The following is a 57,671-nucleotide window of genomic DNA, read 5'->3' on the forward strand; positions in this document are numbered from 1 at the left end:
GCCGAGCTCCTCGTCGACGAACTAGAATCCAGCTAACCAACCAGTGTTGCGACGACCGCTGGAATTCGCCCTAGAACTCGCCTGGCAGAAGTGGCCCTGTTTTCAGTCGGCGTTAACACAGCCAGGCCGCTGTTACTGCTGGTGGCTTGGCGCTGTATTTCTGCTGCGCGGCAGAAGCCGACGCTGAGCTGAGCGCTGCGGCGATGGCCGGCCAGGAGTGCGCACTTTCGGGCTTACGTAGGCAGTCACGTCAACGAGTCACGTCCGTCTCTGCCCCCAGACTCCAGCGGGATCAAGGCAGCCAGCCTCATTCACCTTGACGCTTTGCGACGACGCCGGACTCGCTCGACGAGGGGCCGCTCGCGCGGACGAGGACTAGACGCCCGAGTCTGCACCGCGCGACGAGGGCTGAACCTCGCTCGCTTGAGCGCCAACGGCCGTCGGGGAAGGCAAACCGGGTGACGTTCCCGAAGCGTTTGGCCTCCTCGCTGGGCAGTCGAAGCAGTAAAGTCGGACCTTCTCGGTACAGCTGCCGAGGCTAATGATGCCAAGGAAAAATCGTCGTGCAGCTGCTAAGACTGTGAGGCGGCGCTATCGATCAATCTGACGAACGCCCTATCGTCAAAGGACAAATTCCCGGGCATGACTCCCTTTGTCGTGCGGTGTCTTCCAATTCGGAGCGGATCTTCCAAGAGGTCTTGTCTGAGGCAATCCTCGGATTCCCGCAGGGTCATGAGAAGGTCGGGGTAGCCGTCTGAAGCGACTGCCAACTCGTGCTCATCGTCCTCGAGTTGCCACTCTTCGATGAAGCTGTCGGGAACTTTTCGGCCGTCGATAGCTCCATGACACAGACTTCCCGGTTCCGGGTTATTACGCCAGAATGCTTGGGCGCGAATGAGAGGTAAAACCATCTGCCTGCCGGGATCGTCTGCACGTAGCACTTCTTCTCGGACACCGGATCGAAGCAAAGATGAGAGAAGAGCTGCCCGCGCGTCCCCGCTTATTTCATCAACCCTTTTCCCACCCATTTCGACACGCTCAACCGATCGCCAGGAGCAATCGCCCACTCGAATCACTCGCCTATCGATTTTGTCGACAGCGCAGAACGACGCTGCTGGCAGGTCGCCGACCTCACGACCTCGCGTCTTCGAACCCAGCCGTTCCTCATAACTCAAGTTGATACGTCGGACCAGCTCAACGCCCGGAGTTCCGGCGGCCGCCGCTGCGATGACTTTGCACACAATTTCTGCTACGACGCGACCACCTGATAGTCCGTTGAATGTGAGTCCGGACTTGTCCGTTGCTCCATCGCAAACTACGAGAAAAGCGGGCCCATCCGCGACGATGTCTTCACTCTCACCGGGCCATCCTGTCTTTGAGACGACGAGCGATTCGCTCACACGCAATTGACGGCTCATTGCCTTGCCTCCTCGATGGATGGTGCCAGTACGTCGTCGGTGATCCAGGCAGTTTGATGAGGTCCCCGCCAAGCTCTAGCCACTATCCGTGAACGAAGTGGGAACCCGTCTCGAACTTGGCACTCGACTAGAGCCGCGACGTCTCCGGAACGGCGAAACCAGCGATCCGACGTGAACACCTTGGACGCGGCATGGCTGCCTTGAGTTGACGCACCGGCTAGGACCAGGACGATGGGGCCCCGGGTCATGGACATCGGGTTACGTGAACGAACGATGATCCCGTAGTCGAGGCTTAGCGTGTCGCCATCGCCCTGACTTGCATATTCGTGGTCGTTCCACAGGATTTTCGATTCAGCGATCGGGGAAATTGGGAAACCAGGTTCTTGCCGAAGTTCCCTGAGTAATTCAAGCGTGACGGCATTTGTCTTTTCCCCACCCAAACAGACCAAGTCGCCCTCAATCCGTTCATAGATTGCTGCATCAGCTACGAAGACTTGGTCTAGACGACAGCGCCAATAGGCCAGAGAAAATTTCGGCGCCAAGTCCGCCACGGCGCGGACTTGGCCGATGCCCGTGGAAGAACGGCGGTACGTTCCAGTCGACGTTTGCGCAGAGGTTGACACAATAACGGTGACTCTTTTTGGCTGGCGCATTCGAAACAATCGACGAGAATTCGACTTCAGGTAAAGCAGGCCTAGCGCGAACGCAAGAAGAGTTGAGAGTCCGTTTGTGAACAATGTGTTCAGCAACTCGACGGTCCATTGGGTGGCTTCGCTCGTCATCTTGATCGCCACGCGCTCCAATTCCGTCCGAGTTCAACGTCCACCTTGGAGTGTTCCTTGACTACATTTCAGACTAGGTAGTTAACGGGCTTGGGTGACGGAACCTTGTTACCCCCTTACGGGCTGAAGGATTCTCTGTTGCGATCGCAGAACACCCACCAACAAGCACAACCTTTCAGCAGCTCGCATGACCCTCATGACAGCTCTGGACAGGTGCTCTTTCGCGGGAGGTAATCGCGAGTTTCTTACTAAGCGTCCGATTGCTGCTCGGCGGCCTCGTCGTCCGCTTTCCAGATGCCGATTCCGGCGCTCGTCATTGCCGCGGGGAGCCTGTTAAAGATGTCGCCCATCGCCGACGAGAGTGCATCGTGACCGGCCCGAGACTCGGCCACGAGGCTCTCAATCGTTGGCGGAACGTGACCGGAGGAGAGTCCCACGCTCAGCGATAACGAATTAGTGCCTTCATCAACCCAAGGATTCGTAGTCAGCGCGCCACCGTCGATGCTCTGGGGTCTCCAACGGTGATAACCGACATCTCGACGTGAAGTGAGTGCCACCCAGGCCGGACTCCTGATGAGCTCGACCAGCGGATGGACGAGCGCATTCAGAGGCAACTCCTCGGTCGCTGCCGCCGCTTTCACTAAAGCCTTCACCGTTGAGGCGTTCAGAGAGAGGTTGGATTGCCTTGTCTCGGCGAATGGCTCGGGCGGCCAGACCCACTTGAATGCTTCGTCCAGGTGAGTCGACAACTTGTGCGCCCAAACCACGCGTGCCACGACGTTGGTAACCGCATGGCCGGTACTGACCGACCAGAGCCCGGAAGATTCAGCCAGGGCGCGGCCGGCGATGACCCTCATGTTTTCCTTGCCTTGCTCAGGCTCGATGTCGTGCCACACTTCCGCATCCCTGACCGCGGTGAGCGCTAGCCCAAGTTGTTCCCCGGCCGCGGCAGCGCGGCCGAGCAACTCCGCCATATACCCATGCGGCATCCCGGCCAGAGAGCCGTGTACCTCGGCAAACTGCGCCAGGGTGGCCAACTTCTGCCATTGCGTGGGCACTTTGAAGTGAATTTTTTCAGCCTCGCTGACAGGCTTCCCTCCCTCCGGGAAGAAGGAATAAAGCACAGCGCTGACCGTCAACTCGCGTGAAGTGTCTTCCATAAGCGGCCTTCGAGTTCTGTGACGCGGCTGCAGTAGTGAGCATCCTGCGTGAATTTTCTTGAGTGGTGAGTAGTCAAACGACGGAGACGACTTCGGAAGCGACCTCGAGCTCATCCAATATCCGTAGCGAAGGAAGTGAATTCACGATCGCCACTGTTTGGACACTCACTGTGACGATGCGTTTGAACAGATTCAAGACGTACTCGGGATCATTGTGCTCGGTGGCCCAATCATTCGGGTCGTTGACGATCCCGCTGTCCTTGTCCTGCTTCACGCGATAGCGCTCGATGATCCATTCAACTGCGGATCGAGAGCCGAGCATATATTCGTGCGCTTCATCCGGAATACCTGTGAGAGTGATCTCATCGTTGTAGCGGATCGTCGTCTTATCCCAGGCGCCGGCCTTGCCACCAAAGCGCATCTTGGTGACGCGTAGATCAGGGAGAGCATTCTGCCCAGTCGTTGAAGTCACCATCTCAAGTGGATATGGAACCACTGACTCGTAGCCGAGATGAAGAGCCGAAAGCCGTCGTCCCGACTCAGCGAAAGCCACAAAGTCGGTTGCGTCCGCCAGTTTCGGAATGCGCGGCAACATCTTCTTGAGGTCCCCCGCGTAGGTCGTGCGGTAATCGGGTGAGTGCAGCAGCCCATAGACGAAGAAGAACACATCGTCTTTCGTCACGTCCGCTCCGTACAGCCCTCGATACTCGGCGATGATCTCATCGGTCACGTTGTCGACGCTAGTGTAGGGATCGCTTTCGCCAAAGATATCGAGTTCCGTATCGCCGCCGCGCAGCTCGTAGGTGTAGCGGGGAAAGAACTGGCCGCCACTCCCCGCACCAGTGACATGAAGGTCGGGGAGGCTATCAAGCATGAGTACTGAGAAGGGGACTGCCGACCCCATACCGACATAGTAAAAACCGAGATTGTCCGGCTCCGCCGTTGGGAACATCTTTGGAAGCTGATACCGACGTTCATTTAGTCGGGCATCAAAATAAACGTGCTGCTTGTTGAAAGGGCGGTAGGTCGAGTTGACGAAATTGTCCTGTGACAAGTGAAGGGAAGTGCCGCGCTCCGCTTGCTTGCGCAATTCTCCGCCCCATGCGATCACTTTTGAGTCTTTTGAAAGTTCAGTAATTGCGCCTGAAGCCAGGGCATCGACTTGTTCCTTGTACGAATCCAGCATTCGACGAACGTTGCGCTTTACCTCAAAGCGTGAGGAGTTATAGACCCATGCATCACGTGCTGTCGCAAGCCCACGGGAATAGGACGTGAATACGGCGGAATGCGAAGCAGAGCGGGTCCCGATCGGGGTGAATTCACCAAAGGTGTCATCGCGTTGGTTGAGCCAGTCACCCGCATCGTTCGGGGTGATCGGCTCCCAAGGCACGCCATCGATGCTGCCGTATTCGCCGACAAGGGACAGCTTCTGCTCGCGGGTGAGATAGTCGCCAATGTCGCGATAGTGCAGGAGCCCGTGCTCAGTGGCGTTCGGGTTCCTCACTAGTACCGATATCGCGATGGTCGCGCGGCTACCTGATCCGAAAGTCTGTCCGCCCTCCTTGCGCGCCTGCTCGCCCGACGTGCGAGTATTCCCACGCAGGTTGAAGATGTAGAGAGAGCTGAACTCCTCAGCAAGGCTCTTCCGAAGGCCGTCTGCAGTGTTCCCGTCGAGGAAGCCTCCGTTAGAGACGAACGCGACCACTCCGCGGTCTTTGATTCGGTCACTGGCCCATCGGATGGCTCGGATGTAGGAGTCGTAGAGGCTGTTCTTGTTCTGAGCGGTGGACTTGGCCGCGTAGGTGGAGGCGATGCGTGCGTCCAGGAACGGGTACTTAAGGTTCTGGTTGTTATCGTTCGCGCTGTCCTGCCCGGACGAGTAAGGAGGGTTTCCTACGATCACCCGAATGTCGAGGGCGTTTTGCGCTTTTGCCCGTTCGTTGTTGTCGCCGAAGATCCCGCCGTCGTCGTAGCGGTCGTCATCTTCCGCGGACTGGAAAGTGTCGGTGAGCACAATACCTGGGAAGGGTTCGTAACCGACCACGCCGTAACTCTCGGCGTGCGCCCCGCCGGTGTCTTTGACCAGACCGTGGAAGGTCTCCTCGATGTTCACCGCTGCAACGTAATAGGCCAGCAGCACGATCTCGCTGGCATGCAATTCATGTCGGTATTTCCGCACCAGGTCAGCCGGTTTGATCAGACCGGACTGCAGGAGTCGAACAATGAACGTGCCTGTGCCGGTGAAAGGGTCAAGGATGTGCACGCCCTCGTCCGACAGGGTCGCGCCGAACTCTTTTCGCAGCACTTCGTCGGCGCTTTTGAGGATGAAGTCGACGATCTCATTCGGGGTGTAGACAATGCCGAGGCGTTCGTGGGTGTCCTTGAACGCTCCGGAGAAGAACTTTTCGTAGAGGCGTTTGATGGTCGTCTGCTTGCCGGCAGCATCGGTGATGCCGTTCACGCTGCGGCGCACGCTCGCGTAGAAGGACTCGAGCTCCTCGGTTTCGGTTTGGAGGTTGCTGCCCTGAAGTGCGTCGACCATGCGCTGCATGACCTGGGAGACCGGGTTGTTGGCGCTGAACGAGTAGTCCTTGAACAGGGCGTCGAAGACTGGTTCGGTGATCAGGTGCTGGGACAGCATCTCGATCGCGTCTGCTCCAGTGATCGACGGGTTCAAGTTGTCTTGGAGCCCGCCCACGAATGCCGCGAACTCCGTGCGTATGTGTTCGTTGGATCCTTGGACGAGGCTGGCGATGCGGATCCGTTGGCGTTTGGCGATCTCGGCGACGTCGCGGGCCCAGTTCTCCCAGTAGTCGCGTTCGCCGACTTTGTCGACGATCTTTGCGTAGATCGCGGTGCGCCAATCGGCCCCGATCGTTGACCAGTCCATGGCGACCGAGACATTGTCTGGGACGTTATCGCCGGGTTGCTGTTCGTTGTCGCTGTTCCATGGGTCGCGCACGTCGATGACTTGGAGCTGGTCGTCGCTGCGTCCGTTGAGGTCGAGCTGTTCGATCTTGGCTTCGAATCGCTCATCGTGGGCGCGGAGCGCCCGGAGAACATCCCAGACGACCTTGTATTTGGTGTTGTCGTTGAGTGCCTGCTCGGGCGTCATATCCGCGGAGACGGCGATGGGCAGGATAATGTAGCCGTAGTCCTTGCCCTCGACCTTGCGCATGACCCGGCCCACGCTCTGCACGACGTCGACTTGGCTGTCACGGGAGTTGAGGAAGATGACCGCATCGAGCGCCGGCACGTCCACACCTTCACTGAGGCAGCGCGCGTTGGTAAGGATGCGGCACACGTTGTCGTCGGGGTTGGTTTCCGCTTTCAACCAGTCGAGCATCTGGTTGCGGATCATCACGTTCATCGTGCCGTCGACGTGCTTGGCTTCCAGACGCAGGGGGGACTCCGCCGCCGCATCCTGGCCCGCGGCGTCCTCGCTGTTTTGTTCCGCTTCGCTGGGGAAGGAGACGCCGGCTGGCCTGGTATAGCTGCCGTCGTAGCCGTTGAGCATGGACTGGACCTTTTGGCTGTCCTTGATCGAGCGGGAGAATGCCACGGCCCGGCGCAGTGGTGCCCGGTCGGCGGCGTGGGATCCGAGGCCTTGGACACCGCGTTTGGCGAGCCCGTTGTAGATGCCAACGATGCGGGCCGCGTCCGGGATATTCAGATCCCCGTCGACGGCGAAGCTTTCCTGGAAGCCGGCACCAATCGTGCCCTCGTCGACGGTGAGTACCAGGACCCGATAGTCAGTGAGGAGATCGCGTTCCACGGCATCGCCGAAGCCCAGACGGTGGAATGTTGGACCGAATGTTGCTTCGTCATCCATGCTCACGAGGACGGCATTCTTCTCGGATGCTTTCGTGCGGACTGCTTCGCCGTAGATCTTCGGCGTCGCGGTCATGTAGAGGCGCTTCTTCGCTTTGATCGCACTCTCGTCGTGGACGCGGAGGAACGAGGACTCGACGCCCTTCTCCAGCGTGAAGCCAGCTGTCCTGTGCGCTTCATCACAGATGACCAGGTCGAACTCGGGCAGACCGGCAGCCTGCGCCTTGGCCACCACATCGACAGACTGGTAGGTCGAGAAATACACGGTCATTCCGTCGACAGTCTCCGCTTTGGCGACCTCGGTGAGGAGCTGCGCGGTGCTGGTCGTCGCGGGATATGCGAGGTCGGAGACGGAGTAGTCCTCCGCGTACTTGCCGACCTTGTTATCGGAACAGATCGCGAACGCACGTAGCGGCAGGGTGCGCTCGGCCGCCCACTCCTTGAGCGTCTGTGACAACAAAGCAATAGACGGCACCAGGAACAAGACTGACCCGCCAGCACCGGCAATGGACTCCGCAATGCGAAGGCTCGTGAATGTCTTACCGGTCCCACAGGCCATGACGAGCTTGCCGCGGGGAGCTGCCTTGAAGCCCTTGGCCACGTCGGCGACGGCTTCCTCCTGGTGTGGGCGCAGCTGCTTGAGAGTCGGCGCCACCAGCTCGTCCGGCTTCGCGAGCGAATACTGGGACCAGTCAATCTCAGACTGTGCGAGGTCGTCGACGCCCACACGCCAGGTCTTCACGTGCTGATCGATCAGGGCATCAGCAGCGTGCTTGGACCACTTTTCCGTGGTCGAGATCACCATTCGGCTAGTGAACGGGTGCTTGCCTGAGGCGGTAAAGAACGAGTCGATATCGCCCTTGTCGATGGAGTGGGTGGGCGCATAAAACTTGCACTGGATGGCGCAGAAACCGTCGCCGTAGCGCTCCTTGGCAACCAGGTCGACGCCGGTGTCGACCTTGCCTTTGCGCCCTGGCCAGTCCTGCCAGAGCCACACGTCTTCGAAGCGTGCTGTCCACACGGGATCCGTCGTCAGATATGCGCGGGCTAGCCGCTCAAGGAGAAGGCCCTTTTCCCGGGTGTCGCGCGCCATCTGGGCGTACTCAGCAAGAAGGTCATGAATCGTCGTCATTGCAACTCCAGATCGCGTTCGCGTAAGCGAACCCCCCATGGCCGCACTGCGGCCTAGAATCAGCCTATTGCAGCGTCCCGGCGTGGTGGGACAGGTCCAGACAGGAGAAAATCTTCCGTGGGCGCAGCCATTGGTCCCACACGTCCGGGGTTAAGAACACGGGCATCCGGTCGTGGATCTCTCCGGACGCGTCCCGCGCTGCGGGCATGTGCCTTTAGCTCTGCTGGGACTCCTCTGCTCGCCCATCAGAGGCTGCTGCCGAGTCAGCAGCCTCGTTCACGAATCCAGTGGACCGACGGCTTGCTCGACGTTTTGGTTCTGCCAACCTCCATAGCTGACCGCGGTCCCTTGTACCTTCCACTCGACGCGACCGTTGGCATTGCGTCCGGCAACCACCGCCGCTGCAGCGCTGGGGCTCGCAAAAACCTGGTCCCGGGCGAAGAACATCGCTTTGCCGTCCCGTGACGGAAGAAGCGTGCCGTCCTTTTCGAGTTTCTCCCGCAACCGCAGGTATCCGTCATCCGCGCCAGTCCAGACCAACCGCGCCCCTGAACCCTTGAGGACGGTGAACTCCCCGTCGGCCTCAACGGATGTAGCGGTAAGGCCGTCTCTCTTGATGCGTAACTCGAACAGAGGAGAACGCTGGAAGGCGCTGGCGGAGACTTGGGTGGAGGTTGTCTCGGTCACGGTCGCCGCAGATCGAAAGATATTGACGCCGAGCACCGGGAGAACGATCTTGGCCTGGGCAATGAAATACTCCATGTCAGAGACATCTGCTTCAGGGAGGGTAAGGGGTATCGGCGCTGTGGCGTTTATCAATTTTGCCCGGTTGGCTTGATTTGCGAGCGTGATGAAGCGGCTTTCAAGGTATCGCGCGTGAGCCTTAGTGAGATTGCTGTCCTTACTCGTGAGGACGATGGCGCGGTCCCAGAAGTCCTTGCCACCCAAGACCTCAGGGCGACCATGCTGGTAAAGCCGCTTGCTAATGTCGTCGCCCTCCCCGATGTATGCAAGCGAACCTCCCAAGCTGTCAGGGTCATCGCCAATCAGAATGTAGACGCCCGTACGACTTGTTTCAGGACGCTGGAGCAGGCCAGCCAATTCGGAGCGTGGCGCCGCCAAGACGTGCCCCGTCCAATTCATGATTTCGGCTGTCAACAAACCGCCGGGTGTTCCTTCCGCGAGGAAGAGTCGAACGGATTTGCCAACGCTCATTGCTTGATCTCCTTGGTCCTTGGTCCCCCCTGAGTGGACCTCGTTGAGGCCAGCCTAGCTAGATCCCAGCCGCCACTTTCAGCTCGCGTCCACGTTTTGACTTCACGTTCGCGGGCAGCAGCTAACCGCCGCCCAAGAGCACATCGCTGCCGACGGCGAGGGTGCCCGCGACATTGCTCGTCCTGCAGCCATTCCGAATGTCGTGGACCCGCGGACCCGGGCGACAGCGCGTCGACCGGCGGAGATACCGGATGCCCCCGATTGGGGGCGACCGGCGTCACGATCACTCAAGTGCATGCAAGTTACGCTCGGTCACGGGTGCGATACTGCTCGTGCTTTCCATCCCTCATCGGCTGGCCTGATGACCCTGAACATCGCCGAAGATTCAGACAAGGATCAATGCCTGCTTTGCGGCGACCTGAGCGAACGGAAGTAGTCATGGAATCCCAGGGGGGAGGGAACCAGGCAGCAGATCAGACGGCTGCAGACCAGACACCGGCGCGCCCGCATACGACCGCAGCCGGGCGTAGAGCGGCGCCCCGGGTCATCCGGGACCTCCGGGGCAACGTCCCCGGGCAGGGCCTCATGATCGAGGTGCTCCGCCGCCAGGCGGAATCCGGAGAGATCGTCCCCGAGACCGGCGCCGTGCTCCTGACAGACGCCGCTGTGCCGTGGCGGATCGGCGCGCTCGGCGAGATCCAGGTCGGCGCGCACCTCGCGCAGCTCGGCCCGGAATGGACCGTTCTGCACTCCGTTCCCGTCGGGAAGGGCGAGAGCGACATCGACCACGTCGTCATCAGCCAAGCCGGGGTGTTCACCATCAACACGAAACGGCACGCTGGCCAGAAAATCTGGGTCGCCGGGCGCGGGTTCATGGTCGGCAATCACAAGCAGCCGTACATTCGGAACGCCAGCCACGAAGCGAAACGCGCCGAGAAGATGCTCTCCCTGGCGACCGGGATGACGGTCCCCGTCTGCGGTGTCATCGCCCTCATCGACCCGGCCAGCATCACCCGGAAGGCCCCGCCCGAAGGCGACGGTGTCGAACTGCGCATCATCGACTCCCGTGACCTCTGCGTCACCGTCAGCGGCCGCCCCATCTTCAGCGTCGAACAGGTCGTCGCCATCGTCGCCGCGGCAGCGCAACCCGGGACCTGGCACGCGGGCCCACACTCCATCGAGGAACCCGCCGAGATCGCTGCCGCCTTCCACGCGCTCAGCGACCGCGTCGTGGACGAGGCGACGCCGCCCGTCATTCCGCGGCTGCGCACCACGGCCTCCCCTGCAATCACGCGCACCCGTCAGCCAACGGCGGTGAAGCCCCGCGCCGCCCGGCCCAGCAAGAGAGCCCAGAAGGCGAAGGAGAAGCGCCAGGCCGAGATCATCAAGCTCGTCGCAGTCTGCGTCGGGCTGACCATTTGGTATGTCAGCACCCGCTAGGTGTAACTCCCAGAGGCCTTGTGAACGCGGTTGATGGGTGGAGTGTTTCCGATGCCGCTGTGGTGTTCTTCCAGGACGCGAAGGCGCAGGTCGGGGCACCTGCTGCTGCAGCACGGACTGTTATGCCGAGTAGGTGAAATTCTCGATCTTATCGCCCAGCAGCGCGGAGTCGCAGCCGAAGCGGATGTCGCGGATCTCCTTCGTCGCTGAAGCTTCGGTGGGCGCGCTACTGTCGCGTCATGGAGCAATTAGCCCGAATCCCTGACGAGGTTCTTCATTCGAAGTGGCGAGAGATAGCCCCGCTCATCGATGTTCTGGCCACCCGGATTGGAGAATCGGAGCCTTTCCCGGTTGTCACGGGCAGTGCCTTCACAGGTGACGATCGAGGAGCAGCTCCATATTCGGTGACGTACGTCGCCAACGCGTGCCTTTTCTCCGCGATTGACCACCTTCATGCTTTGAAGGCGCTTGTGTGGGACGCCCGGCTGCTGCACACGTCAGCGCCGGCCACACTTGCGCGCAGCGCAATTGAGAACGCGGTAACGGGGTTGTGGGTGATCTCGCCCGCTAGTCGTAATGAGCGGATCAGTCGGAGTTTGCGCTGGTATGCACAGGATGCCCGCGATCAACACCGGGCTACAGCAAATTTTAGCGCCGTAGACCTCGCCGGGAAACTTGAACGTCTGGGCGCCATCGCTGAAGTCAGGGGTATCTCGGCAAGCTCGGCGATCAGCAACTTCACGATCACGTCCGTCTTCAAAGAGCTGAAGGCGGCTGGCCGCGAGGCGGCTGAGTTTGAGTGGCGTCTTGCGTCTGGCTTCGCTCACGGCCGGTCGTGGGCGAGCATGGGAGTTCTGGAGCGCGAAGAGCTCCCGTTGGGCGACGACGACAACGTCGTCTTGCGACTGACGAATTCCGACCAGATGGCGTTGTATTTCGTTCTCAAGGCACTGCACTCGATTGAACAACTGCTCCAGCGACGCGAATTCCTTGCCGGCCTTCGGACCCAGGACGCCTCCGTCGGCTGAAGGCCAATCGAGTCACGGAACGCTCCGACCTCCCCGAGCGAATCGAAGAAATGCTCACACGCGCCCTCAAAACGCTCGGCGTAACGCATCCCAACAGGTTTCTCGGACCGCTTCAGATGCTGAGCAATTCCCCACGAAAGGCCATAATCACGTTAACGTGCCACCTGAGGGCCTCCGTGACTGGTAAAGACGTTAGATACCTGCACTCAATCCGGGGGCCCTCACTCCCCGCGGGCCAGTGACCACTCGTCGCGAAGCGCCCCCAGCGCCCCGGCCCACGCGTGAACGACTAGTCGTTCCGAGTCAACGTTCAGGTTTAGCGAGGCAACGCGTAGACAGGCATCAAAGCTCCAAAAAAGGCTTGGTTACCCCAACCGCATCAAACACGTACGGAACCGAAAGCAGCAACAGCATGACGGCAAGGCCGGTGATGTTCAGCCATGTCCACCTCAGGGTGATCGAGGCGATCATAGGTATGACCATGAACGGACCGATGATGATCGGGGTCATAAAGAATCCGAGCGACGCCCAACCCGGGTCCGCCGGGTTCGACTTCAACAGCTGAGGGACAAGGACCGAATAGTGGTAGATGAGGTAGGCGGTTGCAGCTACCGCGACGCCTAGACAGATGTAGCTCCCAACGAAGCGCCACCGGGACACTGGCCGCTTGACACTGGAAGCTGTGATCATGAGGAACGTTCTCTTGAGGCGCGGGGCCACAGGGAGATCGCGTTTCAGATGCTCGGTCCAGTCGGTTCCATTCCACCAGCGCAGTTGGTTGGACGTCTCGGACTTCGGATCGGGGTACCACCCGGATGGTTGTGGTGTGGTCGTATGATCTGCCACAGTGTGTCCTTCCCCGCCACCACAGGTGCGCGTAGCTGACCACAGGATAAGGGTGGCCGGGCATCTGCCTCCAGCCCCCTTTTAGAGCTGTAGACCAGCCCGGGTAGAGAGAAAGAAACCTGCCTCGGTCCCCGAACATCGCGCTACTTGACGAATAGACAAGCTTCCTCGCTGCCAGCAGCAAGTTGCGGCATGACCATGTCGTCATGCAGACCGGCAACATCGAAGGGGTCGAGCAAAACTGCTGACATCGACAGCACGGTTGCGCTCTGGCCAGGTAGGGCGTCACCGTGTCGTCGAGTTCAGAGGAACTAAACCCGCGACGCAGCAGGCAGACCTTGCCAGTGTCAGGGCCCCGACCTACACTCCCCATATCGAATAAACGTTCGATAACGGGGGTTGGAGGTACGCATTGGGACAGAGCTTCCCGCACCTCCACGTCGCCTCCGCGTACTCGCCGCACTACGGCGTGACCATGCCCGATGCTCTCGTCGACCAGGCGGCGGCCGCCGGTGCTGACTTCCTCGCCCTGACCGACCGGGATGGGCTGTACGGGGCGGTGAAGCACGTGCGGGCGTGCGCTGCCGCCGGGATTCGGCCGGGCCTGGGCGCGGACCTGGCCGTCCACGATGATGAGCACCGGCCGCTCGGCCGGGTGACCCTGCTCGCGCACGGCGGGGACGGGCGCGGCTACGCCGCCCTTTGCCGCGCCGTAAGCTCCGCGCACGAAGCAGGCCGGGTGCCGAGCATCGACCGGCGCCGACTCGCCACCTGGGCAGAGGGTCGCACCCTCACCGTGCTCCTCGGGCCGCTCTCCGACGCGGGGCTCGCGGTGGAACGCCGGGACAGCCTGGAATCGGTTGCGGGGTTGCGTGCGTGGCTCCGGGTCATGCCCATCGGGTCCGTCACCCTCGAAGTCGTCTGCCATCTAGCACCGACCGGGCAACGCGGGTCCGTGGCTGCGGCCACCCGGATGCTCGGGCTCGCCGAGGACACCGGGACCCCCGCCATTCTCTCCAACGCGGTCCGGTACGGCGAGCCCGGCGACGCGACGACCGCGGACCTCGCCGACGCGACCCGGCTCCTCACCCCGCTCGCCCAGCTCGAGGAGCCGCAGGCGAACGGGCAAGCCTGGCTGAAAGACGCACAGCACATGCGCCAGGTCGCCCGCATGGTTGTCGACGCCGGCGCCCGGAACCCCGATGCCCTAGACCAATTGCTCCGCACCACACAGGAGCTTGCGGATCGGTGCGCCCTGGACCCGGCCGCGGACATCGGACTCGGCACTCCGCGGATGCCGGAAGCCTCAATCATCGGGGTGGTCGGCGACCCGGTCGCGGAGCTGTGGCGGCGGGCCCGGCACGGCATCGATGACCGATACGCCGGGACCGCCCTCGCCCGTGCCGCACACGAGGAGCTCGCGCATGAGATGGAGACGGTCGAGCACCTCGGGTTCGCCGCGTACTTCCTAACCGTCGCCCGCGTCGCCGACCTGATCCGGGGCATGGGCGTCCGGGTGCAAGCCCGCGGGTCCGGTGTCGGCTCCGTCCTCAACTACGCCCTCCGCACCTCCTCGGTCGAACCGATCGAAAACGGGCTCATTTGGGAGCGGTTCCTCTCCCCCGAACGCCAGACCCTCCCCGACATTGATATCGACGTCGAATCCGCCAGGCGTCATGACATCTACCGGGAAGTGTTCCAGGTCTTCGGCGCCGACCGGGTGTCACTGATGTCGATGACCAACGCGTACCGGGGGCGGGGCGCAGTCCGGGACGCCGGGCTCGCCCTCGGCATGCCCGAGGACCAGGTCGCGGCGATCGCGAAGCAGATGTGGCGGTTCAACGCCCGCGACTTCCGCCGGGCCCTCGAAGAGAAACCAGAACTCGCCGACCTCGCGGCGCAGGTTCGCGAGTCGCAGCAGCTGGACCAGTTGGTGGACCTGACGGCGAAGCTCGACCGGCTCCCCCGCCACATCAGCGTGCACCCGTGCGGCGTCATCCTCTCCGACACGTCCCTCCTCGACCGGACGCCCGTGCAACGCTCGGGAATGGGGCTGCCGATGTCCCAGTTCGACAAGCACGACATGGACCCGATGGGTCTGATCAAGCTCGACATCCTCGGCGTCCGAATGCAATCGGCAATGGCCTTTGCGATCGAGGAGCACCGGCGCCTTACCGGCGAGACCATCGACTTGGACCGGGTTCCCCTCGACGACGAACCTACCTACGAAATGCTCCGCACCACCCGCACCCTCGGCGTCTTCCAACTCGAGTCCCCCGGACAGATGGAACTGATCGGGAAGCTCCAACCGGCAGTGTTCAACGACCTGACCGTGGAGATCAGCCTGTTCCGACCCGGCCCCATGCAAGCGAACATGCCCCTCCAGTATCTGAAGGCACGGCACGGGGAAGTCGCACCCGACCACATGCACCCACGGTTCAAGCCCTTCTTGGCCGAAACCAACGGTGTCGTCGTCTTTCACGAGCAGGTAATGCGCCTCTTCGACGAGTTGACCGGCTGCGGCATGGGTAAGGCCGATGTGTTCCGTCGGCACCTCGGGAAATCTGGCGACCTTGCCGAGATTGAAGCGTACGTTCGGCAGCAGGCGGCTACCCGCGGGTTCCCGGCGCCGGTCGTGGACCGGGCGTGGAAGGTGCTGTCCGGGTTCGGCAGTTTCGGGTTCGCCAAAGCACACGGCGCGGCATTCGCCCGAACCACGTACGAGAGCGCCTGGCTGAAAACGCACCACCCGGCCACGTTCTTCGCCGGGCTCCTCACCCACGACCCCGGCATGTGGCCCAAGGACCTCATCGTTGCCGAAGCCCGCAACCTCGGCGTCCCCGTCCTCGGCCTCGACGTCCAGAAGTCCGCGCTGGACTACCGGGTCGAGCAGCTGGGCGACGGGCAGCTCGCCATCCGCCTCGCCCTGCCCGAACTCGCCGGCTCCAGTGTGCTCGAGCGGCAGCGGATCGCGGAGCATCAACCGTTCTCGTCGTTGCAGGATTTCCGGGACCGGGTGCGGCCGCGCCGGCGCACGTTCGAAGCGTTGGCCCGGGTCGGCGCCCTGGACTCGTTCATCGGCTACGACCGGGCCCGCCGCGGCGACCTCCTCTCCCACATCCAGAGCCTCGGCGGCAAGGCACTCCCCGTCGGCCCCGACCAGCTCGCCTTCGATATCGAACTGCCACTGCCCGACTTCTACCGGTCTGTTACCGCCCTCGACCTCCGCGGCCGCACCCAAACAGACATCGAACTCCGCGACCTCGGCCTCGCCGTCAGCCAGCACCAGATGACCCGCTTCTATCCCCTCTTTAAAGAACTCGGCGTCACCCCCGCGTCAGAGCTCGTGAACTTGCCTGGCGGCACCGAGGTCTTGGTCGCCGGGGTTCGCCGCGCCACCCACACTCCCCCAATGCGCAGCGGCAAACGCGTCGTCTTCCTCTCCCTCGACGACGGCAGCGGGCCAGTATCCAACGTGGTCTTCTTCCACGACGCACAGGCTGCGATCGGGGCACCCGTGTTCCGCACCCACTACGCCCTCATCCGCGGCCGAACCCGGCGCACCGGGGCCCGCGGGGTCTCCGTGACCGGCGAACAGATGTGGGACCTGCTCGACGTGGCAGGGAAGGTCCGGGCACGTCAGGCCGCGGAACTGGAGCGAGAGCGGGTTGTGGTCGATGCGGAGGCCGCGGACAACGTCATTCAGATGTGGAAGCGGAGAGCCTGACTCTCTCTCGCCACGCCGAATTAGGCGGAAAACATCACGCGGGCGATCCTTGAGCTCGGCCCAGTGACCATCACAGCGATTGGGCGGATCATGTCATCGACATTCGGGAATCGTGCTGGCTTTCGTTGGTCATGCTAAAGAGTCAATACGCCCTGGAGCACTGTGGCCAGGGAGCCGATGCCGGCGATGGCCAGGACAGCCTTTTTCGCGATCGACTCGTTGATGGTTGAACTGAGGAGGTTTCCGATCACGACACCTGCCACCGCGGAGCCGGCCGCGACCGCCCATCCTGCCGTCGGGAGGTCGGGCATTCCCCGTGCGAGCAGGGACAGAGCGTTGAGGCCGGCGAAGTAAAGCTGAACGGTGGCCAGATACTCTCTGTACTCCCAATCGGTGGAGTTGGCATAGATAGCGATTGGCGGGCCGCCCACGCCTGCGGTTACGTTCATGAAGCCGGAGAGGACGCCGGCGATTCCGGTGCCCCGTGCTCCCACGAAGACCCTGCTTCTGCGCAGGAATACCGTCGCGGCCAGAGCAGCGAGAGTCACGGTACCGATGAAGATACCGAGCCAGCTGGCCGGCAGCGACTTTGCGATCCATGTCCCGGGGACGAGCCCGATCGCGGAAGTCACCAGCAACAGCCCCGCGACACGGAAGTTCACGTCGGACCACAGCGTGATCGCACTGACCAGACACACTCCGAGTCCGACCATCTGCAGGGTTTGGACTCCGGTCACACTGCCCAATAGCAGTACCAGGAAGGGGGCGGCGACCAGGGCCAAACCCATCCCGGTGACCCGCTGAATGAAGGAACCGAAAAACAAGACGACACCGACACCGACGAGAGTGAGCATATCCATCAGACGTCCTGTGCGGCTGGGCCGGGGTTGCCCCGCGGCGCCCGGGCGCCCCCCGCCTCGGCTGCTTTCGGGCACCGAGGCGGAAGGTCGCGCGGGCGGCGGGGATCACCCATGGCGGACGATCTCGGCGATGGGTGCCGGGCCGTCGAACCCCTCGAGGCTGTCGATTGCCTCCTGTGCCACGTCGCCCCACACGTGCACGGTCCACGGCTGGCCGCGAAGGTCGTCGGTGTTGCGGGTATCCGGGGTGACCGGCACGCGTGGCACGACGCCGCCGGAGCGCACGAAGACCGGCATCTCTTCGATCGACACCTGACGCTCGATGAACGTCGGGCCTTCGAAACGCTCGTCTGTGAAGAAGTCGTACCAGGTTCCGGTCGGCAGGTAGATCCTCCTGGTGACCGGCTCCATTCCGTCGTCCATCACCGGCGCGGCCAGGAGGTCGCCGCCGAGCAGGTACTCGTCGTCGATCGACAGCGCGACCTGGTCGTCGGGGTAGTGGAAGCACAGTGGGCGGATAAACGGAAGCCCGTCGGTCTCGACCTCGGCGCCCACCTGCCACAGGTAGGGCAGCAGGGAATAGCGCAGTCGGATCCAATCGCGGCAGACGTCAAGCGCGTCCGGCCCGAACTCCCAGGGCTCCCGGGGCCGCAGACCGTGCGCCCTCATCAGGGGGGAGAGGGCGCCGAACTGGGTCCAGCGGATGTACAGGCCGGGTGTAAGCTCCGGGCCGTAGAAGCCGCCGATGTCATGGCTCCAGTAGCCCGGCGCGCAGGTCGCATACGACAGGCCGCCTCGCAGTGTGGCCTGCATCCCCACCACTGTGGACTCGGCGTCCCCGCCCCACTGGCCAGGGTAGCGTTGCGAGCCGGCCCAGCCGCTGCGCCCCCACACCAGCGGTGCGCGACCGGTGAGGGTGCCGATGGTGTCGGAGAACAGACCGTTGTAGCGCAGCGGGTAGAGGTTGTGGATGTAATTGCCGGGCGTTCCGTCGGCGGCGGCGGCGCCTGAGGGGCAGCCTTCGCCGAAGTCGGTCTTGATGACGGCCACACCGTCGTCGAAGAAGGGCTTTTGCTTGTCCAGGATCCACTGCGCGGTGGCAGGGTTGGTGACGTCGAACAGGGCGCGCATTCGACCATCGGGGGTCGGAGTGCCCTGGATCTCGGCCAGTCGGCCGTCCGGCATCCGCAGCAGGTGGCCGCCGTCGTCGGCTTCTCTAAACAGCGGCGAGGCCGGATCCAGATAGGGCAGCTCCCACACCGACAGCCGGAATCCCAGCGAGCCGAGGCCGTCGACGAAGGCGCCGCGATCGCCGAAGCGGTCGCTGTTCCAGATGAAGTCGGTGTTCAGCCGGTCAACGACCAGCCAGTCTGGGTCGAGGTGGAGAACGTCACCTGGCACCTGGTGTTGCCGCATGGTGTTGCCGACGGCGAGCATCTCCGTGTCGCTGTGATAACGGCACCGTCCCATCCAATATCCGAACGCCCAGAGCGGCGGCCGTTTGGCCCGGCCGGTCAACGCCGTGTAGTCGACCAACCGCTGTTCGACGGATGCCGCGGCGAACAGGATCAGGTCGAGGCCGGCATCCTCCAGCGTGATCCCGAGCACGCTGGGCCGCCGGTGGCCTACGTCGGCGGTGAGGGTCGCGCCGGTGTTGACGAAGGCGGAATAGCCCGCGGTGGAGTGCCACACCGGCACCGGCTTGTAGGCCAGCCCGGTGCCGGTGCCGAGCGCGTCATTGACCTCCAGAACAAGCTCTTGGCCGCTCTTCTCGAACCGGGAGAACTGCTCGCCGAAGCCGAAGATCTTCTCGCCGACGCCCATCTCCAGGTTGAGGTTGATGCTGCCGTTGCGCACGATCACGGGCGGCGCCATCGGGAAGCCAGCCACCTGACGGAGCCGTTCCCCGGTACGCAGCAGCTGGGTCCCGTCGCGGAATAGCGCCAGGGTGAGGGGAGCCTTGCCGATCCGCAGCGTGGCACCGGACAGTCGAATCTCCAGCGCGTCGCCGGTGTCCCGAAGCTGCATGCTCTGGTCACCGTTGGTCGCGGCGACCATGATGCCGGGCCACACCTCGGCTTCACGCCACATCTGGTGCTCGGCCGGGGCGATCGCCACTCTCACGGTCTCCGGCCCGAGGGCCAGCACCCGGCACCGGTACTCGATCTGGTCCAGGCCTGGAAGCTGCAGGTCCTTGGGCAGGTTCGGCATCGTGGTCTCAATGCCTTGCTCTTCCGAAGATTCGCCGGTCATCCACCCGGGTATGCCCGGCAGTGCTTTCGCCGCCATGCCGGTCACGAGGAAGTCGACGCCATGCTCGGTCTCGGTGACGCCGCCGACGTACTTGAGAATGTACGGTTCGGTCTTGGTGTCGATCATTACTTGGTCACCAGGGTTCCGGTCAGATCAGGGGAGTCGAATCCGTCGCCGGCATCCCGCTCGGCGTGTCGAACACACAATTCCTCCTGAATTTCCACGCAGCGCTCGTCGGACATCTTGTAGACGAACCAGATGGCGATGATCGCGAAGATCGACATGGCCATCGGGTAGAGGAACATCAGTGCACGGATGCCGAACAGGGCACGTTCGGACTGTTGTGCCACGTTGGGGGCGTAGGCGACGAGGGCCAGCACCACGCCGGGAATGAAGCCGGCGATGGCCTGGGACAGCTTGCGGAACCAGGTGAACGCCGAATAGGTGAGGGCTTCGCTGCGGATGCCGGACTTCCACTCCCCGTATTCCACAGTGTCGGACACCATGGCCCAGTTGAGGCTGTTCGGCAGCGCACTGCCGAAGAAGGTGAAGCTGGACAAGATCACCAGCGACAGCGTGTCATGCACCACGAAGAAGGCGAGGAAGTCGGCCACGAACCAGATGGAACAGCCCAGGATGTAAGTCTGGCGCTTGCCGATGCGCCGGGTCAGCCAGGGGGTCACCGCGACGCCGGGGAAGACCCAGGCGATCGCGAACAGGCCGATGAACGAGAGTGCCCAGGTGTCACCCAGGTTGTACTCGGTGAAGTACACCTGCACCGCAATGCGCACGTTGAAGGCGGAGAAGATGGCCAGGTTGGCCAGGCACAGACCCATCAGCGGGCGGTTCGAGAAGAGCAGGCGGTACTGCGTCGACAGCGGCACCTTGGGAGCGGCGGTCTGCACAGTTTGTGGGCTGCCGACGAAACGCTCCTGCACGTTGTTGTACATCACGTAGATCATCACGGCGCCGGCGATGGCGAACACCGTCACGGCCACAGTGTAGCCCTGGGCCTGGTCTTCGAAAGCGTTCACGATTGGCCAGAACACCACCGTCGAGATCAGCAGGCCGAGCGTGCCGCCACCCTGGCGGAGCGAGGACAGCACTGAGCGCTCCTGCAGGTTGCGGGTCATCGCCGGCACCAGGGCGCCGTAGGGAATGTTCGCGATCGAGTAGACGGTGCCGAAGAGCATGTAGACGGCGAAGGCCCAGATGGTGCGTCCAGTCAGGGAGAAGTCGGGAATCTGGAACGACGCGATCAGCATCAGCGCAAGCGGGATGGTCGCGTAGAAGATGAACGAGCGGTACTTACCGCGTTTGCCGAGCTTGGTGCGGTTGTCCACCCAGGTGCCCACCGCGACGTCGGCGAAGGCGTCCCAGATCTTGGCGACGAGGAAGATGGTGCCCGCGATGGCGGGATTGATACCGAGCGCGTCGGTGAAGAACTTCAGCAGGTACAGCTGCCCCATATCGAACAGGAAATTGAATCCGACGTCGCCGGACCCGTAGCCGAGCTTCTCCCTGAGGCTGAGGACCGGCTGCAGGCCCGTTCTAGTGGCCTCGCCCGTCTGTGTGGAAACTCCCATTTTTTTGTCCTCTTCTTTGATGACCGCCGTGGCCCCGGGTGGGGCCACGACGAAGTTGGGTTTCGCACGCGCCAAGTGGTGGCGCGATGATGCTTTCGAGCTTTGGTTGTGCGTTGTTGGGTGGCGGATGCGCGGTTCTAGATCTGGTCGAGCAACCCCTTAGTAAGCGCGGGGACCAGACCGGGTGTGAGTGGCAGGCGGGGGATTAGCAGGCAGTGCAGCAGGTGGTAGATGTCCTGCTTGCCGTTCCAGACCAGGCTGGAGACCTCGTTCTTCTCGTTCAGCTCCTGCCACCAGGATCCGGTCTCGTAGTCGATCAGGTAGTCGCGGCAGTAGTCCCAGAACTCCTGGTAGTAACTGGCGTACTTGGCGTCGCCGGTCACCTGGTGCAGGGCGTAGGCCGAGCCGATCGCCTCGACGATGACCCACCGGATCCGCGAGCGGATCACCGGCTTGCCCTCCCAATCGACCGAGTAGACGAAGCCGGGGCCGCCATCGGTCGACCAGGCGTCACGGACGGCACTGTTGAACAGCCCCTCGGCGTCCTCAACGAGCCAGACCGGCGGGGTCTTGCCCTCGGCCAGCATCGTGGCGCGAAGCTGCACCAGGAGGCGGCCCCACTCGACCCAGTGACCCGGTGTGCCACCGAAGGCGCGGAACCGATCGCCGGGCGCGTCCTTGTTGTAGTCGAGCATCGGATTCCATTGCTGGTCGAAGTGCTCATTGACTCGGTAGTGGTTGCTTCGGGCCACCTTGTGGATGAGCAACGAAGCAATGGAAATCGAGCGGTCCAGCCACACGTCGTCGTGAGTGACGTCATGGAGGATCAAGAACGCTTCGACGGCGTGCATGTTGGCGTTGCCGCCACGGTAGTCGTCGCACTCGGTGAAGGCCTCGTCCCAGTTGTCCACACACATGTTCTCCGTGTCGGACCAGAAGTGGGTGTTGACGACGTCGATAGCCAGGTCGAGCAGCTCCCGCGCGCCGGGAATGCCGGCGGCGGTCGCGCTCGCCGCACCCAGCGCGACGAACATGTGCGCGTAGGCCTCCTTCTTGCGGTCGACGACCTGATCGCCCTCGTTCGCCACCGAGGCGAACCAGCCGCCGTTCACGCGGTCACGAAGGATGCCGTTGGTCAGGCACTCGATGCCGTGGGCGGCCAGGCTTCGTGCCCCCGGGCGGCCCAGGACGGCCGCCGCCGCGTAGGTGTGAACCATCCGCGCGGTGATCCACAGATGAGTGCCCATCTCCTCACGGATGCCGCCGGTGTTACTGATCCAGCCGAAACCGTTGGAAACCTTACCGTTGCGCCCGAACTCGAGGATCCGGTCCAGTTCGGTCTCGAGCCAGCGGTTGTGTGCCGGCATCCCAATCCAGTTCAGGAGTGGATTCATCACGTCTTCCTGGGTGACCTGGGTGCTGATCTGCTCCGTGGTGGTCATCAGCGGGCCGCCAGAGCTTCGTCGACGATCTCGCCGAGTCGCTTGAGCCGCGGCACCGAGACATCCCGCAGCATGGTGGCGGGGTCCGTGGCCCCCACGACGGATGCCCAGACGGCGCGGCCGGACAGGAACCCGGAGGCACCTGCCGAGACGGCGATGCGCACGGCCTTCCCGAAGATGTCCGCATCGACTCCCGAGGAGAGGATGACCCACGGCATGTTCAGCTCACCGTCAAGCCGACGGCATGCGTCGAAGAGCGTCTTGTCGTCGGCCTGTGCCCCGTAGGGCATCTCGCCTTTGTAAAGGTCGGCTCCGGTGTCGCCGAGCTCGGTGGCGGCAGCGATGATCGCGGCTTCCTTGTCGAAGTCTGCGCCGCGGCGGGGAGGCCGCACGACCGGCTCGATGATGCTCAAGAGTCCCGCGTCGCGGCACATCGCGCCGAATTCGGAGACCATCGCCACCCGCTGCTCGGCCGGCTCGTCGGAGCGCCACAGAACGAGCAGCTTGAGCGCCTTCACGCCAGCTGCCCGAAGAGCCGCGGGGTCGATGGCGCGGTCGATCTGCACGCTGTCGACAGGGATTCCGTTGCCGGGCAGGAAGTCATCCGCGGCAACAATGAGCCCACACGTCGGGTCGACGGCGTCGGCGGCGAGCACGGCGTCATACGAGAACTGCCGGTCAACGAGGACACCCGATGCGTACGGGCTGATGATCCGGGTTGCCTGCACCTTGAAATCAGTGAGGGTCTGGTCGCTGACCGGTGTTGCGGCGCCGGCGGCCGCGAACATGTTGCGGAGCGCCTCCCGCTGGTCAACGGCGAGCATCGCGAATCCACCTGAGGGGCGTGCGATGTCCTGCAGCGTGGCTGTGGGGGTCGTGAGGGTCGGTGTGGGGGTCATTTTATGGTCTCCTATGAGTTCGAGTTGTGGGTGAGCACGCCGCGCTCTGGTTGCCCGACGTAAAGCTGGAAGAGTTCATCAAGGGTCGGCACGGCGCTGCGTCCGTCGAGGGCGCGGCAGGACAGCGCCGCGGTGTCATTGGCCTGCCGAAGTGCCTCAGGCCAGTCCAAGCCGCGGCAGATGGCAGAGAGCAAGGCGCCGTGGAACACGTCACCGGCACCCAGGGTGGACATGATCTCGATTCCGCCCGATGCCGGCACGTGCACCCGGCCCGGGTTGGTGACTTTCGCGAATTCCGCCGACCACCAGGCCGTCGATCCATCGGAACCGCTCGTCGCAACGACCGCCCGGACTCCCTCAGCGAGCGCAAGACCGGCAGCCTTTTCGACGCCCTCAGCAGTTTCCAACTGGTCATACTGCGCAGCCAGCGACGCGGCTGTGGGGACGTAAAGGTCAAGCATGGAGATATCAAGCCCTGCAATCGGGTTGCCGGCGTCGACCGCGAGGCGTGGACGACTCGGGGGACTCATCGTGCCGAACAGTTCGGCGACGGGGCCGAACCCGAGGTGATCGACATGAACCCACTCGGCCGCCGTGACGAGCTCAACCGCCCTGGAGCCCATGTCAGCGAGCGACGGCAGTGGCGGAACCGTGAGAGTGGAAATTGCACGCGTCTTGGATTCTTTTGCAACCACGACACACGACGTTTGAGTCGGAGCGCCTGGATCGCGCAGGACACCTGAGACGTCGACGCCCTCCATCTCGAGCAGCCGCACCGCCTGCTCACCCTCCGGGTCGGCACCCACGCGGCCGACAAAGGCCACCGAAATGCCTTGGCGTGCGAGCACAACGGCGGCGTTAGCTGCCGGCCCACCCCCCACAATGGCGATCTGGTCACCAACAATGCGTTCGTCCGCGGCCGGGTATCGGTCCACGAGCGCCAGGACGTCGATGGTCACGACTCCGACGCAGACAACCTGAAACAGACTGGGCATCCTTGCTCCTCCCAAAAGTAGCGCGAGGACCGGGTCGCCACTGATTCTGGGTGACTCGCTGCGCCAGTTGTTGACTCTACCCCAGTTTGTGCGAATACAAACACAAAGATCTGTTGGTTTCGCAACAAACTCGCGAATGGCGGCACGGAAGCAGGCGCGCTGCGCTCCGCCACGGGCATGCAGTTGCGGCGTTTGTCCCTGAATGCGGCCCAGCGGCGGGCCAAAGCACTGGAGCACGAATTTGTGAAGAATGTTACATTCGTGCGTTTCTGATCGTTGGACAAGGCTTTCGACCAGAAGTCAGCGTAATAAGTGCACACTTCATGCGCGAGACAGAGCATTCCTGCGCGGAGGGGACCGAGAACCCCTCGATCAAATGGGGACCTTCAGTGGCGAAGTGTCGATTCAGAATGACGCAGCGTTAGTGCGCTCTGACTCATCGGGCAGAACGATCTCGATGCCGTCCGCCTGGAGTCGCTCAGCAATACCAGCGGGCGGTTGGCGATCCGTCACCACAGCGGACAGCCGGCCCCAGTCGCAGAGAAAGACCGGCCCGCGAGCCGAGAACTTCCCGTGGTCAATCAACAGCACGACACGGTCAGCGATATCCATGAGTTCCAGTTTGACGAGCCTTTCGACATCCGCGGAGGCATACACGCCACGCTCGTCGACTGCTGCGGCAGCCAGGTAAAAGGTTCGGACACGGTAGCGGTGCGCCATTTCGACGGTTGCCGAACCGACGAGGGCGCGGCTTGCACGGTGCAAGTCACCACCCAGCGCGATCACAGTTACGGCGGGCTGGTCGAGGAGGCGGTTGACTACTGGGAGCGAGTGGGTGATGACCGTCCCATGAAAATCTGAGGAGAGAGCTCGTGCGAGCTCGATCGTCGTCGTGCCGGCATCAATGGCAATCACGTCATCGGGCAGCACACACGCGGCCGCGGATTGGCCAACCGTTCGTTTGGCAGCATTCCGGGCGCTCTCTCGTCCGTTGTATCCCGGAGCATTCGGATCGTCATCCGTTTCAGCACGTCGAAGCCGAACGCCACCATGCACAGCGACCGCTTCCCCGTCCTCTTGAAGCCGCCGGACATCACGCCGGACGGTCATCTCCGAGACACTGAGGCGTTGTGAAAGCACTGCAATTGAGGCGAAACCAGTCGCGCGAAGGCCTTCAACGATTGCCGCACGGCGCTCGGGTGCCCCCGTATAGCGCATAGGTTGAGCGCTCATTTCGCTGACTTCCTTTCGATTGGACTAACAACTTTAAATCAAACCGGAGGAATTTCACAATCTTCTCACAAACTAGGGCTCTAGTTGTCCCAGAGCGGCAAAGCGATACTTCTTCGTTAACTTGATTCCAATCGTGACTCACCACCGAATTTCTGGTAGATAAACAACACAATGTTGTGCGCAGGGTCCCAAACAAGGGCTATAGTCGAACAGGCAGCGCAGCTCGGTGCCGCATCTTGTGGCAGCCAAGTATTCGCGCTGCTTTTATGGAGGAGCAAGGATGCCCAGTCAGATTCAGTTGCCCACAACGATGAGCCCCATCGTCCCCAGCGACAGCATCGGTTTCGTGGGCCTGGGAGCCATGGGTGGAGCCATCGCCCGAAACCTCGCCAAGGCTGGATGGGCTATGCGCGTGTTCGACCTGTCCGGCCCGGCGATTGACCGTGCTTGCGGGGCCGGTGCCGTCGCTGCTCTCTCCGCGACGGATGCTGTCACCGGGTCCGCTGTGGTGTTTACATCGCTACCAACACCCGAGCTGGTGGAGAAGTTTTGGGTTGAGCAGGCCCCGAATCTCGCCGCCGGTTCCATTGCGGTCGATCTTTCAACGATCGACCCCACGACTTCTCGTCGAATCAGCGACATGATCGCATCCTCCACGTCCGCGTCCTTCGTTGCCTGCACGGTGGGCAAGACGCCGGCCCATGCCGAGAAGGGCGAGATTCCCGCCTTCGTTGGCGGTACTCCCGAGGACATCGAGCGCCTCTCTCCACTGCTGAAGGTGCTATCGAACAATGTCTACGACATGGGGTCCGTCGAAGGAGCCACGATCTTCAAGCTCGTCTCCAACCTTGTCGGGATGAGCAACCTCGCAGTCCTCGCGGAAGGGTATGTCCTCGCCCGACGCGCAGGGATTCCCGCTGACATGTTCACGGAGGCACTGCGTACGACCGGGGGCTGGTCTGTTCAGGCAGACCTCCGTCTTGATTGGTTGGTCGAGGACGACCTCGCCCCAAGGTTCGCAGTCGACATGGCTGCCAAGGACTTGCGACTCTCGGTCAACGCCGCCGCCGAGTGGCACGTCCCAACCCCCATGGCCGCGGCCTCCCTGTCCGCATTCACTACTGCAAGTGCCTCCGGCCACGGTTCACTGGATGCCGCCGCAATCGTTGAGCCACTCGACCCACAGCGGGTGGCTCGCGGGAATCGCGCCGCGAGGTAAGCGGTACGAGGGCGTCCAACTCTTCCGGCTCGCCCGAGGTGAACATAACGAGGCCGGTGGAGGCGCCGTCGGTGCTGATGAGGTGCAGCGAGACCCGGGAGCCAGCGGCTGACCCGCCGCTGAGTTTCGACGGCGCCGTTCACGAACCAGCTTCGTACTTGAGAGGGCGCACGTCCTCTCTAACCCATCAAAAGCACTGCAAAACGAAGGGGACAACATCGCCGATTCGAGCCTCCCAAACATCTTCAGAGCAAGTGGACAGGCCGGCACTTATGCTCCCCGGGGTGACAGCTCGTCGGGTGTCCGACCTTCGCGGCCGCCGAACTCCATGTCGCTGAGGCCGCTTTCAGGAACCCAATTCGTTCTCGAGGCCTACGGGTACACCGCCTCGATCGCGAGCATCGGCGCGAGCCTTCGATCGCTTCAATATCACGGGCGTAACCTCATCGTGCCGTTCGATGCAAACGAGGTGCGACCCTTCTTTCGCGGCGCCATCCTGGCACCGTGGCCGAACCGAGTCGTGGATGGAAGGTACACATTCGGTGGCGTCGAGCAACAGCTCAGCATCACCGAGCCATTGAGGGGACACGCGATACATGGGCTCGTGGCCTGGCTGAACTTCACTGTGGTTAGGCAGACGTCCGATCGGCTCGTCCTACAGGCAACCGTCGAGGCGCAACTGGGGTACCCCCACCAGGTGACGATGGAGGTGGAGTTTGCGCTTGACGCCGGGGGCCTTCGAACGACAGTGGTAGCAGTGAATACCGGGCCGACTGCCGCTCCTTTTGGTGTTGCCGCGCACCCCTACCTCGTCGCCGGCGAGGGCCGCGTCAACGACTGGACGCTCGAACTCCCGGCCCGGCAAGTGTTGACAGTGACTCCAGACCGTCTCATTCCCCTGCGCCTTCGTGCCGTCGATGCCGTCGATGCCGTCGATGCCGTCGATGCCGTCGATGCCGTCGATCTTGCAACCTTTGACTTCCGCACGCCACGGGCTATCGATGACACGTTCATCGACCACGCCTTCACAGGCCTCGACCGGGACGAGGAAAACACAGCGACAGTTCGAGTGACGACGAACGCGGGCAGTGGAGTGGCGCTGAGCTGGGGTACTGAATGCCCCTGGGCACAGGTGCATACGGCCGACAAACCCATACCCTCGATTGACAGGATTGGACTAGCCGTCGAACCAATGACCTGCCCGCCGGATGCCTTCAACTCCGGAGTGAACCTGAAGGTCCTTGAGCCAGCAGACTCCACACGCGCTTCCTGGACCATTCGAGCAATCGACTAGCTAGGCGAGGTCTCTCCCGAATTGAAGCGACAGGCACCAACAACTGATCAAGCTGTCACACCCTCCTTCAGGCATACAGGAAGCCGAACACCCGCTCCGTGCCTGAAGGGATTGGACGGCTCTCGCGCACTCAGACTCGGCGTCGACGTTGCACAGAGATTGCGATTCCGTGCTCAGTCACTGGACGCATCGGGCCGGAAGGCCATCTCGGCCGCCCGCAACGCACGGGTAGGTCCTCAGTCGCAGGGGACTCGACACACATGTCGTCACGCGAAACGGGCGAGCCCGCTGCCTACGAGGCCAGAGGGATCGGTTCGATCAATCGCGGGTCCTCGCTATAGATGGTGCGGACATTGTTGACCACCCGGGACACCGGGTACGCCGTCACGGTCTTGGCAACAGCGACGGAGCTGCGGTCCAGCATTGAGAGCGCCTCTTCCTTGTCGCTGATCTTCTCCGGGCTCAGCCAGCGGCCCCACACGTCCGGGGTCAAGAACACGGGCATGCGGTCGTGGATCTCTCCGGACGCGTCACGAGCAGCGCGCGTGATGATCGTGAACGAGATCTTCCACACGTCGTCCTCCTGGCGAGCCGCGTAGAGGCCGGCCGCCGCCAGCACATCGCCGTCACCGTGGAGGAAGTAAGGCTGCTTGCCGTCTTCCATCTGCTGCCACTCGTAGTAGCCGGCCATGGGCACCAGGCACCGTTGGCTGGCAAAAGAGCTGCGGAACATGCCGTTGCTGGCCACCGATTCCAGTCGTGCGTTGATGGGGGCGGGGCCGCCCGGTTTTGCCCAGCCCGGTTTCAATCCCCACGACGCAAAGTCCACGTCCCGCTGCACTGTTTCTTCGTGGATCCATTCGCGCACGATGGGTGCCGAGTCCGTGGGGGCGACGCTGTACGAGGGCTCCCAATCCGCCGCGTTGGAGTTGGAAGCGTCGAAGAGGCTCAGCAATTCGTCTGACGTGTTGGGGACCACGTATCTGCCGCACATGCAGTTGAAGCTAGCTCTCCCCCGGCCTCGTCAGCAATGGGATCGTCCTGTTCCCTTCTGAGCGCCACCAGGAAGAGGGACGTCAAGCGAGCCGAACAATCCTGCACTCTGGGCAACACCAGTAGGGGCCTTCATCTGTGCCCTCAATCGCCATGGGAACCAAGCAGCGTTCGCAGTTCGGCACACCCAGGTCGTCGTCCATGACGGCCACACTACGCGCGAACCCGTGCTTGGCCTCGAGATCCGCCACCAGACTGATCTGGGAGTAGTCCCAGGGCGCGCGCTCGACGGTAGAAGGTAGCTACGAGATTGTCTTCGCGGACTGGGCCCTCAGCCAGCCATCCGTGGTCTCGCCGTTGAACGTGACCTCAACATTCGTTGCAATCATTTCGATCTTTGTGCCGTCCTGCCATCCGACTGCATCGGACTCCCTGACGAACGCCATCAGGTCGTCGGCTCCATCTTGGGCTTTCAGCAGGACGAAGTACTCTCCTGTGGCCGGGGAGCTCATCCACAGGTCGGACATGAACAACTCGCCAGTCACCCGGAACTGATCCCCGACCTTGATTCCACCCATCTCGCCGGAGTTGAGTTTATTGAGCAACTCATCGACGGTGATATCAAGACGGTGCTCGGATTTGTTGCGATGAGCGCAGTCGCGGCATTACTCAAGAAGGGTTTCCCGACCAAGCCCGGATCGGTCTAACTAAGGCATGCATAGTGTTCCTGGCTGGAAGCCGCAAGCTCCGCTCATTCCGCAGTCAGTTCGGGCTGTAGGCGCTCCACGAGCCCATAAAGGGCTGACGCGCGGAGTTCGTCGGCTCGGGCGGTAGCGGTAAGTGAAACTCCTCGTGTAGCGGGTCAGTGCGACAGCGTGCTCTCAGGCCACTGCACCCACCCGAGCGCTGCTAAGCGCAGAAACTTGCCACCAAACAGGTCAGATCCCGGGTTCATTGGGTAGATCATGGCTGAATCTCAACCACCGTCGGATTCTGAGACGGCGAACAACACCCCGATAGCATTCAGTCATGGATCAGCGATATCAAGTTTTCATCAGCTCGACTTTCACCGACCTCATTGACGAGCGCCGCGAGGTCATGCAGGCGCTACTCGAGATGGACTGCCTGCCGGCCGGCATGGAGCTGTTCCCCGCGGGCAACACTGACCAGTGGTCGCTCATCAAAGGCGTGATCGATCAGAGTGACTACTACCTCGTAATCCTCGGTGGCCGGTATGGCTCAATGACCGAAGAAGGTATCAGCTTCACCGAGATGGAGTACGACTACGCAATCGAGCGCGGTATCCCCGTGATGGGATTTGTCCACGCAGACGCTGACGAAATTGCGGCCGGCAAGACGGATAAAAATGAAGCTGCGGCGGGGAAGCTCGCAAAGTTTCGCGCCAAAGCCCAGACCCGGATGACCAAGGACTGGAAGAACGCGGAAGATCTCGGCTCAAAAGTCACGCGTGGGCTCATCCACCTCATCAAGAACAACCCGCGACCGGGATGGGTGCGCGGCGATTCAGCAATGACGCCGGAGACCCGCGCCGAGATCGCAGAGCTCGAAGCGAAGATCGCCAAGCTTGAGAAGAAGGAGCTAGAGACCGCTACCACCGGCGCTTCGCACATGAACGACGCCTACGCCCATGGTCAAGAAGAGGTAGAACTCTCCATTAAGCACGAGGGCTACGCATACGGCCGACAAGAAGAGGACGGCGACCTCACCTATACGTGGGATGAGATCGTAGATGTTTTGGGACCGTTCATGATCGACGAGGCTCCTGAGCCCGCACTTAGAAAAACGCTCAATAGTCACATGCTGAGCGAGATCCAAGGCGACCCGAAGAGCTGGTCTACCGGCTGGTCACACGAGTCTGCGGAGATTTCGGATAGGTCATGGGGTGCAATCATCGTTCAGCTAAGGGCACTTGGCTTGATCACCATAGGCACCAAGAAGCGCACTGTCAGCGACAAAGCGGTGTATTGGAAGCTAACACAGGCCGGAGATGACTATCTCGTCTCCCTCCGCGCAGAGATCAGCAGCGTCATCAAGATCTAGTGGGGCGCTAAAATTCCAACAGGCAGAAGCTGTCCAGCAACGTCTTCACATGGCACGCGCAGCTTCTCAACAGCCGCCAGACGTGCAGCCAGGTTACGTCGGTCCTAGCCAGCGGTGGTTGCGGGGGTGACGTGTCCAAGCCCCTGTGACACGACCGAAAGATCAGAACCGGACTCGAGCATGTTGCCAGTAACGGTGCGTCGTAGGTCGTAAGGCTTCACGTCGTCACCAAAACGACGAGTCGCTGCCTGAGCGACGTTATTGGTCGCCATACGCTTGGCGACATCAGCCTGAATCGGTAGCCTGCGGGTGATGGGTGTGATCAGTGGTCCGTCATCATCGCCGCGCATAGCGATCCAGGCCCGAAACACAGGATCATCGACGCCTCGCCGAAGCAACGGCGTCCAGGGTCTAGTTCGACGTTTGCGCTGGTCTGAGATCAGCAAACCTTGGGCCGGTTTGCCCCACAAACCGCAGTCACCACGACAAATCAGTGACCCACCTTATAACCCGACAGTGTCCCCAGACACTGCCGTGAGGTGGCTGAGCGAACTCGTCTTCATGGCCGCGTCGAGGTCTGACTCGACCGAGCTCGTGTCACCAATGGCCAAGCCGGGCAGCAGGTCACCGCCGTCGCCGGGCAGATCGCCCGCGGCGGTCGTGAACAGGGTGCGCAGTTCCCCGGCCCAGCCGAGCCACCAGGGTGGTGTCACGAGGAGCTCGGGCGGACCACGCCCAAACACCAGGGCGGATGCCGCATCCCCGGCCGCCGTGAGCCGAAGGGTGGCGTCCAGCCGCACGACACTGCCGATCTGAAGCGCGGTCGTCTGTCCGCTCGCAGTCTCCGCGAACACGACCACCGGAACCGACAGACCCCGCCCAGCACCCTTCCGGGCGACCTCGCCCTGCTCGATCCCGGTCAGGGTGCCGCGGAAGCGCACCCGGGCGGACGCTCCGGAGTCAGAGCCAGCCGGGCCGAAGAGTGCGGGAGCACCGAACGACTGGGTCTGCACCGGGATTGACGCCACCGTGAGGAGCACGGTCACTGACTCCTGCCGGGCGGCGCTCTCCCGCACGGTTTCCGGCAGCCGCCCGGGCGCAGCGACCGTGACCGCGGATGCCATCAGCGCGGCCGCAGCGCAACAGACCAGGCCGACACCCCAGGCCGACACCCCCCGGGCGCGGACCAGTCGACGCGCCACAACCAGACCCACGCCCAGGGCGGCGGCCCATAACGCAGCCTGAGCGCCGGGTGCCCACCCGGGGAAGGCGATGAGCAACCAGGCCGCCAGCCAGGCGGTCGCCGCGGGGAAAACCAGGCGCAGGTCGAGCCCGGTCATGCCGTGATCCGGGCGGCGAGCTACGATGTCGCGCGTAAAATCCATATCGGGAGGCTAGGTGCGCCCGCGGCTCCCCCCGGTGGCCACCGGAATCTGTGCCCGGTTGACGCGGGACCGGGGGTGTGGAGGCGTGCCCGGTGACCTCGCCGCCGGTCCGCGGCGACGGAGCGGCTCGTCAAAAACGACACGCTTCAGCCCGCGAGCAGGCCGCCGACAGCGCCCATTGCCGCCAGTCGGTCAGTTTTCAAGCACCGGATACGCCCGCCGCACCGATGCGTCAGGACTTCAGGCACCCTCCGTTCACGGCCACTCTCACACGGTGATCAGGGCTCTGAGCCCCTCGAACGTCTTCTCACCGATACCGGTGACATTGCGCAGGTCCTCGACGGCCGCGAACGGCCCGTTGGCGTCGCGGAAGTCCAGAATGCGCTGGGCCATGGCCGGGCCGATGCGCGGCAGGGTGTCGAGGTCGGCCAGGCTGGCCGTGTTGAGGTTGACCAGGACCGCCGGGCCGCCGCCACCTGGGTCGGATGCGCCGCCGAGGGATGCACCGCTGCCCGGCGGCGGTCCCTCGGGGACTTCGCCGAGCTGGGGCAGGTAGAGCTGCTCGCCGTCGCTGACCTTGCGAGCGAGATTGGTGCCGGCCGGATCGGCGGTCTCGGTCAGCCCGCCGGCGGCGGCCACGGCATCCATCACCCGGGCGCCGGTGGAGAGTTCGAAGAGACCGGGACGCCGCACGGCGCCGAGCACATGAACGAAGATGAGGGCACCGGATGCCGAGGCTGCCCCCGAGGAACTCGGGTCCGGGCCGCTGTCGGCTCCACCGGAACCCGAACCCGCGGTCGGGTGCGCCGGGGACACCACCTGGTGCCCGGCCTGCTGACCGAGCGCGGACACGATTACCGCGGTGGCCAACGCCAATATCAACAGCACGACGGCTGCGCCCACCCCGATGCGCACGCGCGCAGGGGCGCGCCCCTGCGCGCTCGGGGCCAGGCGGTCGAGTGCCGCGATTACCGGGTCAGGCTCCATCCCCGCAGGCTAAGCCGACGGGTGCCGGTCCCCCAGCGGACGGCCGTACACTGTGGGCGGCGCCGCGAGGTGCCGCCCTGGGGAGGCGAGGCAGGCGGTGTTACTGGCCGCGGGTGACGATGCTGACGAGTTTCGGCGCGCGCACGATCACGTTCATGATCTCGCGGTCACCGATCCGGCGGATGACCTCGGCCGAGGTACGTGCGAGGCGTTCCAGCTCGTCACCGGAGATCTTCGGGGACACCTCGATGCGGTCGCGCACCTTGCCGTCGACCTGCACGACGGCCGTGACCGACTCCTCCACGAGCAGGGTTCGGTCGGCCTTGCGCCACTGCACGAGAGCGACACACGGCTCATGGCCGAGGAGCTGCCACATATCCTCGGCCGCGTACGGAGCAAACAGGTTGAGCACCATGGCGGTGACCTCCGCGGCCTCGCGTACCGCGGCATCCGCGGGGCCGACGCCGGTGTCGATCACCTTGCGAGTGGCGTTGACGAGTTCCATCAGTCGGGCGACGACCACGTTGAACTTGAACGATTCGACCAGGCCGGGCGCATCGGCCAGGAAGCGGTGGGTGACCCGGCGGAGACCGGCGTCGCCGGACCTCCAATCGATGTCGGGCGTACTCGTGACGTCGCGGGCGACGCGCCAGGCGCGGGCCAGAAACTTGGCGGAGCCGACCGGCGAGACATCCGCCCAGTCGATATCGTCTTCCGGCGGTCCGGCGAAAGCCATGGTGAGCCGTACCGCGTCGACGCCGAACTGGTCGACCTCCTCGGTGAAGTAGACCAGGTTGCCCTTGCTCTTGGACATCTTGGCCCCGTCAAGGATGACCATGCCCTGGTTCAGCAGAGCCGTGAACGGCTCGGTGAAGCTGACATAGCCGAGGTCGAAAAGCACCTTGGTCATGAAGCGCGCGTAGAGCAGGTGCAGGATGGCGTGCTCGACGCCACCGACATACTGGTCGACGGGCGCCCACTTCTCGGCTTCCTTCGGGTCGAACGCCTTCGTGTCGTCGGTGGGGTTCAGGAAGCGCAGGAAATACCAGGAGCTGTCGACGAAGGTGTCCATGGTGTCCGCGTCGCGGCGTGCGGGGGTGCCGTCGATCGGGTTGGGCACGTTGACCCAGTCGGCCGCGCCGCCCAGCGGCGACGTGCCCTTGGGCTTGAGGTCGAGGCCGTCGGTGGGCGGCAGCAACACGGGAAGCTGGTCTTCCGGCACGGGGATCTCGGCGCCGTCCTGGCCGTGGATGATCGGAATCGGCGTGCCCCAGTAGCGTTGACGGGAGATGAGCCAGTCACGCAGACGGTAGTTCTTGGCGGCGCGGCCGGTACCGTCGGCGGCCAACTGCTCGATCATGCGCTTGATCGCGGTGTTCTTGCTAAGGCCGTTGAGCGCGCCCGAGTTGATCAGGCGGCCTTCCCCGGTCAGTGCGATGCCAGTGCGAGCCGGGTCGAGGGAGGTGAGCTCCTCGGTGCCGTCGATCATGTCCTGCGTGATCACGGGGATCATGCCGGTGACCGCGGCGGTCGTGTCGACGACCACGACCACGGGCAGGTCGAAACGGCGGGCGAAGTCGAGGTCGCGTTGGTCGTGGGCCGGCACTGCCATCACGGCACCGTGGCCGTAGTCGGCGAGCACGTAGTCCGCGGCCCAGATCGGCAGGCGTTCGCCGTTGGCCGGGTTGACCGCGTAGCGCTCGAGAAACACGCCGGTCTTCTCCCGGTCGGTGGCCTGACGCTCGATCTCGGTGCTGTTCTGAACCTGTACCAGGTATTCCTGGAACCGTTCCTTGACGGTGGGCGAGGCATCCGCGACCAGCTCGACGGCGAGGTCCGCGTCGGGGGCGACGACCATGAAGGTCGCTCCGTAGAGGGTGTCGGGGCGGGTCGTGAAGACGCTGATGCGCTCCTCGCGGCCTTCGATCACGAAGTCCACGTCGGCGCCGATGGAGCGGCCGATCCAGTTGCGCTGCATGTTGAGCACCTTCGCCGGCCAGGTACCCTCGAGCTGATTCAGGTCGTCGAGCAGGCGGTCCGCATAGTCGGTGATCTTGAAGTACCACTGGGTGAGCTTCTTCTTGACCACCACGGCGCCGCTGCGCTCCGAGGTGCCGTCGGCGAGCACCTGCTCGTTGGCGAGGACGGTCTGGTCTACCGGGTCCCAGTTCACCCAGCTGTCCTTGCGGTAGGCGAGGCCCTTCTTGTACAGCTGCAGGAACAGCCACTGGTTCCACTTATAGTATTCGGGGTCGCTGGTGTGCAGCTCGCGGGACCAGTCGAAGGATGCCGCGTAGAGCTTCATGCTCTTCTTCTGCTGCGCAATGTTGTCGTAGGTCCAGCCGCGCGGGTCGATGCCGCGCTTGATCGCGGCGTTCTCCGCGGGTAGCCCGAAGGAGTCCCAGCCGATGGGGTGTAGCACGTTGAAGCCCTGCTGACGCCAGTACCGGGCGACGATGTCGCCGAGCGCGTAGACCTCGGCGTGGCCCATGTGCAGGTCGCCGGAGGGATACGGGAACATGTCGAGCACGTACTTGCGCGGACGAACGTCGTCGGGATCGTTCGTGCGGAAGGGGTCGAGCTCTTCCCAGATCGGCTGCCACTTCGCCTGGATGGCGGCGAAATCGTAAACTTTTTCTTCGCTGTCCTGGCCGGTGCGGGTGTGGTCGTACTCGTGTGCCACGTGACTCTCTTCGTTGCAGTGGGGATTGCGCCAGCAGGCACAGGGCCGCGCGGAGGCGGCGTCCAAGCTCTTAGGTTACTAAACCTGGCCCCGGCCCGTGGCGGCGCCGGATTGAGGAACGCCGAGGACGGCCAGGAGCGCCGCCGCTTTCAGCCGGGTTTCCTCGATCTCCTCCAGCGGATCGGACAGCGCCGTGATGCCGCCGCCCGTGCCGATGGAGGCCCCGTCCGGACTGAGCACGATGCTGCGGATGACCATGGCCAGGTCGACCGCGCCGTTTCGCCCCAGATAGCCGAAGGCCCCGGCGTAGAGCCCGCGCGGTCCGCACTCGAGGGCGTCGAGGATGGTCATCGCACTGATCTTGGGTGCCCCGGTCATGGACCCGGCGGGGAAGCAGGACGCAACGGCATCCACCCCGGTCAGCCCCGCGGCCAGGCGCGCCTCGACCGTGCTGACCAGCTGGTGCACGTGCGCGTAACTCTCCACGGCGAGCAGGTTCGTGACCTGCACGCTGCCGAGCTCGGCGATCCGGCCGAGGTCGTTGCGCATCAGGTCGACGATCATCAGGTTCTCGGCGCGCTCTTTGTCGCTGCCCTCGAGCTCGTCGCGGAGCTCGCGGTCCCGGTCGGCCATCCGGGAGCGCGCCCGAGTGCCCTTGATCGGCTTCGTGGTGATCAGGCCGCCCGGGGTCACGGTCAGGAACTGTTCCGGGGAGGCGCTGAGCAGGGCGGTGTCCCCGAAACGCAGCAGCCCGCCGTGGTGGCTGGGACTGCCGGCGCGCAACGCCAGGTAGGCGTCGACCGGATGCGGCCGCACGTCGACCAGGATCTCGTTGGTGAGGCAGAGCTGGTAGGCGTCACCGGCCCGGATGAACGCCTGGCATTCCTCGATCAGCTCGGCGTAGTGGTGCACGTCGTGCCGCCACCGGGCTGCGCCGGCAGCGGCAACGGGGCCGGCAACGGCAACGGGGCCGGCAACGGGGCCGACAGGCCACGTGACCGGCCGGGTCGCGGATGCTGCGGGCGGCGGCTCCGACGTGGCGAGAGCCTTGAGCACGGCATCGGCCCACACCTGCGGGGCATCCGTCGCGTCGCCGGAAGCGCGGCGAGCGAGCGCCCTGACCGTGCGTGCCGCGTGATCGAACACCAGCACTTGGTGCACCTCGAGCAGGGCGGCATCCGGGTAGTGGGAGTCGTGCACGGGCGTGCCGAGGGTCTGGGCGCCGAGTTCGTAACCGAGCCAGCCCACCCAGCCCAGCCGAAAGCCGCCGGTATCGTCGGTGCCGGTATCCTCGGTGGCATCGTCGGGGAAGCCGGCCGGCTCCGCTCGCAGGAACTCGAAGATCGTCCCGGGTGAGAGGTGGCCCGGCACGGACGGATCGCCGGCGACCGAGACCGTCACGGTCCCCTCCGGCACCGAGGCGGTGACGAACCGGGACCCGGGCGACGCAGACCCAAGATAGCTGAGGCCGGTTTCGGCGCCGTTGCCCGCATCCAACCAGAACGCGTACGGGCTGTTGCGGTAGAGGGTGTCGAAGACGCGGGCCGGATCCCACCACTCGGGCAGGAGGATGCTCTGAGTCGGCCCGGTCACACACCCAGCCTAGGTGCCCTGATTCTCCCCGGAGTGCAGCGATCTGCCGCCCCGGCCGCACGCTTGCCGAACTCGGTGCCGTGTCTCGAACGAATTCGACGGAGATTCTCCGGAAAAACGGCTTTTCCCGTGTGTCTGCGCCCCATCCGGGCAAAATCTCCGTCGAATTCGTTCGGACCCACTCATCTGGGTGCCGGGACAGCGCCCACGACCCCACCGGGGACGCAGTGGGGACGCCGCCCGCGGGCGGCGTCCCCACCTTTCTCCGTCAGGTGCTGCAGCGTGGCTACTTCACAGCGAGGCTGCCCTTGAACTGGAGCCCCGTCGAGCCGGAGCCGCCGCCCCTGGTCGTGCCGTTGACCGCGGAGGTGGTCTCGCCGAACGTCATCGTCGTGTGGGCGATGGCATCGGCCATCTGCTCCAGCACCTCCGCATTGATGTTCGTGATGTCGTCGCATGCGGCGTGGTAGCAGGCATCGTACGGTGCGCCGGCGACGCCACCGTAGGTGACCGCCTCAGCCTCCGTCATCAGGTCTTCCGCACCGGTGAAGAGCCCGCCGGCGGGAATGCCGTTCTCGATGAACCCGAAGTAGTCGGACCGACCGTCGAACTCGGTGGGTTCTACGGCCAGCCCCTGCGAGGCGAAGTAGTCCAGGAAGACCTTCTCGACCAGCGCCGACCCGTTCGGGCCGGTGGTGCCGAAGGACGAGCCGTCACCGTCGTAGACGAAGCGCACAAAGTTCGGCGACGCGACCATGTCGAAGTTCAGGTTGACGGCATGCGCCTTGATCTGGCGTTTCGTCAGCTGTGACACGTAGTACTCGGAACCGACCAGTCCATCCTCCTCACTGCCCCAAAACGCGAACCGCACCCGGTTGGTGGGTGCGCTGCCGGAGGCGGCGAGCTGGATGGCGGTTTCCAGGATGGCGGCGCTGCCGCTGCCGTTGTCGTTGATTCCCGCGCCCTCGGCGACGGAGTCGAGGTGCGCTCCGGCCACGACCGTACGGTCCGCGCGACCGGCCGAATCGGCCAGGATGTTGAAGGATTCAGTGACGGTGACCTCAGCATCCACGGCCAGCCGCACGGTCGGGGCAGGCTGCCCGGCCAGAGCCGCGCCGAGCGCGAAGGTCGTTCCGATGACCGGAACGGCGGTCTGCGGGGCGTCCAGAGTGCCGTTGACGATACCGAGGCGGTCGTCGGCGTTGCCTTGGTTGAAGATGATCACGCCGGCGGCGCCGGCCGCGATCGCATTGTCGGCCTTGACCCGGAAGGTGCAGGTGCCGCGTTGGATCAGGGCGACATTCCCGGCCGTGAAGCCCGCGAAGTCCGCGGCTTCACAGCCGCTGGTCGAGGCCCGGTCGCCGACCAGGTTGATGTCGACCGCCTGTACCGCCGCCGAGACCGTGCCGGAGCCGGAGTAGCTCATCGTGGCAAAGTCGGTGCCGGCAGCGTAGGTGGTGGGGGTGGGCGTGAACTGCGCGAACGACTCCGCGTTCAGCACGAACTGCTCATAGGAGTAGGCCTGACGGATCGGCGTGTAGCCCGCGGCCTTAAGCCGCTCTTCGACGTAGACGGCAGATGCCTCGTACCCCGGCGTGCCGGACGCACGCGTGCCGCCGTTGGCGTCCGCGATCTCCTGGAACTTCTCCAGGTGGTCGATGATTCCGGCTGCCGTAACGGCTTCGCGCAGCGCGCCGGTGTCCGTTCCGTTATCGGCGTAGGCGGGCAGCCCGACGCTGACCGACAGGGCCACGGCCGTGCCGATGGCGGCGAGACGAATATTCCGATTCTGTTTCATGAGGGTCCCTCAGACTGGATCGAACGTGGGCCGGTCGTCCTTGAGCGGCCCTGCAGTGACGCTAGCGTATCCCCCAGTCGCGGGGCAAGGGCAGGTCCCCAGCCCCGCTGCGGGTGCACGGCTTAGGCTGTGGGTCGTGAACGATATCCTCAGCTGGATCCTGGATACGGTTTCCAGCGTGGATCCGGTGCTGCGCACCCTCCTGGCCGGACTCGGCATGCTGCTGGAGACATCCGTTCTCGTCGGCCTGGTCGTGCCGGGCGATTCCATCGTGATCGTGGCGAGCACCGCGGTGAGCAACACGGCCGAGTTCCTGGGGCTCGTCGCCGCGGTGATCGTCGGAGCCCTGATCGGCGAGAGCATCGGCTTCGCGCTCGGCCGCCACTTCGGGCCGTGGATCCGGATGAGCCGCCTCGGGCGCCGGCTCGGGGAACGCAACTGGGCCCGGGCCGAGATCTACCTGGCACGGCGCGGCGGCATCGCCGTGTTCCTGTCGCGGTTCCTGCCCGTGCTGCACTCGCTGATCCCGCTGACCGTGGGGATGAGCCCGATGCCCTACCGCACCTTCATGAAGTGGACCGTGCCGGCCTGCGTGATCTGGGCGGTGGCCTACGTGTCGATCGGTTCGGCCGCCGCCGAAGGCTACCGCGAGCTCTCCGACCGGCTCCACTTCGCCGGATACCTCTTCGTCGGCGCGATCGCGCTCTTCGTGCTGCTCGTGTTCCTGGTCAAACGCTGGCTGCACCGCCGCGAGGAGCGACACATGGAACAGCCGGAGCCTCCGGTCGTCTGACCGCATGCTCGGTCGGGCGACCCCTCGTTCGGCTGTCAAGTTCAGCCGGCAGGTCCGGGCACGACGACCCTCGCGGTGATCAGGTCGTCCGGCACCGGCGTGTGTGAGATGAGCAGCACCGCACGGCCGTCCTCCGCCGCCGTGACCAGGATGTCCCGCACGAGCACGTCGCCCTGCGCCTCGTCGACGTTGGCGGTGGGTTCGTCGACGATGAGCACCGCGAAATCCGCCAGCAACGCCCGCGCCAGCGCGATGCGCTGGGCCTGACCGCCGGAGACCAGGGCACCCCGCTCGCCGACCCGGGCGTCGAGGCCCCCACGCTTGGCGGCCCACTCCCCCAGTCCGACCCGGGCGAGCACGGCCTCGAGGTCGTCGTCGGTGGCCGTCGTGCGGGCGAAGAGCAGGTTCTGACGGATGCTGTCGTCGAAGAGCCAGGGACGCTGTTCGCACAGTCCCACCCGGCGACGCACCTCGGCCGGGGCCAGCGTGCGCGCCTCGACGCCGTCGAGCCGGTACGAGCCCGTGTAGTCGAGGAAGCGCACCAGGGTCTGGGCCAGGGTGGTCTTGCCGGCGCCGCTCGGCCCTGCCAGGTGCACGCGGTCCCCCGGCGCCAGGCGCAGGGTGATGCCCGTGACCGCCGGGGTAACGGAACCGGGCCAGCGGGCACCCACGTCGGTGAGTTCGAGCACCGGGTGGGCGCTGACGCTCGTGGTGGACATCGCATCCGCCGGCGCATCCGTCGGCTCGGTTACCGACTCCGCCGGGATCTCCGTGGGGACGCTGGTCGGCACCGCCGTCGCCACCCGCGCGGCGCTGGAGCGCACCTGGCGCCAGACGCCGAGCGCGAGCGGGATCATTCCGAACACCTCGAACACCGCCATGGGCACGAGCACGACCACGACGAAGCCCGGTCCGCTGAGGCCAGCCGGCCCGGAGAGGGCCGGAATGCCGACCTGGAGCGCGGCGACCGTCGCCAGACCCGCGAACAGTGACAGCACGGCTCCCTGCACGCCCACGCCCAGCGACCGGCGCAGGGAGGCCCGGCGCAGCCGGTCGTCGGCCGCCGCAAGGGTGGCCAGGCGGGCATCGAGGGCCCCGAAGGCGCTCAGCACGTCGAGGTTCTCCACCACCTCGAGCACCTCGCCGGCGAGGGCTCCGCGGAGGGGTGCAAGCTGGCGCTCCGACCGGGCGGACAGCGCGCTGGAGGTGACGGTGGCGAGCAGACCGGCAACGAGGAGCGCCAGCGCCAGCGTGACACCGGCGGCGGGGAGAACCAGCCAGACCCCGACCACGCTCACGCTCAAGAGGATCCCCGCCGTGGCCAGAGGCTGCACCACCCGCAGCGGGAAGTCCTGCAGGTCGTCGACGTCGCGCACGAGGCGACTGAGCAGGTCGCCGCGGCTCGTGCCTCCGAGGCCGGCCGGGGAGAGCGGCAGGATCCGGGAGAAGATGCCCACGCGCAGGTCAGCCAGCTGGCGGAATGCGGCGTCGTGGCTGGCCAGACGCTCGAGGTAGCGGAACGCAGACCGGCCGAGGGCGAACGCACGCACCCCGACGACCGCCATCGAGAGGAACATGACCGGCGGTTGCTCGGCGGCTCGGGTGATCAGCCACGCCGACGACGCCAGGAGGGCCACCGCGAAGACCGCGCTCAGCACGCCCGCGGCCAGGCCGGGGGCGAACCGGCGGGCAGGCGGCTGGGCCAGGCGCAGGACGGCGCGCACCTCGGCCCGGCCGGCCGGCCGGGGGCCGGCGATCCCGCTCGCGCTGGGTCCGGAATCAGACATGGGCCACCTCGTGCAGGGCAACGATCTGATCGGNAATCAGACATGGGCCACCTCGTGCAGGGCAACGATCTGATCGGCGGCGTCCCGCAGGGCAGGCCGGTGGCTGACCACGATCACGATCCGCCCCTCGGTCGTGAGCCGGCGCAGGCCGGCGACGAGAGAGGCCTCCGCAGCCTCGTCCAGCGCCGAACTGGGCTCGTCGAGAACGACCACGGCGCAGTCGTGGCTCTCAGCGCGGTAGATGGCGCGGGCCGCTGCGACCCGCTGGGCCTGTCCGCCGGAGAGTCCCTCGCCGGCGATGCCGAGTATGGTGGCCGGCTCCAGATCGCCCGCTCCGGCGCACTCCAGCGACCGGGCCACGGTGTCCCGATCGACGGACGCGTCACCGAGCGCGAGATTGTCGGCAATCGTTCCCTGGAACAGTCCCGGCCGTTGCCCGGCCCACGCCAGCCACGGGCGCGGTGTGCCCGGGGTCTGCTCCGCACCGTTCAGCAGGATCCGCCCGTCGAAGGGGACGAATCCCTGCAGGGCGGCCACCAGCGTGGATTTTCCGGTGCCGCTCGGGCCCACGACCACGGCGAGTTCGCCGGGGCGGAAGACGGCGCTGAAGTCGTGCACGGGGGCATCCGTGCCCCGCTGGATCGTGACCTGCTCGAACCGGAGCACGCCGGTATCCGCGGGGCCTGCTCCGGTGCGCGCGCCAGACGGGGCAGTCGAGGCAGCCGGGGTCGCCACGGCCCGGGGCCCGGCACCGTCGTCGAGAATGGCGAAGACCTCCTCGGCCGCCGCCAGACCGTCGGCCGCGGCGTGGAACTGGGCGCCGACCTGCCGCACGGGGAGAAAAGCCTCCGGGGCCAGCAGCAGCACGAACAGGCCGACGCCGAGTGCGAGGCTTCCGTCAACCAGGCGCAGCCCGATGGAGACGGCAACAAGGGCCACCGACAGGCTGGCCGCCAGTTCGAGCACGAACCCGCTGAGGAAGGAGACCCGCAGCACCTTCATAGTGCGGCCGCGGTAGTCCTCGGTGATGGAGCGCACCCGGGCGAACTGGCGTCGCTCCCGACCGTAGATTTTGAGCGTGCCGAGCCCGCCGACGAGGTCGAGGAACCCCGTCGACAGCCGCTGCAGGGACTCCCACTGCTGCCGCTGCACGGACTGGGTGGCCTGGCCGATCAGCACCATGAAGACGGGGATGAATGGCAGCACTACGATGACTGTGATGCCGCTGGGCAGGTCCTGCCAGAGCATCACCAAGATCAGCAGGGGCGTGCTGATCGCCGCCAGCAAGAGCTGGGGCAGGTAGCGGGCGAAGTAGTTGTCCAGCGCGTCCAGCCCCTGGGTGGCCAGGGTGGAGACGCCCACACTGGCCCGGCCGCTGAGCCAATCCGGGCCGCGCTCGGCGACGCGGTCGAGAACCTGGCGGCGCAGCTGGCTCTTGACTTGGGCTGCTCCGCGGGTGGCGGCCACCTCGAGGAGCCACACCAGCGCGGCCCGCACCACGATCACGCCCGCAAGGGCGGCCGTGGTGAAGGCCAGCGAATCCTGAGAGGCCCCAGTCAACGCGAGGGTGATGCTCTGGCTCAGCAGCCAGGAGAACGCGATGACCGTGACAGTCTGCGCCAGTCCGAGCAGGGCACCCACCGACAGGAACCACCGGGCGGCGGACGCGTAGCGGAGGAGCCGAGGATCGAAGGGGCGCATTCCGTTTAGTGTCCGGCGGACTCTACGTGGGCCGAGACGGTCGTGCGGCTGACCCGCTTGCGTAGAACCCAGTAGGTCCAGCCCTGGTACAAGAAGATGACGGGCATGGCGAACAGGGCGGTCCAGCTCATCACCTGCAGTGTGTACGGCGTCGAGGAGGCGTTCTCGATGGTCAGGCTGTTGGCTGCATCGTTGCTCGCCGGCATCACGTCGGGGAACAGGGACGCGAAGAGCGTCAGCACCGCGAGGGCGATCGTCGCGGCCATCAGCGTGAAGGCCCAGCCTTCGGCGCCCCGCAGGTTCGCCAGGAACGCCCCGATCAGGGCAACCGCGGCGAGGGCGGCGAAGGCACCGGTGGCCAGGCTGCCGAAGGCAAGGGTGGTCCAGACCAGGAACGAGGCGGCCACCACGATGGTGGCCAACCCGGCCTTGACGGCTAGCCTCTGAGCGCGCTGACGGATGTCCCCCTCGGTCTTCAGGGAGATGAAGACCACGCCGTGGGTGAAGAACAGGAGCAGCGTGGTGAGCCCGCCCAGGAGGGCGTATGGGTTGAGCAGGTCGAAGAAGGAGCCGATGTAGTTGAAGTCCGCGTCCAACTGCACGCCCCGCACGATGTTGGAGAAGGCGACACCCCAGAGCAGAGCGGGAACGGCAGACCCGATCACGATCATGAGGTCGAAGCGTTTCTTCCAGGTTGCTTCCGGGCGTTGGTGCCGGTACTCGAATGACACCCCGCGCAGGATGAGGGCGAGAAGGATCACCAGCAGGGCCAGGTAGAACCCGCTGAACAGGGTGGCGTACCACTCCGGGAAGGCGGCGAAGAGTGCTGCGCCGGCCACGATCAGCCAGGTTTCGTTGAGGTCCCAGACCGGCCCGATGGTGTTGATGATGACCCGGCGGTCGAGGTCGTCCTTGCCCAGGAAGGGCAGCGACATGCCGACGCCGAAGTCGAAGCCGTCGAGAACGAAGTAGCCGATGAAGAGTGCACCGATGATCCAGAACCAGAGAATGTTGAGATCCATCATGCGCTCCTAGTAGACCGTGACCTGTGGCTTGACCTTGCCGGAAACCGGGTCGGGTTCCGCCAGCGGGGCAGGTCCCTTCCGCACGGCCTGCAGGATCAACTTGAATTCGACGACAGCGAGGGCGCCGTAGATCAGCGTGAACGCGATCAGCGAGATCAGGATCTCGACGCCGCTGACGTTGGGTGATACGCCGTCCTCGGTGCGCAGGAGCCCGAACACGAGCCAGGGCTGCCGCCCCATCTCGGTGAAGATCCAGCCGACGCTCATGGCGAGAAGCGAGAACGGGAAGCTCCAGATGGCGATCTTCCAGACCCAGGTGGCCTGGGGGCTGCGCCCGCCGCGGGTCAGCCAGAGGCCGACGACGGCAACCAGGATATGGGCGATGCCGAGACCGATCATCCAGCGGAAGGCCCAGTAGGTGATCCAGATGGTCGGGGTGTAGTCGCCGGGGCCGTACAGGCTCACATACTGCGCCTGCAGGTTGTCGATGCCTTCGACCGTGCCGTTGAGGGTGTGGGTCGACAGGAACGACAAAAGGTATGGGATACGAATCGAGAATAATTCGCTGACGCCGTCGGGGGTGCCGAGGGTGAAGATCGAGAAGGATGCCTCGGCGCCCGTCGCTGTCTTGTACATCGCCTCGGCCGCCGCCATCTTCATGGGCTGGGCCGCGGTCATGGCCAGGCTCAGCGAGTCGCCGAAGAAGGTGGTGAGCGCACCGGAGACAACCATCATCCACATGCCCAACTTGAGTGCGGGACGCATGGATTCCTCGTGCTGCTTGCGCAGCAGGTGCCAGGCGGCCACCGAGATGACGAGGCCTGACGACACCATGAAGCAGGCGAAGATCGTGTGCGGGAAGGAGGCCAGGGCGATCGGGTTGGTCAAAAGCTCGCCAATACTGGTGAGCTCGGCCCGGCCGCGCTCCTCGTTGATGCGGAACGCGATCGGGTTCTGCATGAACGCGTTCGCCGCGAGGATGAAGTAGGCCGAGGCGATCGAACCGGCCGTCGTCAGCCAGATGGTGGCGAGGTGCAGGCCGCGGGGCAGCTTGTCCCAGCCGAAGATCCACAGTCCGATGAACGTGGCCTCCAGGAAGAAGGCGATGATGCCCTCGAAGGCGAGCGGGGCGCCGAAGACGTCACCGACGAAGCGGGAGTAGTCCGACCAGTTCATTCCGAACTGGAACTCCTGCACGATTCCGGTAACGACGCCCATGGCGAAGTTGATCAGGAAGATCTTGCCGAAGAAGTGGGTCAGCTCGAGGTACTTGGCCTTGTCGGTGCGCACCCAGGCGGTCTGGAAGAGCGCGACCGTGAACGCCAGCCCGATCGTGAGCGGTACGAAGAGAAAGTGATAGACGGTAGTCAGACCGAATTGCCATCTCGACAGGAGTAACGGATCCAGCCACTCGTTCATGCGCCCTCCAGCGTCATCGGGTATTTCTACACTGTGTAGAACATCTCTATTCTACGAGAGGTAGAAGAGTTGATTGCCGCCCGCTAGACTCCCCAATATGGGGAGTTTGGGAGAGCTGGAACGACTGCTGATGGATGTTTTGTGGGAAGCCGAGGAGTCTCTGCCTGCCAACGATCTCCGGGATCGGCTACTCACCCCGACGACCGCCACCGCTAGGCGCAAACCACTCGCCACCACGACCGTGCTCACGGTGCTCTCCCGCCTCGAGACCAAGGGCTTCGTCACCCGCGACCGAGACACCCGACCGCACCGCTACCGGGCCGTGTCGACCCGGGCGGAACATACCGCGGAGCTGATGCACAAGGTGCTCGGCTCTGCTCCTGACCGGCAGGCGGCCCTCGCCCGGTTCATCGGGGACGTCACCCCGCAGGAGGCCGACGTTTTGCGCCTGCTCCTCGGCACCGTACCTCTTGGTCGCGAGTGACCGGCATCCAGTCCCCGCTCCAGTCCCTGCTCCAGTCAGCACGCGTCAGAGCGGCCAAGTCGTGTTCGTCACGGCCGTAGCGCTCATGATCGTGGCCGTGCTGCTCGCCGGTCCGGTCCCGATCTGGCTTGCCACCGCCGACTGGCCGGCCCGCTCCCCCGCGGTCGCCCTGGTGTTGTGGCAGGCCATCGCCCTGGCCGGCGGGCTCTCGATGATCGGCTCGCTGCTCAGCTTCGGGTTGATCCCGTTCGGCGAGAACCTGTTCGAGGGCATCCGCTCGCTGGTGGGCCATCTCGTCACCGGCACATTGCCGGCCGGCACGTCGTTCGGCTCGGTGCTCCTGCTGTGCGCGGCGCTGATCCTCGGCAGCCATCTGCTGCTCAACCTCGCCGCGACCTTTTCCCGCGCGGGGCGCCAGCACCGCAGGCACCGGCACCTGATCGGACTGCTCAGCGACCCTCTGCCGAGCCACTCCGGCACCCGTGTGATCGAACACGACGCCCCGGTCGCGTACTGCCTGCCTGGCGCGACCCGGTCGGCGACCGTGCTTTCCCGCGGCCTTCTGCAATTGCTGAATGCCGACCAATTGCGCGCAGTGATCGCACACGAGCGCGCCCACCTGTTGCAGCAGCACCACCTCGTGCTGCTCGCCTTCAAGTCCTGGCACAGCGCACTGCCGTGGTTCCCGATCGCGAACCGCGCCGAGAACGCGGTCGCCCTGCTGGTCGAGATGCTCGCCGACGACCAGGCCCGGCGGGTCGTCGACGACCGCACGCTGGCCACCGCGATCGCACTGGTCGGGTCGGCACACCAGGTGGACCCGCTGGGAACGGATGTCGAACTCGCCGACGGCCCGGACCATCCGTTCGACCTGGTGACACCCCGCGTTCGCCGCCTGATCACCCCGCCGGCGCCGCTGACGCCCTCCGCCGTGCTTTTCGTTGCAGCCGGCGCCGCCGCACTCCTGCTGCTGCCGACGCTGCTCCTGTCCCTCGCCTGAGCCCGGGCCTACCTGAGCACGCGCCTACCTGAGCACGCGCCTGCCCCAGCCCCAGCCCCAGCCCCAGCCCCAGCCCCAGCCCCAGCCCCAGCCCCAGCCCCAGCCCGGGCCTACCTCTGCCCCTGCCCCAGCCCCTAACGAATTCGACGGAGATTCTCGGCCCCAGAGCCTGTTTTGCTCCAAAACCGGCCCGTAGGCGCAGAATCTCCGTCGAATTGGTCAGGCAGCGCCTGTCAGCTGGTGCCTAGAAGAGGTTCGCCTGTTCGAGCCAAGCGGCCGCGATCTTCTCGGCCGAGAGCTGGTCGTTCACGCTCTCGGAGTTGAGGCCCACCAGGTCCTCGGCGGTCAGAGCGGCACTGACGGCGTTGAGCACGTCGGCGGCCTTCCCGCCGACCTTGTCGGACACGACGGGCACGACGTTGTCCGCGAAGAACAGGCCGTCCGGGTCGTCGAGGGCGACGAGGCTGTCCGACTTGATGTTCGGGCTGGCCGTGTAGACGTTCGTGATCTGGATGTCGTTGTCGACGAGAGCCTTGATCGTGAGCGGGCCGCCACCATCCTCAATGGGCGTGAAGCCGGCGATGGGGATGCCGTACTTCTCCGTCAGGGTCGTCGGTCCGTAGGGGCGGGTCTGAAGTTCGGACGGTCCGCCGACGGTGATCGGCTCGGTGACATCGGCGAGCGACGCGATGTCGGTCAGGCTGTACTTGTCGGCGAAGGCCTGCGTGACGGTCCAGGAGTTCTGGTCCGTGGCCGAGGCCATGTCGAGCACGCTCAGCCCCTCGGGCAGCTCGTCCTGCAGCTGCGCGTAGGTCTCGTCGGCGGTGCCGCCGGCGGCATCTGCATTCAGGGCCTGCAGCAGGCTGCCGCTGTACTCGGGGAAGACGTCGATGGCACCGGATTCGATCTCGGGCAGGTAGACCTCGCGCTGGCCGATCTTGAACTGGCGGTCGACCGTGAAGCCGTTCCCCTCCAACGCCAGAGCGTAGATTTCGGCGATGATCTCGTTCGAGTAGTAGTCCTGCGAACCGACGACCAGGGTGGCGGACCCCTCGTCGGCGTTACTTCCGCTGTCCAGCGGGTCACCGGACGCACACCCTGCAAGGGCTACGACGGCCCCAACCGCGACCGCGGCGACCGCCGCGAGCCGGCCTCTGTGAGCTGTGAACATTAGTGGGTTCCTTTCGTGATGGCGGGATCAATCCCCGGGACAGGTCGGGCTGACCTGGCACGGTCGACTGGGGGACGTTGGGACGCGACGCCTCTGGGAACAACAAGTCGCTGAACAACAGTGAATATTCCCTCGAGGACGAGGGCGAGCAGGATCACGAGCAGTGACCCGCCCAGCATCTCCGCGTAGTCGCGGGTTTTCAACCCGGCGAACAGGAACCGGCCGAGGCCGACATCTGCCACGTAGGCAGCCAGGGTCGCCGTGGCGACGACCTGCAGGGTGGCCGAACGGATGCCCGCGATCAGCAGCGGCAACCCCAACGGGATCTCGACCGTGCCCACGATCTGGCTCTCCGACATCCCGACCGACCGGGCGGAGTCGATGACGGACCGGTCAATGGCCTCGAACCCGGCGTAGGCGCCCGCGAGGATCGGCGGGATCGCCAGGACCGTGAGCGCGACGTACGGCGCACCGAGCCCAATCCCGACCCACAGCGCGACCAGTGTCAACAGGCCGAGGGTCGGAATGGCCCGCAGCCCGCCGGAGGTGGCTACAGCGAGGCTGCGTCCCCGACCCGTATGCCCGATCAGGAAACCGACCGGAATCGCGATCACGGAGGCCATCAGGACCGCCACGAGGGTGAACACCAAGTGTTCGATCGTCCGCGCCGGAATGCCGCCCGGCCCGGCGAAATTGGCCGGGTCGAGGATCCAGTTCACCGCGTCAACGAACAGGTTCATGCGGATGCCTCTGCGATCCGGGCGACCCGGACGGCCCTCCGGTCGGTCGCCGCCAGGCGGGTCCAGGGCAGCAGAACCCGCCCGAGCAGCACGAGGGCGCCGTCCAGCAGCAGCGCCAGCGCCACGGTCAGCACGATCCCGGCGATGATTTCGGCCTGGATACCGCGCTGGAAGCCATCCGTGAACAGGCTGCCGAGGCTCTGCGCGCCGATCACGGCCCCCACCGTGGCGAGGCTGACCGTGCTGACGGCCACGACCCGCAGGCCGGCCAGGAGCACCGGCCCGGCCAGCGGCAGCTCAACCTGCCAGAAGATGCTCCAGCCGGAATACCCCACGGCGACAGCGGACTGGCGTACATCCTTGTCCACGGATGCCAGCCCGTCGGCCACCACGCGTACCATCAGCGCGACGCCGTAGATCGTCAGGGCGATGACCAGGTTGAGCGGCGAGCGAAGGCTGGTGCCGACAATGGCCGGGATCACGAAGAACAGCGGCAGGGACGGGATGGCGTAGAGCAGCCCACTGGCCGTCAGGATCACGCCGCGGCCGGCACGGTACCGGTTCGCGAGCCAGCCCAGCGGCACGGCGATCAGGAAGCTGAGAAGGATCGGCGGCACGCTGAGGATCAGGTGGTCCAGGGTGCGATCCCAGAGCAGGTCGAGATTCGACCAGAACCAGGTCACCGCGGAGCCTGGGGATCCGGGGAGTGCGCGGTCTGCCGCGGCTCCACGAGCACACCGGCCAGGCGGCCCTCACTGTCGAGCAGCAGGTCGGAGTCGCCGCGGCGTTCCAGATGCAGGGCACGCTTGCCGCGATCCGCTCCGACGAAGCTGGCCACGAAGTCGTCGGCCGGGTTCGCCAGGATCTCGGCTGGCGCCCCCACCTGGGCGATCCGTCCGCCGTCACGCAGGATGACGACCTGGTCACCGAGGAGGAACGCCTCCTCGATATCGTGGGTGACGAACACGACCGTTTTGCCGAGCTCGCTCTGCAGCCGGATCAGTTCTTGCTGGAGCTCGGCCCTCACGATCGGGTCGACGGCGCCGAACGGCTCGTCCATCAGCAGAATGTTTGGGTTGACCGCGAGCCCGCGCGCCACCCCGACCCGCTGCTGCTGCCCGCCGGAGAGCTGGCTGGGGTACCGGTCCGCCAGGGTCTGGTCCAGGCCCACCGTGTCGAGCAGGGTGAGGGCCTCGGCGCGGGCCTTCTTTCTCGGCACCCCGCGCAGCAGCGGAACAGTCGCGACGTTGTCGATCACCGTGCGGTGCGGGAGCAGGCCGGAGTCCTGCATCACATAGCCGATGCCGCGCCGCAGCGGCACCGGCTCGAGCTGGGCGATGTCGGCCCCGTCGATCTCGATCGTGCCGCTGCTCGGGTCGACCATCCGGTTGATCATGCGCAGCAGGGTGGTTTTGCCCGAGCCGGAGGAGCCGACGAGCACCGTCGTCTGGCGCGACGGGAGGGTCAGGCTGAAATCGTCGACGGCGAGTGTGCCGTCCGGGAACTGCTTGCTCACCGAGCGGAACTCGATCATGGAAATGGCTCATTTCTCGACCGAAGTCGACACAACACGGGAAGCACGTATACCACCCAACCATCACACGGCGCCGCGAGCCACCGGATCGCGGAATTCCTAGCGAACGCTCGGCCCGTAGTATCCGGCGAGGTAGTCATGCGTGACCACGCGGCACTCTTCGATGAACCGCTCATCGCCCTGCGGGTCGGAGCGGAACGCCCGCGACAGAATCGAGTCGCCCATCTCAACGGCGACCTCAAGCCGGAAGATCAGTTCGTCGCCGCCCTCGAGGCCGAACTCCTCGACCAGCATGCCGGCCACCCGGCGGGCGAAGTAACCCGTGTCGGGGTCTACGACGACAGGCACACCCTGCCGGTCGTCGAAATGCATGATGCGAAACCCCGGCTCAGAGCGGTACAGGTCGACGAAGGCCGTGATGGCCACGTCGACGGCCTCCCACCAGCCCTGGGGAGCGTTCGTCTTCAGCTGCTCCGCAACCCGGCTCCGGAATCGCAGCACCGCGCGCTCGCGCAGAGCCTGCAGCACCGCGACGCGATCGGGGTAGTACCGGTACACGGTCCCGATCGACGCGCCCGCGCGCTCGGCCACCATCGCGGTCGTGATGCGGTCGAAGCCGACCTCGTCCACGACGACGGCGGCGGCGTCGAGCAGACCGGACAGTCGTGCCGTGCTGCGCTGTTGGATCGGCTCGGTGCGGGCCTGCTGGGCCGGCACAAAAGGATCCCCACCAAAAAGGTCACTGAGTGACACTTGTCCTCCTTGAGACTAAGTCACTAATACTAGGCGGCAATGTCCCCCTCGTTGTGACGTGACAGCGTGTCTCGCCCGATTGGGCAGGAATAACCTTCGGCTCTCCGGGCGACCCGACTTCGATGCCGGGTAGCGTCATGCGCGTGCCAGACTAGGGACGTGCCGACATATCCTCGAATCCCGCCCACGGGCACGCCAGCGAAGATGATGCATCGCGCAGCCCGCATCGAGGACTGGCTGCACTTCAAGCGCGAACGCCACGCCCGCAAACGCGGCTACCTGCCCACGGTCATCCCCTATGCCGGCTACGGCACGACCGAGTGGGTGCGCATTCTGTGCCGGGTGCTTCTGGCCAAACCGGCCAAGCCCGGCTCCAAGCTGGCACGGCGCCACTGGCACGCCGACCGCCGCGAGGCCGGAATTCGCGGCTGGCACAGCTTCACGAGCGTTCCGGTCAACGATGTGACGGTGACCATCGAGATCAACGGTTTCTCCCACCGGGTGCAGGCCGACCGCGGGGGCGTGGTCGACACCGTCATTCCGGTCACGCTCACCCCGGGCTGGCAGATGGCCCGGCTGCACACCGACGACACGGCCGCGCCGGTCGAGGCCCCGCTCTTCATCGTGGCCCCGACGGTACGCCGCGGGATCCTGTCCGACGTCGATGACACGGTCATGGTGACCACCCTTCCCCGCCCGCTGCTCGCCGCCTGGAACACCTTCGTGCTCGACGAGCACGCCCGAGTTCCCACGCCGGGCATGGCGGTCCTCCTCGACCGCCTCGCCGCGGTCAACGAGGGTGCCCCGATGATCTACCTGTCGACCGGGGCCTGGAACGTCGCCCCGACCCTGACCCGGTTCCTGAACCGCAACCTGTACCCGTCGGGGGCTCTCCTGCTCACCGACTGGGGTCCGACCCACGACCGCTGGTTCCGGAGCGGCCAGGACCACAAGAGGGCCAACCTGCGCCGTCTGGCCCAGGAATTCCCGGAGATCCGCTGGATCCTGTTCGGCGACGACGGCCAGCACGATGAGGCCATCTACAGCGAGTTCCAGCGAGACTTCCCCGACAATGTCGAGGCCGTCGCGATCCGCCAGCTCTCCCCCAGCCAGGCCGTTCTGGCCGGTCGCCGGGCGAAGGATGCCGCGCCCGCGCCCCGCGATCCCCGCTGGGTGTACGGGCCGGACGGCTCGGCCCTGGCCCGGCAGCTCGCGGACCGCGGTCTGATCTAGGCGCGACGGCGTGTTGCGGGCTCGACGGCCTGTCTCAGTTCTCTACAGTTCTGCGGCGAGGATGCGGTCGAGGCCACGGTTGATCTGGCGAGCCCAGAGCGGCCCTCGATAGAGGAACCCGGTGTAGCCCTGAACGAGCGTCGCGCCCGCGGCGAGGCGCTCGGCCACGTGTTCCGCGGTCTCCACGCCGCCGACCGAGATCACGCACAGCTCGCGGGGCACAGCGGCCCGGATCACGCGCAGCACGGCCAGGGACCGCGCCTGGAGCGGGGCACCGGAGAGACCGCCGGCGCCGGCAGCCTCGACGGTTGCGGCATCCGTTTTCAGTCCGGCGCGGGAAATCGTGGTGTTCGTGGCGATGATGCCGTCGAGACCCAGCTCCACCACGAGTTCGGAGATTCGGGTCACTTCAGCATCGGCGAGGTCGGGGGCGATTTTTACCAGCAGGGGCGTGGCGCCGGCCTCGGTCTTGACCGCCCGAAGCAGCGGGGCGAGCCGGTCGAGTTCCTGCAGTCCGCGTAGCCCGGGCGTGTTGGGCGAGCTGACGTTCACGACGAGGTAGTCGGCCAGGGGCGCGAGCAGCGCGGCGCTGACCAGGTAGTCGGCGGTGGCGTCCTCGACCGCGGTGACGCGGCTCTTGCCGATGTTGATGCCGAGGACCGGGCGACCGGCAGCGGTGCGAACGTGCGCGAGGCGCACCCGGGCGGCGCGGGCACCGGCGTTGTTGAAGCCCATCCGGTTGACGACCGCGCGGTCGGGGATCAGGCGGAACAGGCGCGGTTTCGGGTTTCCGGGCTGAGGAACGGCGGTGATGGTGCCGACCTCCACGTGCCCGAACCCGAGCTGGCCGAGCCCGAGCACGGCTTCACCGTCTTTGTCGAAGCCGGCGGCCACGCCGAACGGCGACTGGAATCGCAGACCCAGGGTTTGGACACCGAGGTCGGTGCGCGGGCGCGTGAAGCGGTGCACGACCCGGCCGACACCGAACGCGGGCAGCGCCCGGATCACGGTGAAGGCGAGGTGGTGGGCTCGTTCGGGGTCGAGGCGGGTCAGGAACAGCGAGAAGATCAGCGGGTACACGGCGCCGCCTACGACTCGGACGGGTGTGCGGCGCCCGCGCCGCTGCCCTGCTCGGGGCGGGAGCCGTGTTCGGTGCGGGATCCGTGTTCGGTGCGCAGCCGGGCGATCGCGGTCTCGAAATCCTCGAGCGAATCGAATGCCTGGTAGACACTCGCGAAGCGGAGATAGGCCACCTCATCAAGTTCGCGCAGCGGCGGCAGGATCGCGAGGCCGACCTCGTTCGCCTTCACCTGCGACGCGCCGGTCTGCCGGATGGTCTCCTCCACCCGCTGGGCAAGCATGGCCAGGTCGGAATCCGTTACCGGACGACCTTGGCAGGCCTTGCGCACGCCGGCCACGATCTTGTCGCGACTGAACGGCTCGACGACCCCGCTGCGCTTGACGATGTTCAGGCTGGCGGTCTCGGTGGTACTGAACCTCCGGCCGCATTCAGGGCACTGTCGACGCCGGCGAATGGAAAGTCCGTCGTCGCTCGTGCGCGAGTCGATGACTCGGGAGTCCGGGTGGCGGCAGAACGGGCAGAACATCGTGTGACCAGCTTACAGCGCCGTCGTGAAACGGGCCGTGACGGCGTCGCCGTGCGCGGGCAGCGCCTCCGCCGTGGACAGGGCCGCGATGTGGTCCGCGACCTCGCGCAGTGCCTCCCGGCTGTACGTGACGACCTGCTGGGGCCTCAGGAAGGTGTAGGCGCCGAGTCCGGAGGAGAACCGGGCCTGCCCTCCCGTCGGCAGCACGTGGTTCGAGCCGGCCACGTAGTCGCCGAGGCTCACGGGCGAATGAGGGCCGAGGAAGATGGCGCCGGCGTTCTCGATCAGCGCGAGCACGGCATCAGGGTCGCTCGTCTGGATCTCGAGGTGCTCGGGACCGAACGCGTTGCTGAACGCGGCCGCGGCGTCGAGGTCGTCCACGAGCACGATCCCCGACTGGCGCCCGTTCAGGGACGCGGTGACACGGATGCTGTGGGTCGTGCTCTGCATCAGGTCGACCAGGTGCAGATTGACGGCGTCGGCGAGCTCGGCCGAATCGGTGACCAGCATGGCGGCGGCCAGCTCGTCGTGCTCGGCCTGGCTGACCAGGTCGGCCGCGACGATGCGGGGGTCGGCGGTCTCATCCGCGATGACCAGAATGTCGGTAGGGCCGGCCTCGGAGTCGATGCCGGTCACCCCGCGCACGAGCCGCTTGGCGGCGGCCACATAGACGTTGCCGGGGCCGGTGACGAGCTGCACCGGGTCCAGGCCGAGCCCCGGAACGCCGTAGGCGAAGGCGCCGACCGCGCCGGCCCCGCCCATGGCGTAGATTTCGTCGATGCCGAGCAGGCTCGCCACGGCGAGGATGGTGGGGTGCACGCGTCCGTCGAAGTCGCTCTGCGGCGGCGACGCCAGCGCGATCGAGGAGACGCCGGCGATCTGAGCCGGAACCACGTTCATCACGACGCTCGACGGGTAGACGGCCTTGCCGCCGGGAACGTACAGGCCGACCCGGTTGATCGGCTGCCAGCGCTGCGTGATGGTGGCGCCGTCTGCGATCGTGGTGGTCACCTGCGGCGGCACTTGGGCCGCGCTGGCGATGCGCACGCGACGGATGGTCTCCTCGATGGCCGTGCGCACCGTCGGGTCGAGCCCGGCCAGTGCCTCGGTGACGTGGGACGCAGGAACCCGCACATGGGACGGACGCACCCGGTCGAGGCGTTCCGCCTGGTCGCGGAGGGCATCCTCGCCTCTGGCCCGCACATCGTTGATTAATTCGGCTGCGACGTCGCTGGCCGCGGTCACGTCGGTGAGCGCACGCGGGACGGCTGCAAGCAATTCCGCCGGAGTGGGCCGGGTCCCTCGGAGGTCAATAGTCTGGATCATCGCGTTCCAGCCTAGCCATCAACTCCCGTGCACCGGGAATAGGCTCAATGGCGAGGAGATTGATTCAGTCACATGAGCGACACCGAAGTACCCCAGCCCGCCACCGTACCGCTGGCCGAAGATCCCAATGCACCGTTGGACCTGGCCGCCTTCAAACATTCCTTCCGGCGTCACGCCGCCGGTGTCGCGGTGATCACCGCGCTGCGCCCGGACGGCGCCCCGGTGGGATTCACCGCCACCTCGCTGGCGTCGCTGTCGTCGGTTCCGCCGCTGGCCACCTTCAACATGGCCCGGTCAGCCAGCACCTGGCCGGCGATCGCCGAGAGCGACCGGGTCGTCATCCACATCCTCGGGGCGCACAATCGTGCCGTCGCCGAGGTGATGTCGGGTCCCGCGAACCAGCGCTTCATCGGCGACCACTGGCAGCCCGGACCCCACGGCCTGCCTGTGCTGAAGGGCGTCACCTCGTGGATGGTCGGGCGAATCATCGAACGCACACTGGTGCACAACAGCGCCGTCGTGGTCGTGAAGATCGAGGAAGGCGGCATGGGCGAGAACGACGAGGCCCTGCTGTACTACGAGCGCACCTACCGCGTGCCCGGCGCCCCGGCCTAGCCCCTGGACGGGGCTGCGCCGGCCTCGTCGCGACGCCGGCGCCGCTCGGCCTCGGCAACGGCGGCCTCCTCCGGTGTGGGCGCGGTGCCGCCCAGGTGCCGCGGCTGCCACCACTGGCCGGCGCCGTCCACCGGATAGGCTTTCTGCAGTTTGTCGACGAGACCCTGCAGTGTGTCGTGGAGTGCCAGCGTCATCGGCTGCGTGCCCTCCCCCGCCGCGACCGTGAACGGCTCGCCGACGGCGAAGCGGATGGGCACGTCGAACAGCTCGCGCAGGGCCGGCTTGTGGTTCTTCGTGAGCACGCGGTGCCCGCCCCAGACCGCGATCGGGATCACGGGGACCCCGGCCTCGGCGGCCATCCGGATGGCACCCGACTTCAACTCGCGTACGGTGAAGGAGGCGTTCACGCCGCCTTCCGGAAACACGCCGAGCAGTTCGCCCGCCCGCAGCGCGGTCACGGCTTGGCCGTAAGCCTCCGCCCCTGCCTTCATGTCGACCGAGATATGACGCATGCCGCGCAGCAGCACGCCCACGAGCTTCTGGTCGAACGCGCCCTTCTTGGCCATAAAACGGATGTGACGTCGGTTCTTTTGCCACAGCATCCACTCGACCAGGGCGAAGTC

General features: G+C 65.1%; 45 protein-coding genes (1 of these 45 running past the window's edge). 11 read left to right on the forward strand and 34 right to left on the reverse strand.

Annotated features, from left to right (window positions below; genetic code table 11):
- Positions 1-572 precede the first annotated feature (572 nt).
- From E3N94_RS14695 to E3N94_RS14720, 5 genes are all read right to left on the reverse strand, one after another.
- Positions 573-1,418 carry a hypothetical protein gene (locus E3N94_RS14695; RefSeq protein ID WP_134570471.1) on the reverse strand — a complete coding sequence of 282 codons (846 nt, stop codon included), beginning with the start codon at positions 1,416-1,418 and terminating at the stop codon, positions 573-575.
- Positions 1,415-2,212 carry a hypothetical protein gene (locus E3N94_RS14700; protein WP_134570472.1) on the reverse strand — a complete coding sequence of 266 codons (798 nt, stop codon included), beginning with the start codon at positions 2,210-2,212 and terminating at the stop codon, positions 1,415-1,417. The genes E3N94_RS14695 and E3N94_RS14700 overlap by 4 nt, the downstream gene beginning before the upstream one ends.
- 236 nt (positions 2,213-2,448) lie before the next feature.
- The gene (locus E3N94_RS14705) at positions 2,449-3,360 is read right to left on the reverse strand and encodes a hypothetical protein (RefSeq protein WP_134570473.1); all 912 of its coding nucleotides are present in this window, start codon (positions 3,358-3,360) and stop codon (positions 2,449-2,451) included.
- 73 nt (positions 3,361-3,433) lie between these two features.
- Complete coding sequence (locus tag E3N94_RS14710) at positions 3,434-8,323, reverse strand: type ISP restriction/modification enzyme (protein WP_134570474.1); 4,890 nt, start codon at positions 8,321-8,323, stop codon at positions 3,434-3,436.
- Positions 8,324-8,599: 276 nt separating this feature from the next.
- The gene (locus tag E3N94_RS14720; protein WP_134570476.1) at positions 8,600-9,538 is read right to left on the reverse strand and encodes a GIY-YIG nuclease family protein; all 939 of its coding nucleotides are present in this window, start codon (positions 9,536-9,538) and stop codon (positions 8,600-8,602) included.
- Between the two features lie 438 nt (positions 9,539-9,976).
- Here E3N94_RS14720 and E3N94_RS14725 point away from each other — a divergent pair, with 438 nt between their 5' ends.
- Together E3N94_RS14725 and E3N94_RS14730 are read left to right on the forward strand one after the other, a co-directional pair.
- A complete protein-coding gene (locus tag E3N94_RS14725) occupies positions 9,977-10,978 on the forward strand; it encodes a nuclease-related domain-containing protein (protein ID WP_166790118.1) in 1,002 nt (333 codons plus the stop codon).
- A 239-nt stretch (positions 10,979-11,217) separates the two neighbouring features.
- On the forward strand, positions 11,218-12,006 hold the full coding sequence (locus E3N94_RS14730) for a hypothetical protein (protein WP_134570478.1): 789 nt from the start codon (positions 11,218-11,220) through the stop codon (positions 12,004-12,006).
- Between the two features lie 342 nt (positions 12,007-12,348).
- Here E3N94_RS14730 and E3N94_RS14735 read toward each other — a convergent pair whose 3' ends face one another.
- Positions 12,349-12,852, reverse strand: a complete 504-nt coding sequence (locus E3N94_RS14735; RefSeq protein WP_134570479.1) for a DUF2510 domain-containing protein — start codon at positions 12,850-12,852, stop codon at positions 12,349-12,351.
- Between the two features lie 412 nt (positions 12,853-13,264).
- Here E3N94_RS14735 and dnaE point away from each other — a divergent pair, with 412 nt between their 5' ends.
- The gene (dnaE, locus tag E3N94_RS14740; protein ID WP_134570480.1) at positions 13,265-16,579 is read left to right on the forward strand and encodes a DNA polymerase III subunit alpha; all 3,315 of its coding nucleotides are present in this window, start codon (positions 13,265-13,267) and stop codon (positions 16,577-16,579) included.
- A 134-nt stretch (positions 16,580-16,713) separates the two neighbouring features.
- Here the strand turns inward: dnaE and E3N94_RS14745 are convergent, their stop codons facing one another.
- From E3N94_RS14745 to E3N94_RS14775, 7 genes are all read right to left on the reverse strand, one after another.
- On the reverse strand, positions 16,714-17,439 hold the full coding sequence (locus tag E3N94_RS14745) for a sulfite exporter TauE/SafE family protein (protein WP_134570481.1): 726 nt from the start codon (positions 17,437-17,439) through the stop codon (positions 16,714-16,716).
- 105 nt (positions 17,440-17,544) lie between these two features.
- Entirely contained in the window at positions 17,545-19,818 is a 2,274-nt protein-coding gene (locus E3N94_RS14750) for a glycoside hydrolase family 31 protein (RefSeq protein ID WP_134570482.1), read from the reverse strand.
- Entirely contained in the window at positions 19,818-21,278 is a 1,461-nt protein-coding gene (locus E3N94_RS14755) for an MFS transporter (protein WP_134570483.1), read from the reverse strand. Before E3N94_RS14755 ends, E3N94_RS14750 begins: the two co-directional genes overlap by 1 nt.
- A 137-nt stretch (positions 21,279-21,415) precedes the next feature.
- A complete protein-coding gene (locus E3N94_RS14760; protein ID WP_277870685.1) occupies positions 21,416-22,720 on the reverse strand; it encodes an AGE family epimerase/isomerase in 1,305 nt (434 codons plus the stop codon).
- Complete coding sequence (locus tag E3N94_RS14765; RefSeq protein WP_134570484.1) at positions 22,720-23,619, reverse strand: aldolase; 900 nt, start codon at positions 23,617-23,619, stop codon at positions 22,720-22,722. Before E3N94_RS14765 ends, E3N94_RS14760 begins: the two co-directional genes overlap by 1 nt.
- Before the next feature lie 11 nt (positions 23,620-23,630).
- Positions 23,631-24,851 (reverse strand): carbohydrate kinase family protein, encoded by a 1,221-nt coding sequence (locus E3N94_RS14770; protein WP_241987138.1) that lies wholly within the window; start codon positions 24,849-24,851, stop codon positions 23,631-23,633.
- Positions 24,852-25,019: 168 nt separating this feature from the next.
- On the reverse strand, positions 25,020-25,847 hold the full coding sequence (locus E3N94_RS14775; RefSeq protein ID WP_134570485.1) for a DeoR/GlpR family DNA-binding transcription regulator: 828 nt from the start codon (positions 25,845-25,847) through the stop codon (positions 25,020-25,022).
- Between the two features lie 280 nt (positions 25,848-26,127).
- Between E3N94_RS14775 and E3N94_RS14780 the strand changes: the two genes are divergently transcribed.
- Together E3N94_RS14780 and E3N94_RS14785 are read left to right on the forward strand one after the other, a co-directional pair.
- The gene (locus E3N94_RS14780; protein WP_198416298.1) at positions 26,128-27,066 is read left to right on the forward strand and encodes an NAD(P)-dependent oxidoreductase; all 939 of its coding nucleotides are present in this window, start codon (positions 26,128-26,130) and stop codon (positions 27,064-27,066) included.
- A 328-nt stretch (positions 27,067-27,394) separates the two neighbouring features.
- Positions 27,395-28,360, forward strand: coding sequence for an aldose 1-epimerase family protein (locus tag E3N94_RS14785; protein WP_134570486.1), 966 nt, complete (start codon positions 27,395-27,397; stop codon positions 28,358-28,360).
- A 292-nt stretch (positions 28,361-28,652) separates the two neighbouring features.
- Here the strand turns inward: E3N94_RS14785 and E3N94_RS14790 are convergent, their stop codons facing one another.
- Together E3N94_RS14790 and E3N94_RS14795 are read right to left on the reverse strand one after the other, a co-directional pair.
- Complete coding sequence (locus tag E3N94_RS14790; RefSeq protein WP_134570487.1) at positions 28,653-29,354, reverse strand: SOS response-associated peptidase; 702 nt, start codon at positions 29,352-29,354, stop codon at positions 28,653-28,655.
- A gap of 301 nt (positions 29,355-29,655) precedes the next feature.
- Entirely contained in the window at positions 29,656-29,931 is a 276-nt protein-coding gene (locus tag E3N94_RS14795; RefSeq protein WP_134570488.1) for a hypothetical protein, read from the reverse strand.
- Between the two features lie 451 nt (positions 29,932-30,382).
- Here E3N94_RS14795 and E3N94_RS14800 point away from each other — a divergent pair, with 451 nt between their 5' ends.
- Positions 30,383-31,414 (forward strand): DUF4062 domain-containing protein, encoded by a 1,032-nt coding sequence (locus E3N94_RS14800; protein ID WP_134570489.1) that lies wholly within the window; start codon positions 30,383-30,385, stop codon positions 31,412-31,414.
- 104 nt (positions 31,415-31,518) lie between these two features.
- On the opposite strand, the gene E3N94_RS14805 is transcribed toward E3N94_RS14800, so the two are convergent.
- The 6 genes from E3N94_RS14805 to E3N94_RS14830 all read right to left on the reverse strand — a co-directional run bounded on the left by E3N94_RS14805 (position 31,519) and on the right by E3N94_RS14830 (position 39,860).
- Entirely contained in the window at positions 31,519-31,764 is a 246-nt protein-coding gene (locus E3N94_RS14805) for a tyrosine-type recombinase/integrase (protein WP_134570490.1), read from the reverse strand.
- Positions 31,765-31,917: 153 nt separating this feature from the next.
- Complete coding sequence (locus E3N94_RS14810) at positions 31,918-32,799, reverse strand: hypothetical protein (RefSeq protein ID WP_134570491.1); 882 nt, start codon at positions 32,797-32,799, stop codon at positions 31,918-31,920.
- Positions 32,800-33,066: 267 nt separating this feature from the next.
- The gene (locus E3N94_RS14815; RefSeq protein WP_134415208.1) at positions 33,067-33,786 is read right to left on the reverse strand and encodes a helix-hairpin-helix domain-containing protein; all 720 of its coding nucleotides are present in this window, start codon (positions 33,784-33,786) and stop codon (positions 33,067-33,069) included.
- Between the two features lie 100 nt (positions 33,787-33,886).
- The gene (gene leuS, locus E3N94_RS14820) at positions 33,887-36,469 is read right to left on the reverse strand and encodes a leucine--tRNA ligase (RefSeq protein ID WP_104100007.1); all 2,583 of its coding nucleotides are present in this window, start codon (positions 36,467-36,469) and stop codon (positions 33,887-33,889) included.
- A gap of 78 nt (positions 36,470-36,547) precedes the next feature.
- A complete protein-coding gene (locus E3N94_RS14825) occupies positions 36,548-38,062 on the reverse strand; it encodes an anthranilate synthase component I family protein (RefSeq protein WP_134570492.1) in 1,515 nt (504 codons plus the stop codon).
- Positions 38,063-38,348: 286 nt separating this feature from the next.
- Entirely contained in the window at positions 38,349-39,860 is a 1,512-nt protein-coding gene (locus E3N94_RS14830; protein ID WP_134415206.1) for a M20/M25/M40 family metallo-hydrolase, read from the reverse strand.
- 136 nt (positions 39,861-39,996) lie between these two features.
- Here E3N94_RS14830 and E3N94_RS14835 point away from each other — a divergent pair, with 136 nt between their 5' ends.
- Positions 39,997-40,653: a DedA family protein gene (locus E3N94_RS14835; protein ID WP_104100010.1), complete on the forward strand. Its 657-nt coding sequence runs from the start codon at positions 39,997-39,999 to the stop codon at positions 40,651-40,653.
- A gap of 41 nt (positions 40,654-40,694) precedes the next feature.
- Here the strand turns inward: E3N94_RS14835 and cydC are convergent, their stop codons facing one another.
- The 4 genes from cydC to E3N94_RS14855 all read right to left on the reverse strand — a co-directional run bounded on the left by cydC (position 40,695) and on the right by E3N94_RS14855 (position 46,585).
- Positions 40,695-42,440 carry a thiol reductant ABC exporter subunit CydC gene (gene cydC / locus E3N94_RS14840; protein ID WP_134570493.1) on the reverse strand — a complete coding sequence of 582 codons (1,746 nt, stop codon included), beginning with the start codon at positions 42,438-42,440 and terminating at the stop codon, positions 40,695-40,697.
- A gap of 36 nt (positions 42,441-42,476) precedes the next feature.
- Positions 42,477-44,141: a thiol reductant ABC exporter subunit CydD gene (gene cydD / locus E3N94_RS14845; protein ID WP_134415204.1), complete on the reverse strand. Its 1,665-nt coding sequence runs from the start codon at positions 44,139-44,141 to the stop codon at positions 42,477-42,479.
- A gap of 5 nt (positions 44,142-44,146) precedes the next feature.
- Entirely contained in the window at positions 44,147-45,163 is a 1,017-nt protein-coding gene (cydB, locus tag E3N94_RS14850; protein ID WP_134343361.1) for a cytochrome d ubiquinol oxidase subunit II, read from the reverse strand.
- Between the two features lie 9 nt (positions 45,164-45,172).
- Positions 45,173-46,585, reverse strand: a complete 1,413-nt coding sequence (locus tag E3N94_RS14855; protein WP_134343360.1) for a cytochrome ubiquinol oxidase subunit I — start codon at positions 46,583-46,585, stop codon at positions 45,173-45,175.
- 97 nt (positions 46,586-46,682) lie between these two features.
- On the opposite strand from E3N94_RS14855, the gene E3N94_RS14860 reads away from it, so the two are divergent.
- Both E3N94_RS14860 and E3N94_RS14865 read left to right on the forward strand, forming a co-directional pair.
- Positions 46,683-47,069 carry a BlaI/MecI/CopY family transcriptional regulator gene (locus E3N94_RS14860; RefSeq protein ID WP_134372965.1) on the forward strand — a complete coding sequence of 129 codons (387 nt, stop codon included), beginning with the start codon at positions 46,683-46,685 and terminating at the stop codon, positions 47,067-47,069.
- 61 nt (positions 47,070-47,130) lie between these two features.
- Positions 47,131-48,069, forward strand: coding sequence for a M56 family metallopeptidase (locus E3N94_RS14865; RefSeq protein WP_134570494.1), 939 nt, complete (start codon positions 47,131-47,133; stop codon positions 48,067-48,069).
- Between the two features lie 244 nt (positions 48,070-48,313).
- On the opposite strand, the gene E3N94_RS14870 is transcribed toward E3N94_RS14865, so the two are convergent.
- The 5 genes from E3N94_RS14870 to E3N94_RS14890 all read right to left on the reverse strand — a co-directional run bounded on the left by E3N94_RS14870 (position 48,314) and on the right by E3N94_RS14890 (position 52,267).
- Entirely contained in the window at positions 48,314-49,240 is a 927-nt protein-coding gene (locus E3N94_RS14870) for an ABC transporter substrate-binding protein (protein WP_104100017.1), read from the reverse strand.
- Entirely contained in the window at positions 49,240-49,980 is a 741-nt protein-coding gene (locus E3N94_RS14875) for an ABC transporter permease (protein ID WP_104100018.1), read from the reverse strand. The genes E3N94_RS14870 and E3N94_RS14875 overlap by 1 nt, the downstream gene beginning before the upstream one ends.
- Positions 49,977-50,663, reverse strand: coding sequence for an ABC transporter permease (locus tag E3N94_RS14880; protein ID WP_104100019.1), 687 nt, complete (start codon positions 50,661-50,663; stop codon positions 49,977-49,979). The genes E3N94_RS14875 and E3N94_RS14880 overlap by 4 nt, the downstream gene beginning before the upstream one ends.
- Positions 50,660-51,514: an ATP-binding cassette domain-containing protein gene (locus E3N94_RS14885; RefSeq protein ID WP_104100020.1), complete on the reverse strand. Its 855-nt coding sequence runs from the start codon at positions 51,512-51,514 to the stop codon at positions 50,660-50,662. Before E3N94_RS14885 ends, E3N94_RS14880 begins: the two co-directional genes overlap by 4 nt.
- A gap of 99 nt (positions 51,515-51,613) precedes the next feature.
- Entirely contained in the window at positions 51,614-52,267 is a 654-nt protein-coding gene (locus tag E3N94_RS14890; protein WP_104100021.1) for a TetR/AcrR family transcriptional regulator, read from the reverse strand.
- 204 nt (positions 52,268-52,471) lie between these two features.
- Here E3N94_RS14890 and E3N94_RS14895 point away from each other — a divergent pair, with 204 nt between their 5' ends.
- Positions 52,472-53,500, forward strand: coding sequence for a phosphatase domain-containing protein (locus E3N94_RS14895; protein WP_233191253.1), 1,029 nt, complete (start codon positions 52,472-52,474; stop codon positions 53,498-53,500).
- A gap of 42 nt (positions 53,501-53,542) precedes the next feature.
- Here the strand turns inward: E3N94_RS14895 and E3N94_RS14900 are convergent, their stop codons facing one another.
- The 3 genes from E3N94_RS14900 to hisD are packed head-to-tail and all read right to left on the reverse strand — an operon-like array spanning position 53,543 to position 56,433.
- Positions 53,543-54,580 carry a quinone-dependent dihydroorotate dehydrogenase gene (locus E3N94_RS14900; protein ID WP_104100022.1) on the reverse strand — a complete coding sequence of 346 codons (1,038 nt, stop codon included), beginning with the start codon at positions 54,578-54,580 and terminating at the stop codon, positions 53,543-53,545.
- A gap of 8 nt (positions 54,581-54,588) precedes the next feature.
- Entirely contained in the window at positions 54,589-55,107 is a 519-nt protein-coding gene (nrdR, locus tag E3N94_RS14905) for a transcriptional regulator NrdR (protein ID WP_104100023.1), read from the reverse strand.
- Between the two features lie 12 nt (positions 55,108-55,119).
- Positions 55,120-56,433: a histidinol dehydrogenase gene (gene hisD / locus E3N94_RS14910; RefSeq protein ID WP_104100024.1), complete on the reverse strand. Its 1,314-nt coding sequence runs from the start codon at positions 56,431-56,433 to the stop codon at positions 55,120-55,122.
- Between the two features lie 72 nt (positions 56,434-56,505).
- Here hisD and E3N94_RS14915 point away from each other — a divergent pair, with 72 nt between their 5' ends.
- Positions 56,506-57,048, forward strand: a complete 543-nt coding sequence (locus E3N94_RS14915) for a flavin reductase family protein (protein WP_104100025.1) — start codon at positions 56,506-56,508, stop codon at positions 57,046-57,048.
- Here the strand turns inward: E3N94_RS14915 and E3N94_RS14920 are convergent.
- Positions 57,045-57,671, reverse strand: partial view of a lysophospholipid acyltransferase family protein gene (locus tag E3N94_RS14920; protein ID WP_134415202.1) — the 3' portion only. It continues 156 nt past the right edge of the window; 627 of the gene's 783 nt are visible here — the last part of the coding sequence; its start codon lies off the right edge, out of view; the stop codon is at positions 57,045-57,047. The two genes, E3N94_RS14915 and E3N94_RS14920, sit on opposite strands and share 4 nt — an antisense overlap.

This window comes from Cryobacterium sp. Sr3 (assembly GCF_004402835.1).
Taxonomy (GTDB): Bacteria; Actinomycetota; Actinomycetes; order Actinomycetales; family Microbacteriaceae; genus Cryobacterium; species Cryobacterium sandaracinum.

Coding starts and splice junctions, on each gene's coding strand:
- E3N94_RS14775 (WP_134570485.1), bottom strand. CDS start 25,847: ATGAGCGCTCAACCTATGCGCTATACGGGGGCACCCGAGCGCCGTGCG.
- E3N94_RS14755 (WP_134570483.1), bottom strand. CDS start 21,278: ATGGGAGTTTCCACACAGACGGGCGAGGCCACTAGAACGGGCCTGCAG.
- E3N94_RS14810 (WP_134570491.1), bottom strand. CDS start 32,799: ATGGATTTTACGCGCGACATCGTAGCTCGCCGCCCGGATCACGGCATG.
- E3N94_RS14710 (WP_134570474.1), bottom strand. CDS start 8,323: ATGACGACGATTCATGACCTTCTTGCTGAGTACGCCCAGATGGCGCGC.
- E3N94_RS14695 (WP_134570471.1), bottom strand. CDS start 1,418: ATGAGCCGTCAATTGCGTGTGAGCGAATCGCTCGTCGTCTCAAAGACA.
- E3N94_RS14795 (WP_134570488.1), bottom strand. CDS start 29,931: ATGGGTGGAATCAAGGTCGGGGATCAGTTCCGGGTGACTGGCGAGTTG.
- E3N94_RS14875 (WP_104100018.1), bottom strand. CDS start 49,980: ATGAACCTGTTCGTTGACGCGGTGAACTGGATCCTCGACCCGGCCAAT.
- E3N94_RS14725 (WP_166790118.1), top strand. CDS start 9,977: ATGGAATCCCAGGGGGGAGGGAACCAGGCAGCAGATCAGACGGCTGCA.
- E3N94_RS14785 (WP_134570486.1), top strand. CDS start 27,395: ATGTCGCTGAGGCCGCTTTCAGGAACCCAATTCGTTCTCGAGGCCTAC.
- E3N94_RS14760 (WP_277870685.1), bottom strand. CDS start 22,720: ATGACCACCACGGAGCAGATCAGCACCCAGGTCACCCAGGAAGACGTG.
- E3N94_RS14870 (WP_104100017.1), bottom strand. CDS start 49,240: ATGTTCACAGCTCACAGAGGCCGGCTCGCGGCGGTCGCCGCGGTCGCG.
- E3N94_RS14815 (WP_134415208.1), bottom strand. CDS start 33,786: ATGGAGCCTGACCCGGTAATCGCGGCACTCGACCGCCTGGCCCCGAGC.
- cydC (WP_134570493.1), bottom strand. CDS start 42,440: ATGTCTGATTCCGGACCCAGCGCGAGCGGGATCGCCGGCCCCCGGCCG.
- hisD (WP_104100024.1), bottom strand. CDS start 56,433: ATGATCCAGACTATTGACCTCCGAGGGACCCGGCCCACTCCGGCGGAA.
- E3N94_RS14800 (WP_134570489.1), top strand. CDS start 30,383: ATGGATCAGCGATATCAAGTTTTCATCAGCTCGACTTTCACCGACCTC.
- E3N94_RS14730 (WP_134570478.1), top strand. CDS start 11,218: ATGGAGCAATTAGCCCGAATCCCTGACGAGGTTCTTCATTCGAAGTGG.
- E3N94_RS14830 (WP_134415206.1), bottom strand. CDS start 39,860: ATGAAACAGAATCGGAATATTCGTCTCGCCGCCATCGGCACGGCCGTG.
- E3N94_RS14750 (WP_134570482.1), bottom strand. CDS start 19,818: ATGATCGACACCAAGACCGAACCGTACATTCTCAAGTACGTCGGCGGC.
- E3N94_RS14780 (WP_198416298.1), top strand. CDS start 26,128: ATGCCCAGTCAGATTCAGTTGCCCACAACGATGAGCCCCATCGTCCCC.
- E3N94_RS14915 (WP_104100025.1), top strand. CDS start 56,506: ATGAGCGACACCGAAGTACCCCAGCCCGCCACCGTACCGCTGGCCGAA.
- E3N94_RS14765 (WP_134570484.1), bottom strand. CDS start 23,619: ATGACCCCCACACCGACCCTCACGACCCCCACAGCCACGCTGCAGGAC.
- E3N94_RS14855 (WP_134343360.1), bottom strand. CDS start 46,585: ATGAACGAGTGGCTGGATCCGTTACTCCTGTCGAGATGGCAATTCGGT.
- E3N94_RS14805 (WP_134570490.1), bottom strand. CDS start 31,764: ATGCGCGGCGATGATGACGGACCACTGATCACACCCATCACCCGCAGG.
- cydD (WP_134415204.1), bottom strand. CDS start 44,141: ATGCGCCCCTTCGATCCTCGGCTCCTCCGCTACGCGTCCGCCGCCCGG.
- E3N94_RS14745 (WP_134570481.1), bottom strand. CDS start 17,439: ATGGATATGCTCACTCTCGTCGGTGTCGGTGTCGTCTTGTTTTTCGGT.
- nrdR (WP_104100023.1), bottom strand. CDS start 55,107: ATGTTCTGCCCGTTCTGCCGCCACCCGGACTCCCGAGTCATCGACTCG.
- E3N94_RS14885 (WP_104100020.1), bottom strand. CDS start 51,514: ATGATCGAGTTCCGCTCGGTGAGCAAGCAGTTCCCGGACGGCACACTC.
- E3N94_RS14895 (WP_233191253.1), top strand. CDS start 52,472: ATGATGCATCGCGCAGCCCGCATCGAGGACTGGCTGCACTTCAAGCGC.
- cydB (WP_134343361.1), bottom strand. CDS start 45,163: ATGGATCTCAACATTCTCTGGTTCTGGATCATCGGTGCACTCTTCATC.
- E3N94_RS14790 (WP_134570487.1), bottom strand. CDS start 29,354: ATGTGCGGCAGATACGTGGTCCCCAACACGTCAGACGAATTGCTGAGC.
- E3N94_RS14860 (WP_134372965.1), top strand. CDS start 46,683: ATGGGGAGTTTGGGAGAGCTGGAACGACTGCTGATGGATGTTTTGTGG.
- E3N94_RS14705 (WP_134570473.1), bottom strand. CDS start 3,360: ATGGAAGACACTTCACGCGAGTTGACGGTCAGCGCTGTGCTTTATTCC.
- E3N94_RS14720 (WP_134570476.1), bottom strand. CDS start 9,538: ATGAGCGTTGGCAAATCCGTTCGACTCTTCCTCGCGGAAGGAACACCC.